Raw genomic sequence first — 57,671 nt, forward strand, 5'->3', positions numbered from 1 at the left:
GCCGTCGACTATCTGACCGTCGGGGACGCGCGGGGGGCGGTCGACGCACTCAACGCCGAGCGTTAGCGTGCCCGCGCCCGTGTCATCTGCGTACTGTTTGCGAGATATCTGAGATGTGCGCGGTATGCGTGGTGTGGGTGAGCGGGAGGTGGCGGTGAATCCGAGGCGTTCGGCGAAGAGCGGGCCCGGACGTGCGGGCGCCTGCCCCGGGACCGTGCGCGGGGCCGCGCGGCGGATGGCGCGGGGAATCGGCGCGGTCGCGAGGCAGCCGTACTGGGAGCGGCCCGACTCCACCTACCTCGTCCGGCGCTGGCCCGACCTCACCGCTGTCTGCTTCGGCACCGTCTTCTTCTGGCTCTCGCTCACGCCGTCCCTCGTGCCCCGCCCCTGGTTCCTGCAGGGCGTCGTCGGAGGGATCACCGCGGCCATCGGCTACGCGCTCGGCTCGCTGGTCGCCACCCTTGGCCGCGCGCTGTTCCGGTGGCGGCCGAGCGAGAAGACGCGGGCCCACCTCTGGCAGGCGTACTGGGTGGCAGGGCTCGTCCTCACCGTCTGGCTGATCGCCGAGAGCGACCACGCCCAGCGGCGCCTGCGCGAGCTGCAGGGGCTGCCGCCCGCGATGGCCTGGCACACACCGGTCATCATGCTGATCGCCGTGCTGCTCTGGGCGCTGTTCCTGCTCGTGGCCCGTGGCGTCCGGCTGGGGGCACGCAGGCTGATCCGCGGGCTGCACCGGTTCGTGCCGCTGCCCGTCGCCATCGGGCTCGGTGTCGCGCTGAGCGCGCTGATCGTCACGGTCGGGCTGCGGAACGTGGTCTTCCAGCGCGGTGTCATCGACCTCGCGGACCGCATCGCGTACGCGACGAACGGCGGCACCGAGGAAGGCATCCGGCGGCCGGAGTCCCCGCTGGTCTCGGGCGGGCCCGGCTCGCTCCTGCAGTGGCGGGACCTCGGGTTCCAGGGCCGCAACTTCGCGGGGTCCACGCCGACGAAGCAGCAGATCGGCGCGTACACGGGCAGGCCCGCGAAGGATCCCGTCCGTGTCTACGTCAGCGCGTCGGCGCCGGAGGCCTTCAGCAGCCGGGACCCGTTCGCGGCGAAGGCCCGGCTCGCCGTGCGGGAGCTGGAGCGGACCGGCGCGTTCGAGCGGGACGTGCTGGCGATCGCGGGGACGACGGGGACCGGCTGGGTCAACGCCGACATCAGCGAGCCCCTGGAGTACATGCACGACGGCGACACGGCCATCGTCGCCGTCCAGTACTCCTACCTGCCCAGCTGGGTCTCCTTCCTGGTCGACAAGGAGCGTGCGGCGCAGGCCACGCGGCAGCTCGTGGACGCGGTCCTCGCGAAGTGGTCCGCGCTGCCCGAGGACGACCGGCCCAAGCTCGTCGTGACCGGGGAGAGCCTGGGCGGGTTCGCGATCGAGTCGTCGTTCGACGGCGTGGACGACCTGCTGGCGCGGACGGACGGGGCGCTGATCGTCGGCACGCCGAACTTCGCCCCGATGTCACGGGAGATCCGCGAGCACCGGGAGGCCGGGAGCCCGGTCTGGCGGCCGCTGTACGAGGACGGCAGGAACGTGCGGTTCGCCCAGTTCCCCGAGCGGGACCTGAAGCGGCCGGGTCCTCCCGCGGTCTGGGAGCGCCCCCGGACCGTGTACCTGCAGAACGCCTCGGACCCGGTCGTCTGGTGGTCGACCGCACTCTTCCTGCACCGTCCCGAGTGGCTCGAGAGCCCCCTGGGCCCCGACATCACCCCGGCGATCCGCTGGTTCCCCGCGGTCACCTTCTGGCAGACGTCGGTGGACATGGCGGTGTCCTACGGAGTGGAGGCGCCCCACGGCCACCGCTACGGGGCGGGCCCGGTGGACGGGTGGGCGGCGATCGTGCCCCGGGAGGGCTGGACGGACGCCGACACGGCCCGCTTGCGCCGCCACATCGAGGACCGCAAGGCGCCCTACTGAGGGGACGGAGAGTCGCCCTACTGAGGTGAGGCCGTGTACTGACGTGGGGGGAGGGCCCGGAGGGCAGGTCACATGGGATTCATCTCGAATCCATGCCCCCTTTCCCTGAGCCGTACGGATTGTCAGTCCGGCGTGCTCTCATGGATACATGATCGAAGCGATCGAAGACTTTCTTGTACGTGGCGTTCCCGATGTCGAAGAAGCCCTCCGCAAGGCCGCGGCGGCCGAGGTCATGCCGCGCTTCCGGCAGCTCGCCGAGGGCGACGTCGTCCAGAAGAGCGGTCCGCACGACCTCGTGACGGTGGCCGACCGGCTCGCCGAGGAGCAGCTGACGGAGGCGCTCACCACGCTGCTCCCCGGCTCCGTGGTCGTGGGTGAGGAAGCGGTGCACGCCGACCCCGCGCTGTACGAGGCGATACGCACCGACGCGGCGGTGTGGATCGTCGACCCCGTGGACGGCACGAGGCAGTTCGTGCACGGCGACCCCGGATTCTGCATGCTGATCGCGCTGGCGTGGCGCGGCGAGGTCATCGCCTCCTGGACGTACGCCCCGGCGCTCGACGAGATGGCGGTCGCCGTGCGCGGCAAGGGCGCCTGGCTCGACGGAGAGCGGCTCGTGGCCGGTTCACCCGGGGAGGTCCTGGAGGTGGCGACCTCGCACCCGGACTTCACCACGCCCGAGCAGAAGCAGGCACTACTCGGCCTGCGGGTGGCGGGCGTCGCACCGCGGCCCTGCGGTTCGGCCGGGCTCGAGTATCTGGCCATCGCCAGGGGAGAGTTGGACGCGGTCGCCTTCTCCTGGGAGCTCGCCTGGGATCACGCGGCGGGCCTGCTTCTTGTGGCCGAGGCCGGCGGCAGCAACCGGACCGTCTCGGGCGAGCCCTTCCGCATAGAGGGCGGCAACACGCTGCCCTTCACGGCAGGACGGGACTCGGCCACGGTCGACCGGGTGGTGGAGTTGCTGTCGGCCGCAGCCTGATCTGCGGGGCACCGCGCGGCTCGAAGTGGAAGCGCACGGTGGTGACCTCGAACTCCGTGACGGTGCCGACGTGCGGCCAGTCCGCGGGGCCGAGGGGGAGATGCCCCAGATCCACGAAGCCGGTGATCGGCAGCCCCAGGTCGACGAAGAGCCCGGTCCGCCCCGGGCCCCACGGCAGCTCACTGACCGTGCCGGTCAGGCGGGCGCCCCGGGGGAGTGGGCCGGCCGTTTCGCGCGCCGTCGTGTTCCGGCCGTGCCGGGCCCGCTGCCACGCGGCCTCGAACTCCGCCTCGGAGACCGGCTCCCCGGCGGTGACGGGGCCGTTCGCCGGCGCGCCGTATCTCACCTCGTACAGCTGTGCCCCCAGCGACTCGAACTCGGCGCGGGTCCAGGCCAGTTCGTCGCGCGAGGCCGCCACGGAAGCCTGTCCCTCCGGGCCGCAGAAGGACACCTGACGTACGACGGTCCCGTCCTGCCCCGTCTCGAACCACTCCTCGGAGCTCGCGTCGGTGCGTCGGAACCAGTACGTCACCCGTCAGAGGCTACCCGCGCCCGCGTTGCTGTCGGTGGTCCGGCCTATCCTGGGCGACAGTGGCCATCGGCTGACAAAGGAGTCCGAAGGTGCCGTCGATGCTTGATGCCGTCATCGTGGGGGCGGGACCGAACGGTCTGACCGCTGCCGTCGAGCTGGCCCGCCGCGGCTTCTCGGTGGCCGTGTTCGAGGCCAAGGACACCGTCGGCGGCGGTGCGCGGACCGAGGAGCTGACGCTTCCCGGGTTCCGGCACGACCCTTGTTCCGCCGCGCACCCGCTGGGCATCAACTCGCCGGTGTTCCGCACCATGCCCCTCGACCGGTACGGCCTGGAGTGGCTCCAGCCCCAGCTGCCCATGGCGCACCCCTTCCCGGACGGCAGCGCGGCCGTCCTCGCCCGCTCCGTCGCCGAGACCGCCGCCTCGTTCGGGCCGCGCGACGCGGGGGCGTACAGACGGCTCGTCGAGCCTTTCGTCAGCAAGTGGGACGACATCCTGCGGGACTTCATGGCGCTGCCCTCGACGGCCCTGCCCCGCGACCCCGTGGCACTCGCGCGCTTCGGCCTCGCCGGCCTGCCGCCCTCCACCTGGCTGATGCGGCGCTTCCGCGACGACCGGGCCCGCGCCCTGTTCGCCGGGCTCGTCGCCCATGTCATCGCGCCGCTGGGCGGGATCGCCACCGGCGCCGTCGGCATGGTGTTCGCGCTCGCGGCGCACGCCCGCGGCTGGCCGGTCGCCCGGGGCGGCTCGCAGTCGATCTCGGACGCGCTCACCGCGTATCTCAAGGACCTCGGCGGCACGGTCCACACGGACTACGAGGTCAAGCGGCTCGACGATCTGCCGCCCGCGCGCGCGTACGTCTTCGACACCTCGCCCACCGCGCTCGCCCGCATCGCGGGCCTGGGGCGCAGCTATGAGAACTACCGCTACGGCGCGGGCGTCTTCAAGATCGACTACGCCCTCGACGGCCCCGTCCCGTGGACGGCGAAGGAGCCCCGGGTCGCGGGCACCGTGCAGATCGGCGGCAGCAGCGCCGAGATCGGCGCCGCGCTGAACGCCGCGTCGCGCGAGAACCGCGCGCCCGACCCGCCGTTCCTGATCACCGTGCAGCCCAGCGTCGTCGACCCGTCCCGCGCGCCCGCGGGCAAGCAGGTCTTCTGGGCGTACGGCCATGTGCCGAACGGCTGGGACGGCGACCTCACCGACGCCATCGAGCGCCAACTGGAGCGTTTCGCCCCCGGGTTCCGCGACCGCGTGCTGGCCCGCGCCACCGCGGGCCCGCCCACGATCGCCGCCCGCAACGCCAACTACGTGGGCGGTGACATCGCCTGCGGCGCCGCCAGCGGCCTCCAACTGCTGCTGCGCCCCAAGCTCTCCCTCTTCCCGTACGGCACCGCGCACCCGGCCGTCTTCATCTGCTCGTCCGCGACACCCCCAGGGCCCGGCGTGCACGGCATGTCGGGGCACAACGCGGCGAAGGCGGTCTGGCGCAGGCTGCGCACGTCCTGACGTGCGCCCCAGGGGTGGCCGCGGTACCGGCCCCTAGAGATCCGCCCCCGGTCGATTAGGGGCGCGCGCCGTCCTGTTAGGGGCTGACGCGCTGATCGCCCGCTCCTACGCTCGCGTTGTTGCCGTATACGGGGCTTTCGCTTGTGGTGTCGGGTTCCGCAGGGGACACAGGGCCGCGTCGGCTCGCGCTGCCTGGGCGGAGCAGGTCCGGGCCATCCCAACGAAAGGGCGATGACATGACCAGTCGGGTGGCGTTCCTCTTCCCCGGCCAGGGCTCGTACCTGCCGGGCGCCTTCGCCGGCATCGGCGCGGACGCCGACCGCATCTCGGCCCGGGTGGCCGAGATCGACGCCGTCACCGCGGAGTACCAACTCAAGCCGGTGCAGCCGCTGTTGTTCTCGCCGGACGCCCCCACACTGGGGAAGCTGCTCGATGCCGAGCCGGAGCGCCTCGACGTGGCCATCCTCGCGACCTCCCTCGCTCTGGCGACGCTCCTGGAGGACCGGTACGGGATCACGCCCGATCACGTCATCGGGCACAGCCACGGCGAGGTCGCTGCGCTGGCCGCCGCCGGTGTCCTCACCCCGGCCGACGCCGTCAGGGCCGTCTGCGAACGGTATGCGGCGCTGCGCAAGGCGCCGCCGCCCTCGGGCGGCATGCTGGCGGTGAACACCGACCCCGCGGGAGCCGAGAAGCTGCTGGCCTCGGTGCACGCCGACGCGTCGGCCGTCTCCGCGCACAACTCCCCCCACCAGACCGTGATCAGCGGACCCGACGCCGACCTGGCGAAGCTCCAGGAAGCGGCTCGCGAGGCCCGCATCCGTACGTCCCGGCTGCATGTCCCCGGCCTCTTCCACGTGCCCCAACTCGCCGAAGCGGGCGCCCTCTACGCCACCGCGATGGGCGACATACCGATGTCCGCGCCCCGCGAGGGCTTCTTCTACTCCCAAAGCCTCGGCCGGCATCTCACCGCCGACGACGACGTCATCGGTCTCCTGGTGTCCGACATGACCGAACCGGTGCGCTTCGACGACGCGGTGCGTGCGCTGCACGCCGAGGGTGTCACCACGTTCGTGGAGTGCGGCGCGCTGGATGTCCTCACCCGCATCGTGTCCGGGTTCCTGCCCTCGGTGGTCACCGTCGCGCCGCTGCGCGAGCCCATGGCGACCGGTGACCTCTCCGCCAGGCTCGGCCCCCTCGCGGCCCCGGACGCCGCACCTTCCGTGGAGCAGACGCCTTCCGGCAACGCGCCCGACGAGGCCGAGGCCCCCGAGGCCGACCCGGAGATCCTGGAAGACGTACGCGCGCTATGTGCCGAGATGCTGGAGTACCCGGCGGACGTGGTGACCGACGACGCCGACTTCCAGGCCGACCTCGGCGTCGACTCCCTGACGATGACCGAGCTCCTGGACCGCGTGCTCCAGCAGTACGGCCTGGGGGACAAGTTCCATGACGCCAACGCGGAGATCCACGCCACGGTCGCCGAGCTGGCCGCGTACGTCACGGGCCTGCGGCGCGAACAGCAGCGGTGAGCCGGTGATGACCTCCACCGGCCCGTACGACGAAGGCGCGTACGGCGAGGCGGTCGCCGTCGTGGGCATGGGCATCGCCGTGCCGGGCGCCTGCGACCCGGACGAGCTCTGGAAGCTGCTGTGCGGCGACCGGCCCGTCTTCGAGGAGCCCGCCGAGCGCTACCGCCTCGACGACTTCTGGTCCGCGGACCCCGCGGCCGAGGACCGCGGTTACGCACGCACCTCCGGATTCCTGCACGACTTCCGGCCGCACCCCACACTCGCGGCGGAGATCGAGAACGGCACCTTCTCGGCCGCCGAGCAGCACCCCGTCTGGCTGCGGCACTGCCTGCTCCAGGCAGGCGAGACGGTCACCGCGCGCGACACCGACCGCTACGCCTACTACGTCGGCGGCAGCACCGTCGTCGGACAGCGCACCGACGAAGCGGTCCTGACCGAGTCCGTCGCCCGGCACACCGCCGGGCACCGGCACCCCGACGACCCCGCACGCCGCGCCGAGGCGGAGGAGCGGCTGCGCGGCCTCCTTGGACGTCACTACGGACACGGCAGCGGGCCCTCGCGCGCGACCCTGCCCGACCGGGCCGCGCGGGCCGCGGCGGCCGGACTACTGCCCGACGACTGCGAGTTCGCCGTGGTCGACACCGCCTGCTCCTCCGCCCTGTACGCGATCGGCCAGGGCATCACGAGCCTGCTGGCCGGGGACAGCGACATCGCGTACTGCGGCGGGGTCTCGGGGGTGACGCCGCGCTACAACGTCGGCTTCGCCAAACTGCGCGGCCTGAGCCGTACCGGGGACGTCCGCGTGTTCGACCAGGCGGCGGACGGCACCCTGTTCACCGACGGCGCGGGCATCATCGCGCTCAAGCGCCTCGACCGAGCCCGTGCGGACGGCGACCCGGTGCTCGGCGTCCTCCTCGGCTTCGGCGGGTCGTCGGACGGCCGGGGCGCGGCGATCTACGCCCCCAACCCGGCGGGTCAGCGCCGCTGCCTCGACCGCGCACGGCAGGCCGCGGGCGTGACGTCGGAGGCGGTCGACTGGGTGGTCGCGCACGGGACGGGCACGGCCGTCGGCGACGCGGTGGAGGTGCGCACGCTCGCCGAGGTCACCGGCCCCGACGGCGTGTGGTGCCGCTCCAACAAGTCCCTGCTCGGTCACACCGGTTGGAGCGCCGGCGTGGTCTCGGTCATCGAACTCCTGACGGCGCTGCGCCACGGCACGATTCCCGCCCAGCGCCGCTACACCGAGCGCGCTGCGCGGCCCGCCGGCGGCTCCGCGGAACCGGCCGACGACCGCGTACGCATACCCGTCACCGACATCCCCTGGCCCGAAGAAGGCACGCGCCCCCGGATCGCGGGTGCCTCCTCCTTCGGCTTCGGCGGCACGAACGCCCACCTGCTGGTCTCCGACCGCGCACCCGCGCCCCGGCCCGCCCCGCGACCCGAAGCCGACCCGGTGGTGCTCCTGGCCTGGAGCGCGCACCTGCCCGGGGACCCCGGCCCCGCGGAAGTGGAGCAACTGGTGCGCGAGGGATGCCTTCCCGGGCCGCGCACGTTCGGCGAGGCGTATCCGGCGCCGCCCTTCCAGGACGTACGCCTCCCGCCGGCCACGGTGCGTGCCACCGACCCGAGCCAGCTCATGGCGCTGCGCGCGACGGCCCTGTTCGCCGCCGAACACGGCGAGTTGTGGGCTCCGATGCGCGCCACCACCGGCGTCGTCGCGGCCACCACGGGACCGTCGCCGTCCGCGATGGACCACCTCGTGCGCTGCTACGCCACCGAGGTGGACCGGGTCCTCGAAGGTCCCGACCGCACGGCGTTCGCCGACTTCCTCGCCGAGGTCAGGTCCAGGACCCAGGCCACCACGAAGGACACGCTGCCGGGGATCATGCCCAACGTCATCGCGGCCCGCATCGCCAACCGCCATGACCTGGGCGGTTCCACCATGCTGGTGGACACCGGCGCCACCAGCGGGCTCACCGCCGTGCACACCGCGCTCAGGCAGTTGTCCCGGGGCCTCCTCGACATGGCGCTCGTGCTCGGCGTGAGCCCCACCGCCCGCCCCGAGTTCGCCCGCTTCATGGGCATCGACCAGGGGCGCGTCGCCGAAGGAGCCTTCCTGCTCGCCCTCAGCCGGGAATCCACCGCCCGCGCCCACGGACTCACCCCCCTCGCCCGTCTCACGTCCACCTGGCCCGCCACACCCCATACGCCGGCCGACATCATCTGCGGCCCCACCCCGGGCGACACGGGCGCCACCTTCCTCGCCGCGGACGGCATCCTCGGCGTGCTCAGGGCGCTGCACACCGACGCCGCCGACGGAGCCGAAACGACCGTGGGTCCTGCTCCCGGCGAAGCAGGCCCCGTCCTCACCCTCGCCCGTACCGCCGGTGGCGCGCCCCGCCCCACGACCCGGAAGACAAGGACCAGTCGATGAGCCAACTCCGCGACGCCGCGGCCACGGACGACCCGCGGGCCATCGCCGCCTGCGACGTCCCGGCCTCCTTCCGGGCCGCCGTCATCCTCGCCTCGGAGCAGAAGGAGATCGCCCGGACACCCGCCGCGGACCGCGACCCGCGCAAGACGGTCCACGTGCAAGAGGTCGCCACCCCGGAGCTCGGGCACGGCGAGGTGCTCGTCGCCGCCATGGCCAGCTCGATCAACTACAACACCGTGTGGTCCGCGCTGTTCGAGCCCGTGCCCACCTTCCGTTTCCTGCGCACACTCGGCCGCACCTCACCGGAGGCCGCGCGCCACGACCTGCCGTACCACATCCTCGGCTCCGACCTTTCCGGCGTCGTGCTGCGCACCGGCCCCGGCGTCCATGAGTGGAAGCCCGGCGACGAGGTCGTCGTGCACTGTCTCCAGCCGGACCTGCAGACACCCGGCGGACACGACGACGCCCTGCTCGACCCCGGCCAGAAGGTCTGGGGGTACGAGACCAACTTCGGCGGCCTCGCGGAGGTCTCGCTGGTCAAGGCGAACCAGCTGATGCCGAAGCCGGCCCACCTCACCTGGGAGGAGGCCGCCTCGCTGGGGGTGGCGCTTTCGACCGCCTACCGCCAGCTGGTGTCCGACCACGGGGCCGGGATGAAGCAGGGCGAGCGCGTCCTGATCTGGGGCGCGGGCGGCGGTGTCGGCGCCTACGCCACGCAGTTCGCCCTCAACGGCGGTGCCATCCCAATCTGCGTCGTGTCGTCGCAGGCCAAGGCCGACCTGTGCCGCGGGATGGGAGCGGAGCTGATCATCGACCGGTCCGCGGGCAATTACACCTTCTGGGACGACCAGGACCGTCCGCGCCTCGGCGAGTGGGGCCGCTTCCGCAGCGCCATCCGCAGCCTGGCGGGCGACGACCCGGACATCGTGATCGAGCACCCCGGACGGGACACCTTCGGCGTCAGCGTCATGGTGGCGGCGCGCGGCGGAAAGGTGGTCACCTGCGCGTCGACCACCGGCTACCAGCACAGCTACGACAACCGCCATCTGTGGATGCACGTCAAGCGCATCATCGGGTCGCACATGGCGAACTACAAGGAGGCCTGGTCCGCCAACGACCTCGTCGCGAGCGGCGCGATCCATCCGGTCCTCTCGCGGACCTACCCCCTCGAAGGCGCGGGCGAGGCCACCTACGACGTGGCGGGCAACACCCACCACGGCAAGGTGGGCGTGCTCTGTCTCGCCGACCGCGAGGGCCGGGGAGTCCGCGACCCCGAGCTCCGTGCCCGCAAGCTCGACCAGATCAATCTGTTCCACCACAACCCGGGAGCACAGCGGGCATGAGCGGGCCGGCACATCATTCCGGCCTGTGGATCAGGTCGTATCAACAGGCCGGAAATACGTCCGAAAAGCAGGCGGAGAAACAAGCCGTACGGCTCGTCTGTTTCCCGCACGCGGGCGGAAGCGCAAGCTACTTCTACCCCCTCTCCCGAGCCCTCACCCCCGCGATCGACGTGCTGGCGGTGCAGTATCCGGGACGGCAGGACCGCTATCGCGAACCCTGTGTCGACGACATCCACCGGCTCGCCGACCATATCTACGAGGCGCTCCTGCCGTGCCTGGACCGGCCGTTCGCCTTCTTCGGGCACAGCATGGGCGCGCTCCTCGCCTTCGAGGTGGCGCGCCGCTGCGAGGCCGCCATGACGGCCTGGCCCTCGCGGCTCTTCGTCTCCGGCCGCCGGGCGCCGTCGCGGCACCGCGACGAGCGGGTCCACCTGGCCGACGACGCGGGCCTGGTAAGGGAGTTGCTCACCGTCGGCGGCACCGATCAGCGCCTGGCGGCGGACCCGGAGCTCCTGGCCACCGTGCTGCCCGCCGTACGCAGCGACTATCGCGCGGCCGAGACCTATGCCTTCACGCCGGGCCCGCCGCTGACCTGTCCGATCACCGCGCTCACCGGCGGGAGCGACCCCAAGGCGAGTGTCGCGGAGGTGCGCGACTGGCGCGCCCACAGCGCGGGCGGCTTCACGCTGCGGGTGTTTCCCGGCGGGCATTTCTTCATCGAGGAATGCCGCGACGACATTGTCGAAATCATCACCGACTCGCTCTGCCCCACTTCCCGGTGACGGTCATTAGGTGGCCCGCGCCGGGCAATAGGGGCCGGTTAGGGGTTATGGCCCGACCGAGGCGCGCGTTAGCGTCTGGGCATATTCAGGGCGCCACCATTTCACGGTTGAAGTACCGCGGTCGGTTCACGTAATCCCTTGATTTCTTTTCCTTGCCCGCATACCGGTCCGTGGTGGAGACCCGCACACGGGACGGGCGCGCCACGGCGCGCGGAAGGAGCAAGGCATGACGGATACCACCAGGCGCCGGGCGCTCGCCCTCATCGGCACCACGGCCGCCGCGGGCCTGACGGCTGCGGCATCCGCGGGGGCCGCCGAGGGACCGGGCGGATCCCGGAACTGGGTGACCACCTGGTCGACCGCGATGACGCCGCCCAGCCTCGGCATGGGCACCAACTGGTCCAAGGAGGGCTTCGCCGACCACAGCGTCCGCCAGCTCGCCCGCACCAGCCTCGGCGGCCGGACGCTGCGCGTGCGCCTCTCCCACCGCTTCGGCACGCGGCCGCTGCGGCTGGCCGGCGCCACCGTGGCGCTCAGCGCGGGCGGCGCCGCGTTACGCCCCGGCACCGTGCGCCGGCTGACCTTCGACGGCGCCTCGGCGGTGACGGTGCGGCCCGGCGGCACGCTGGCGAGCGACGCCGTGCACTTGACGGTCGCCGCCCGCGAACGTATCGCGGTCACCCTGTACTTCAAGGACGCCACCGGGCCCGTCACCTTCCACCCGTGGGCCGGCAGCACCTGCCACCGGGCGTCGGGAGACCACCGCGACGACACGGGCGCCACCGCGTTCACCGAGACCACGGGGGCGATGTACTGCCTCGCGGCCGTCGACGTCGCCGCACCCGCCCGGCAGTACACCGTGATGTGCTTCGGCGACTCGCTCACCGACGGATTCGGTTCGGCCATGGACCGCGACGAGCGCTACCCCGACGCCCTCGCCGAACTCCTCGCCGCCCAGGGCACCCCGCACGCCGTGGCCAACACCGGCATCAGCGGCAACCGGCTCCTCAACGACACCTTCTGCCTCGGCGAGAAGGCCACCAAGCGTTTCCGCCGCGACGCGCTGACCCAGCCCGGCGTACGCAAGCTCGTCGTGCAGCTGGGCGGCAACGACATCACGGTCCACGGAAACCACCCCTGCCTCGGCGAGACCCCCGAGGTCACCCCGGACGAGCTGATCGCGGGCCACCGCGAACTCCTGCGCCAGGCCGAGGAGTTCGGGCTGCCGGTCATCGGCGTCACGAAGCCGCCATACGGTTCGTCGCCGACGTACCAGGAGCACCACGACAAGATCCGTATGGCGGTCAACGCGTGGATGCTGCAGGAGCGGCGCTATGCCGCCGTGGTCGACTCCGACCGCGTCCTCGCCGACCCCACCGATCCGGTGCGCATGGACCCCCGCCTCGACAGCGGGGACGGAGTGCACCCCAACGGCGCCGGATACCGCGCCATGGCAGCCGCGGTGGCCCCCCACCTCCGGTGACGCGCAGGACCCAGAGAGACCAGAGGGCATCAGAGAGGAGAGGCAACGTTGTTCATACGGGACAGTTCACAGGTCAGAGCCGTCGAGTGGGGCAACGGCACCAGCCGCCGTCTGCTCGTGGAGACGGACGGGATGGGCTTCACCGTGGCCGAGACCACGGTGCGTGCGGGCACCAAGTCCCGGCTGCAGTACCGCCGGCACCTGGAGGCGTGCTACTGCATCGGCGGCCGCGGTGAGGTCACATCGGCGGACGGCGCCGTCACCTACCGGCTCGAGCCGGGGGTGCTCTACGTACTCGACCAGCACGACGCGCACTTCCTCGTGGCCGACGCCCACGAGGACCTGCATCTGATCAGTGTGTTCAACCCGCCGCTGCGCGGCGACGAGGCACACCGCCTTGACGAGTTCGGCTTCTCGCAGTACTGACCCGTCCGCCGCACCACGCACGCCCGGTCCCGTTCGAGCTCGCGGAAGAGGATGCACCGTTGATTCAGTGGAATGAGGACCAAAGGGCGCTGCGCGACGCGGCGCTGGGGCTCGGGAAACCCCTGAGCACCGGATATCTCGAACGGGACGCGGACGGCGCGTTCCCCCGCGAACAGTGGCGGCTCCTTGCCGAGTCCGGTCTGCTCGGCCTGCCGGTCGACGGGGCCTGGGGCGGGCTCGGCCAGGATCTGACGACCACGATGCACGTCCTGGAGGGCCTGGGGGAGGGGTGCCGTGACACCGGGCTCAGCTTCTCCGCCTGCACCCATCTCATCAGCACCTGCCTGCCCGTCGACCGCTTCGGCTCCGACGCGCTCAAGGAACGCGTCCTGACACGGGCCGCCGCGGGCGAGCTGATCGGCGCCCACGCCATCTCCGAGCCGGAAGCGGGCTCCGACATGCTCGCCCTGCGCACCCGGGCCGTGCACGACGGCGACGAGCTGGTCATCGACGGCCACAAGGCGTTCGTCACGAACGGCCCGGTCGCCGACCTGTACGTCGTCTATGTGAAGACCGACCCCGGCGCGGGAGCTTTCGGCATCACGGCCGTCGTCGTGGAGCGCGACCGGCCCGGCCTCACCGTCGGCAACCCCATGCGGAAGATGGGGCTGCGCTCCTCGCCGCTCGGCGAGCTGTTCTTCGACGACTGCCGGGTGCCCGCGCACAACGTCCTCGGCGACGTCGGCTCCGGCTTCGCCATCTTCGACCACGTGATGAAGTGGGAGGTGCTCTGCTCCTTCGCCGTCAACGTGGGCGAGATGCAGCACCGCCTGGAGCGCACGGTCGACTACGTCAGGAGCCGCCGTCAGTTCGGCCGGCACATCGGCTCCTACCAGTCCGTCGCGCACCGCGTCGTGGAGATGCGCATGGCCGTGGACACCGCCCGGCGCGCCCTGTACGACGCGGCTCTCAAGGTGCAACGGGACGAGGACGCCACCGTGGACGTCGCCATCGCCAAGCTCCTCGCCAGCGAGGGCAATCTTGCCTCGGCCGTCAACGCCGTCCAGATCTTCGGCGGCTACGGCTACATGACCGAGTACGGCCTGGAACACGACGTGCGCAGCGCCATGGCAGGCACCATCTACTCCGGCACCACCGACATCCAGCGCAACAGGATCGCCACCATGATGGGCCTCGAGGAGCCGGCCCCGGACGGGAGCCGACCCCATGCCTGAGCCCCTCACGGTGTCCCAACTGCGGGACCGCCACGACCAGATGATGTCCAAGCTGCCGCGGCCCGACGTGGCCGAGGTCCGTGACCTCACCGTCGCAGGCCGCCCCGCCCGCCTCTACCGGCCGCACGGCGCCGCCGAACCGCAGCCCGCCCTGGTCTTCTTCCACGGCGGCGGCTGGGCGCTCGGCGGCATCGAGTCGTACGACCCGGTGGTCCGCTCCCTGACCCGCGCCTGCGACGCCGCGTACATCTCGGTGGCCTACCGGCGCCCGCCCGAACACCCCCACCCGGCGGCCGTCGACGACGCGGTGTCCGCCGTCGAGTGGATCGCGGGCCATGCCGCTGAACTCGGCCTCGACCCGCGCCGCATCGGCCTGGTGGGAGAGAGCGGCGGCGGGCAGATCGCCCTGGCCGCAGCCCTGCGCCTCGCCGCGTCCGGCGGCCCCGCGCTCGCCCTGCTGCTGCTCGCCTACCCGGCGGTCGACCTGCGCGCGGAGCCGCCGTCCGGCGGGCTGCCCGACGACCTGCGCCGGATGATCGAGTGGTACGTCGGCGACTGCGACCGCACCGCCCCGGAGGTGTCGCCGCTGCTCGCCCCCGATCTGAGCGTGCTGCCGCCGACGGTGGTCGCCACGGGCGAGTTCGACTTCCTGCGCGGTCAGATACGGGAGTTCACGGCCCGGCTGCGCTCGGCCGGCGTCCCCACCACGCTGGTAGACGGGGACGGACTCGACCACGGGTTCCTGGCCTGGGGCGGTCTTGCACGGCGTCCCGCGGAGGCCATCACCCTGCTCGGCGGCCATGTGCGCCGCGCGCTGGGGTGCACGGCCGCGGCCGACACCGCGCCGTAGCCACGGCGCGGGTTACGGGGACGGCGCGGGGGACGAGGACGCGGGGGACACGGGAAGGCCCGCCTCCAGATGGGCCAGGGCCTGGTCCAGGACGGCGGGGCCGTCCATCGAGGGGTCCTTGGCCCAGTCGAGCCACACCATCAGGATCACCCCGCAGACCGCTCCGGTGAGGCTGCGCACCTCGGGGTCGTCGGGGGAGCGGTCCGTGTGCTCGGCCATCAGCGAGGCCAGCCTCGGTATCGTCGACGTGATGTTCGACAGGTTCGCCGCCCACAGCTCCGGGACCGACAGGATGAGCATCTCGCGCTCCATCCGTTCGGCCAGCTCGTCCGACGACTGCCCGGAGAACATCTCGCGCAGCGCGAAACGCAGCGCGCGGGTGGGGCTCAGCTCCGCGGGCTGCGCGTGGAAGGCCCTGGTGAGCAGGGAGTAGTCGTCATCGAGCCGGATCAGGTCCTCTTTGGTCGTGAAGTACCTGAAGACCGTGCTCGGCGCGACCTCGGCGGCCTCCGCGATCTGCTCGACCGTCGTGACGCTGTACCCCCGCTCCCGGAACAGGCGCAGCGCCTCCCGCTGGATCGCCGTACGGGTCCTGGCCTTTTTTCGCTCGCGCAGGCCCGAGGGGCGAGGGGAGGGCGGACTGCCCGCGTCGGCTGCTGGCCGACGACCTCCTTTCGACAGCGAGGACATGCGTCACCTCCGGTGCGACTGCGGCGTGGTCCTGTCGGGGCGCGCGCCCCAGGTTTCCGTCATGATAGCCAGCCATCCCCGGCTTGCCCGCTGCCCGGGAAACAGGGCTTTTCCGGTGAACAGCCCTACGGGCGCGACCATTCGGGCACCGATGCGGCAAGGGCCGCGATGGTGGGCCGGTCCAGGAGCGCCTCCACGATCTCCTGGGCGCTGCGGTGCAGTCCGAGCTCCTCGCGCAGCGGCCCCAGCATGCTCACCACGTGCAGCGAGTCCCCGCCCAGATCGAAGAAGTTGTCCTCGACGCCGAAGTCCGTGCGTCCCAGGGCCTCGCTCCACAGCTCGAACAACCGCTGCTCGACGGCGTCACGCGGCGTCACCCGCGTCACCGTGGCGGTCTCCTGCCACGGCAGCGGCAGCGCGCTGCGGTCGACCTTGCCGTTGGAGCTCAGCGGGAGCTGGTCGAGGAGCAGCAGATGCCGCGGCACCATGTACTCCGGCAGCGACTCCTCCACTCCCTGGCGAAGGAGTTCCACGTCCAGGGCGGGTGCGGCGCCGCCCGGGGCCGCCGCGATCAGTACGTGCATATAGAGGTCGTCCGGCGCGCCCTCGGCCGGGAGCGAGGTGAAGCCGTCGAAACCGGCGGTCTCGATCTGCTCCCGCCACTGCGCCACCGTGAGCAGCGGCAGCCGCTGCTCGTCCGTGGCGCGTTCCTGGGCCAGACCCTCGATCAGACCGACGGTGATCAGCGCGGAGGGCATGTTGACGGTGCTCTCCAGGAGCACCAGCAGACCGCCCGGCGAGAGCAGTGCCCGCAGCCGGGTCAGTGTCTGTCCGATGCTCTTGGCGTCGTGCAGCACGTTGGCGGCCAGGATCACGTCCGCGCAGCCGGGGGCGAAGCCCTGCTCGGCCGGGTCCGCGTCGATGTCGAACACGCGGTGCTCGAGGAACGGGTACGTGGCCTTGAACTGCTGCTCCGCACGCGACGTGAAGTAGCTGGAGATGTCGGTGAAGCAGTACCGCACCCGGTCCGCGGGCAGCTCGGGCAGAACCCGCTCGGTGGTCCCGCCGGTGCCCGCGCCGACCTCCAGGACGCGCACCGGTTCGGCGCCCGGCCAGGCGTCCACGAACGTCCGCAGGGCCTGCGCCACGGTGCGGTTCTGCACCTGTGCCACGGGGTTGTCCGCGTACAGGGCCCGCGTCACGCGCCAGTCGCCGTCGGGCATCAGGAACTCCAGGGGGCTCACCTCGCCCCGCAGCATGGCCACTTGATGCTCGGCACACTGGGCGAAGTACTCGCGCAGCACGCCGTGCGGCCCGGTCACGTCCATGCCGTCCAGGGTGCGGCGGATCTCCGCGTCCAGTGCGTCGGCGTCGAAGGGCCGCTCGCAGCGGTACGTCGTCTCGCCTTCCCCGCGGTCACCGTCGGCCAGCAGCAGGCCGCGCGCCGCGAGCTCGCCCAGCTGCCGCCCGATCAACTCGCGGTACACGGGCTTGATGCCGGATGCCACGATGTCCTCGCAGCGGGCGCTGTCACCGGCCGCGCGGAAGAATCCGAGCCGGGACAGGGACCGTGCGATCACCAGCGGGCACAGGGCGTCCGCCGCGGCATGCGTGCGCTCCTCGGTGCTCAAGTCCGTTGCGCGTGCGGCCTGTTCGCGCATCCGGCGTTCGCCGGCCCGTTCCGTGACCTCCCGCAGCAGCTCGCCCTCGTCCGCCGCCCCTGCACTCGCGGCGCCGCCCGCCTCGGGCACGACGTACCCCACGAGCTGGGCGCGTCCCGTGGTGGGGTTGGTGCCGACGCCGACGACCGCCTCGGCGACGCCGTCCTGCCGGGACAGGGTCGCCTCGATCTCGCCCAGTTCGATGCGATAGCCGTTCAGCTTGATCTGGGAGTCCTCACGGCCGAGGAAGTCGATGTCACCGCCGGGCAGATACCGGCCCAAGTCGCCCGTGCGGTAGATGCGTTCGCCGGTACGGGGGTGCGTGATGAACCGCTCGGCGGTCTTCTCCTCGTCACCCCAGTAGCCCTTGGCGACACCGATGCCGCCGATGTAGATCTCCCCGGTCGCCCACACCGGGCACGGTTCGAGACGCTCGTCGTACACATGCAGGGTCTGCCGGGCGAGCGGCTTGCCGTACGGGATGCGGGTCCAGTCGTCGGGCACCTCGCCGATGGGGTACGCCACCGACCAGATGGACGCCTCGGTGGCGCCGCCCAGGCTGATCACCCGGGTGCGCGGGTGATGCGCGCGGATGGTGTCGGGCAGGGCCACCGGAATCCAGTCGCCGCTCAGGAGAGCGAGCCGCAGCGTCGAACCCTCCCTGGCGGCTTGGGTGTTGTCGTCCTTGAGGCTGTCGGTCCACGCCTGCATGAGGGCGGGCACCGAGTTCCACACCGTCACCTTGTGGCGGCGCACCAGGTCCGACCAGTGCGCCGGGTCGTGGGCGTCCTCCGGCGCGGGCAGCACCACGGCGGCGCCCGCGGCCAGGGTGCCGAAGACGTCGTACACGGACAGGTCGAAGCTGAGCGAGGACAGGGACAGGACGCGGTCGTCCGGGCCGACGTCGAACCGCTGGTTGATGTCCTGCACGGTGTTGGCCGCACCCCGGTGGTCGATCACCACGCCCTTGGGCTGCCCCGTGGAACCCGAGGTGAAGATGGTGTACGCCAGGTCGGTGGGCGCCGGGTCGACGGCGGGCGGGGTGATCGGCGCCGAGCGGACCTCGCTGTCGGCGAAGGTCACCACCTGCACGCCGGCCGGCCAGTCGAGCCGCTCGCGCAACTCGGGTGTGGTCACGGCGAAGCGCACCGAGCAGCGTTCGTACAGCTGGGCACGGCGTGCGGCGGGCCACTGCGGGTCGAGCGGCAGATAGGCGGCGCCGGAGCGGGTGATGCCGATGGCCGCGGCGATCTGCTCACGGCACTTGGGCATCACGACCGCGATCAACTCGTCCGTACGGGCGCCCAGATCGACCAGGCGGTGCGCGAGTCGGCGCTCCTGGCCCAGGAGTTCGCCGTAGGTGTACCGGCCGTCGGCGGCGAGCACCGCGTCGGCGTCCGGTGTCCGCTCGGCCTGCTCCTCCACCAGGGAACACAGGGTGCGCTCGGGAATCGGCGCCTCGGTGTCGTTGGCGGCGAGCCGCTCACGCTCCTGCCACGCGGGAAGGGCGACGGCGGGGCCGGGGTCGTCCCACAGGGCCTCGTCGCTGCCGAGCCGGCCCACCAGATCCTCGTAGGTGGCGAACATGTCGTCCAGGAGGCCCGCGGGGAACAGCTCCTCGGCGGCGTCCCAGTTGAGGTGCAGCTCGCCGTGCTCCTCGGTGACCTGGTGGTCGAGCCACACCTGCGGGGTCTGACTGACGCCGTTGACGATCTCGCCGAGGAACTTCAGGCCACCGGTCAGACCGGCGTCCGACGACGCCCCGAGCATGCTGGTGAAGACGACGGGCATCGCCGCGCCCGGCATCCCGCCCTGCCGCCGCGCCCGTTCACGGAGCACCTGCACCCCGCTGTACGAGAGGTGCTCCAAGTCCTGGATGAGCCGCCGGTGCAGCACACCGGCCCGGGCGGCGAAGGTGTCCAGCGGCTCCGAGTCGGTCGACAGGAGCGTCACCGAGGTGAAGTCCCCCATGACGGCGTCGACTTGGGGGTGCAGGGGCGGGCGGTTGAACAGGGTCAGGTTCAGGGTGTGACCCGGCTCCTTGGACCAGGTGCGCAGCACGTCGGTGAACGCCGTCACCAGGGCCGCCGACGGCGTGACGCCCCGGCGCCGCGCGGCCTCCTTGATCGCCGCCCACCGCTCCTTGGCCACGACGGAGTGCCGACGGCGGAACTCCACCGCCCCACGGCCGGGCCTGCTGGGCAGCATCGGCAGTTCGGGGGCCGGCGGCAGCGTGTCCAGACGCTCCGACCAGTACCGCTCGGCGCGCGCGTAGTCCGCGCCGTCTCGGGCCTCCAACTGCGCCATCACGCAGTCACGGTAGGAAAGTTCGAGGGGCTCGGGGATCCAGCGGGGGTCCTCGTAGAAGCGGCGCCACTCCTGGAAGAGGAGGTCCATGCTGAAGCCGTCCATGATCAGCATGTCCAGGCTCAGATGCATCCGCAGCCGCCGGTCGTCCAGGCGGCTCGCGCGGATGTCGAACACCGGCCAGCGGTCCGCCGGGAGCACCTGGTGGCCCATCTCCTCGCGCACGCTTTCCAGGTGCGCCTCCTGCTCGGCCTCGGAGAGCCCGCGCAGGTCCGCGACACGGATTTCGTACGCCGGCACCTCGGGCAGCACCCGCTGCAGGCCCGACGGTTCGATGATCGCGCGCAGCATGTCGTGCCGGTCGATGACCTTGCGCAGGGCGCGGGCGAGGCGGTCGACGTCCAGGTCCTCCGTCGCGGTCTCCAGATAGGCGTGGGTGGCGATGCCGCCCATCTCGATCGCGGGGTTGCGGCCCACCCAGTACGCGTGCTGGATGTCGGTGAGCGGGAACGGCTCGTGCCGCTGCTCCGGCCGGGGCGCGATCGCCGCGGCGGGACCGCCGTGATCGGCGCGGCCCAGGAGCTCGATCAGCTCCTCCCGCGCTGCGCGCAGCCTGTCGCGCAGACCGTCCGTGAGGCTGCCCGCGGGGGCGAGCACGTCGAGCCGCCCGTCGGCCAGGCGGAGCCGGATGCCCCGGCGGTGCAGTTCGGAGAGCAGTTCATGCTCCATGGGTGAAGTCCTCACGCGATGCGGTGGCAGGAAGAGGGGGCAGGAGCCGGGCCGTCACAGGCTCAGTACTTCGACGTCGCCCTCCGTCGCGTTCTGGAGGGGCGCCAGCAGGCCGCGCGCGACCAGCTGCGCACAGATGCGGTCCGCGATGCCGAGGGCGCTGTCGCCGCCGAGCAGATCCTTCAGGGCGAGGCTCACGCCGAGGTCGATGTGCAGCCGGTGCCGCAGGCGCACGGTGAGCAGCGAGTCGAAGCCGAGCTCGGAGAGCCGGGTCGTGCGGGGTTCGGCCAGCTCGACGGTGTCGCGCCCGAGCAGGAAGGCGACCCGGTCGAGCACCGCGGCCAGGGCCGCCTCGCGCCCGGCCTCGGGCTCCTCGACGACAAGCCGCGTCAGCTCCGCGCGCTCGCCGTCCGTCAGCGCGGGGGGAGTGGCGGGCAGCACGTCCGGCGCCGCCCACACCCCCTCGGCACCCGCCGCCGCCCGGGGCGCGAGCCAGTACCTGCGCCGCTGGAAGGCGTACGTGGGCAGCTCCACGCGGCGCGCTCCCGTGCCCTCGAACGCGGCCTGCCAGTCGATGGCGACACCCGCGTCCCGGGTCGCCGCCAGGAGCCGCAGCACGGCCACGGGGTCGGCGAGCGAGGCGTCCAGGCAGGTGTACGAGGGGTCGAGGTCACCGGGACCGGCGCGGTCCAGCCAGTACGACGGAACGCTCAACTCGGCCTCCGTGAGCAGCTGTTGAGTATGCGCCGAGACGAGTGGGGTCGTGGGTGCCGCGAAAGTGAGCCCCTCCACCGTCGAGGCGAGCGAGGCCTCGTCGGCGAGGGCGGCGGCGAGCGTGCAGGCGTCGGTCAGGGAGAGCGCGCCGCTCAGGTGGGCGGCGGCGGCCTCCCCGGCGCCCGTACGCGCGGCCAGCGAGCGCGGGCGCAGACCGAAGGATTCGAGGAGCCGGTGGAGGGCGACGGTGAACGCGAACTCGGCGCAGTCGTCCGTGTCGTTGCCGTCGAGCGCCTTGCCGACCTCGTCCCAGGCCCGCGCGAAGGCGGGGAACCGCTCGTAAAGACGCCGGCTGTCCGCGCCGACGGCACCGCCGAGACAGAACGTCCCGCCGCCGGGCGAGGTCTCGGTGTTCGCGGCCCTTTCTTGACGCGCCACCGCGCTCAGCAGGTCCATGAGTTCGGCGGAGGTGGGCGCGACGAGTACCGCTTGTTCCGTGTACGAGGTCCGGGCGCAGGCCAGGGTGAACCCGACGTCCAGCGGCGGCAGTTCGGGACGGTCGGCCAGATGCGCGTGCAGCCGGGCGGCCTGTTCGCGCAGCGCCGCCGGGGTCCTCGCCGACACCACCCACGGCACGGCGACACCCTCGGGGGCCGCCGCGTCGGCGCGTGGTTCGGGGCGCGGCGCCTCACCCAGGAGCACATGGGCGTTCGTGCCGCTGATGCCGAACGACGACACCCCCGCGATCCGGGGCCGCCGCGCGTCACGCGGCCACGGCCGGGACTCGGCGACGAGCCGCAGCGGACCCGCCGCCCAGTCCAGGTCCTCGCTCGGCCGGTCCGCGTACAGATTCCCCGGCAGCCGCTCATGGCGCAGCGCCAGCACCGTCTTGATCACGCCCGCCACGCCGCTCGCGGCGTGCGGATGGCCGATGTTGGTCTTCACCGAGCCCAGCCACAGCGGCCGGTCGGCGGGCCGCCCCTGCCCGTACACCTCGAGCAGGGCGCCCGCCTCGATGCGGTCGCCCATGGCGCTGCCCACGCCGTGCGCCTCCACGGCGTCGACCTGGTCGGGGGTGAGGCGGGCGTCGGCGAGCGCCTGACGCAGCAGATTGCGCTGGGCGGTGCCGCTCGGCGCGGTGAGGCCGTTGGTCGCCCCGTCCTGGCCGACCGCGGAGCCGTGCAGCACGGCAAGGACGTCGCGGCCGTTGCGCTCGGCGTCCGAGAGCCGTTCCAGGACCAGCATGCCCACGCCCTCGGAGAAGCCGATGCCGTCGGCGTCGGCCGAGAACGCCTTGCAGCGCCCGTCGCGCGCGAGACCGTGCCGCCGCCCGAACTCCTCGAAGGCGTCCGGCGTCGCCATCACCGCGACACCGCCCGCCAGCGCCAGCGTGCAGTCCCCGCCGCGCAGCGCCCGGCTCGCCGTGTGCAGCGCGACCATCGAGGACGAACAGGCGGTGTCGAGCGTGACCGCCGGCCCTTCGAGCCCCAGGGTGTAGGCGATCCGGCCGGTGGCCGCGCTCGGTGAACCGCCGAGGCCCAGATACGGTTCCAGGCCCGGGGGCGGCTTCTCGCGCGAGTGCGGGCCGTAGTTGCCGTACACCAGGCCCGCGTAGATCCCGGTCCTGCTGCCGCGCAGCCGCTCCGGCACGACGCCGGCCCGCTCAAGGGCTTCCCAGGAGGTCTCCAGGAGCAGGCGGTGCTGGGGGTCGAGGGCCAGCGCCTCGTGCGGGCCGATCCCGAAGAACTCCGCGTCGAATTCGGCGACGTCGTCGAGGAATCCGCCCTCGTACGTGCCCGCTTTCTCCAGGCCGTCCGCATCGGGCGCGTACAGCCCCGCGATGTCCCAGCCGCGGTCCGCGGGAAAAGGAGAAATGGCGTCGCAGCCCGTGTCGACGAGCCGCCACAGATCCTCCGGGGACGTCACGCCCCCGGGGAATCGGCAGGCCATGCCGACCACGGCGATCGGTTCGGCCGCGCGCGATTCGAGTTCCTGGACGCGGCGGCGGGAATTCTGGAGATCGGCAGTGACCTTCTTCAGGTATTGCCGCAGCTTCTCTTCATTCGCCAACGTAGCGTCAGCCCCTCGTATTCATCGCCAAGTCGATTCGGGTCGCTCCGCCCTGGCTGCCGGTCAGCAATGTCCCGCGGTCACGTGGCCGAATCCCGCCGAAGGAACGGTAGAAGTGGAGAGCGGCCCCGGGCCACCCCTAAGCGCCCCCTAGCTCGCGCCTCGGCGCCGTCGCGCCGCCTTTAGGGGATCACCTCGCGATCTAGGGGATGACGGCCCGACGGCGGTTTCCTACCCTCGAATCGGCTTCTGTCGTGCCTGTCCGTCCCACACCGCCAAAATCTGCGGGCCCCATTCGAGCAGCGGAGGAAGTATGCCCGGCGACGAGATCACAGAGAAGATCCTCACCTATATCAAGAACAAGCACATGGACGGAGATGTCGAGTCCGAACTGGACGAGACGACGCCGCTTTTCGAACTGGGCATCATGAACTCCCTCCACACGCTTCTTCTTCTGCAGTTCATTCGCGACGAGCTCGGAGTCGCCGTTCCCGCCAACAAGATCAACGCGGCCAACTTCAAGAATGTGCGGTCCATCACCGCGCTGGTCCACACGGTGGCCGCGGCGCCGGCGTCCTGAAGCAGGGCCCTGACGGAAACGCACGGTTCGAAGTACGACAACGGCACGACAACGGAGGGAGACGAGGTGAGCGTTCGGTCTCCCGAACCCATCGCCGTCGTAGGTCTCGGATGCCGCTTCCCCGGGGGCGTCCGCACCCTGGAAGCGCTCGGTGAGCTGCTCGAATCGGGTGCCGACGCACTGACCGAGGTCCCTCGGGACCGGTGGGGCGAGGCCATCCATGACCCACGGCGTGAGCGGCCGGGCACGGTCGTCAGCCATGTCGGCGGCTTCCTCGACGACATCGACCGGTTCGACGCCGCGTACTTCGGGATCTCGCCCCGCGAGGCCGGACGCGTCGACCCGCAGCAGCGGCTGCTCCTCGAAGTGAGCGCGGAGGCCATGGCCGACGCGGGGCGCCCCCTCGGCCAGTGGCGGGGCAGCCGTACCGCCGTCTTCGTCGGCATGCTCTCCAACGACTACACGCTGCTGCACGCCAAGACCCTCGGCACCGCCGGGATCGGCCAGCACTACGCGAGCGGCGTCGAGGCGAGCTTCGCCGCCGGACGCCTCGCCTACAGCTTCGACCTGCGCGGCCCCGTCGCCACCGTGAGCTCCGCCTGCTCCTCCTCGCTGCTCGCGGTGCACCAGGCCTGCCAGAGCCTGCGCGCGGGCGAGAGCGACACCGCCCTGGCCGGTGGCGTGAACCTCCAGATCACCCCCGACATCAGCGTGTTCATGAGCCAGGTCGGGGCGATCTCGCCGAACGGCCGCTGCCGGCCCTTCGACGCGCGCGCCGACGGGCTCGTGCGCGGCGACGGCTGCGGGATCGTCGTCCTCAAGCGGCTGCGGGACGCGCTCGCCGACCACGACCGCATCCACGCCGTGCTGCGCGGCTCGGCCGTCAACAACGACGGCGGCAGCGCGGGTCTGACCGCGCCCAACGGCGAGGCCCAGTCCGCGGTGCTGCGCGCCGCCCTGACCGCGGCGGACACGTCCGCGGCCGACGTCGACTACGTGGAGGCCCACGGCACCGGCACCCCGCTCGGCGACCTCATCGAACTGGAGGCGCTCAGCGAGGTGTACGGGGCGGGGCGGCGTGATCGTGCGCTGCTCATCGGGTCCCTCAAGGCCGTCATGGGGCACATGGACGCCGCGGCCGGCATCGGCGGGCTGCTCAAGGCCCTGTGGGTGATCCACGCGGGCCGGGTGCCCGCGCAGCCCCACATCGAGAGCCTCAACCCCGCGCTCGACTGGGCCACGGCGGGCATCGCCGTGCCCCTGACGACCACCGACGTGGCCCGCGCGGGCGTTCCGGTGCGGGTGGGCGTGAGCGCCTTCGGCCTGAGCGGCACGAATGTGCACCTGGTCGCCGAGGGGGCTCCGGCTCCGGTCCCGGCCCGCGCTCCCGCAGGGGCGCCGGACGCCCCTCAACCTCCGGCTCCCTACGTCCTGTTGGCGTCGGCCTCCACCCCTGAGGGGCTCGCCACGCAGGTCGCGCTCCTTCGCGAGCAGGTGGCGCGGGAGAACGACCTCGGCGAGCTCGCGGCGTCCGCCGCCACGCGCCGTACCCATGACGCCCACCGGTTCGCGGCGGTGGCCACCGGCCGCAGGGACCTCGTCGACACGCTCGTCGACCCCGACGACCCGCCCCGCGACGCCTGCACGGCGACCGTCGAGGACCCCGACGACCCGCCGCCCGCCGTCTTCGTCTATTCCGGGCAAAGCGGTCACTGGCCCCACATGGCCCTCGATCTGCACGCCGCCGATCCGACCGTGCGAGACGCCCTCGACGAGTGCCATGAGCTCATCCGCGCCCACGCGGGCTGGTCGCTCCTCGACACGCTGCGGGCCACCGACGACCGGCTCGACCGCACCGACCGCGCCCACCCCGCGATCTTCGCGGTGCAGGTCGCGCTGACCCGCTGGCTCGCCGAGCGCGGTCTGACCCCGGCCGCCGTGATCGGCCAGAGCCTCGGCGAGATCACCGCCGCGTACGCCGCGGGCAGCCTCACGCTGCCGGACGCCACCCGGCTGGTGGTCGAGCGGGCGGACATCCTGCACTCGCGGGCCGCGGGCCTCGGCTTCATGTACGCGGTGTCCGCCGGCGCCGACGAGGTGCGCGAACTGCTGGGCGGGGCCTGGCCCCAGGTCGTCGTAGCCCTCGTCAACGGCCCTGACTCGGCGGTCATCTCGGGCCCGGTACCCGACCTCGACGCTGCCGTGGCCGCGCTGCGGGCGGCAGGCCTGCGCTGCAAGCGGCTCAACAGCGAGTACCCGGCGCACAGCCCGGCGCTGAGCGGTTGCGCGGACGCGCTGTTCGAGACGCTGTCGGGTGGGTCTGGGGGATTTGGGGGGTCCGGTGGGTCCGGTGAGGCCGATGGGGCCGATCGGTCCGGTGGGCATGGGGGGCCCGGTCTGTCCGTCGCCGAGCCGACCACTCGTCTGCTGTCCACCGTCGACCCCGCGGACGACCTGCGCCGCCCCGACGCCGCGTACTGGCGGCGCAACCTCGTGGAGCCGGTGCAGCTGTGGCCCGCGATCGAGCGGCTCCTCCGCGAGCGTGACTACGCGCTGGTCGAGATCGCCCCGCACCCCATGCTCGTACGGCCCCTCACCGACGCGGTACGCCGCACCGGCCGCCGCGCACCCGTCACCGGCACGCTGCACCGCGCGGAGCGGGGCCCGGTGGCGCTGCACAAGACGCTGGCCCGGCTGCATGTGGCCGGGGTTCCCGTCGACTGGGACCGGGTCACCGGAAGGCCGCGCCAGTTCCGCACCTTGCCCGTGCCGACCTGGGGCGGCGACCGCCACTGGCTGCCTGGCGTTGAGCGGGGCCACCACGGTTCGGACCCGGGAACTCAGCTCCTGGGTGCGGCGGAGCCGGTACTAAAGGGGACCGTGCCCGCGCAGACAACACCGACAGCACCCTCCGTCCAGAGCGTCACCATCGCCGACCGCGTCGCCGAGGTGATCCGCGCGGTGCTGGACCTGCCGCCGGACCAGCGGCTGTTGCGCCGACGCGGCTTGTTCGAGCAGGGCCTGGACTCTTTGACGGCCGCAGAACTCCGCACCAGGCTCCAGGCCCAGTTCGGAGTGGCCCTCCCGGTACCGATCGTCTTCGAACACCCGACGGTGCAGGACCTGGCGGCGTACTTGGAGACGCAGGCAACTACCGCCCCGCCTGACGCCGACCAGATTGCCGGGCCCGCGGAGACCGACCGCGTCGATGCACCGGCGGTCGAGTCCGCGCCGAGCGCCCGGGGCGCGGCCCGTACCGGCGCTGTGGCGCAGTCGGAGGCCGAGGCGGCCACGACGGTTGCGGCGCCGCTCGCTGGCGAGCCCGCACCGGAGCCCCACTCCGCCGACGCCGCGACGGTCGAGGCGGCACATGCTGCGGAGCCCGCACCGGGCTCCCTCCCCGCCGACGCCGCGACGGCCGCACGCACCGACGCGCCGTTCGCCGAGGCCGCGCCGACGGCCCGGGACGCGACTGGCGCCGCCGCTGAGGCGTGCCCGGAGTATGAGGCGGCCGCGACGGCCAGGACGGACGAGGCCGCACGTGCTGCCGGCTCCGCTCCGGAGCCCGCCCCCGCAGACTCCGCGATGGCCGACCGCGCCGACGCACCGTTCGCAAAGGCCGCACCGACCACCCTGGCTGGGACCCACCCCGCCGCTGAGCCGCAGCCGGAAGACGAGCCGGTCGCGAGGGCCGCGATGGCCGACCGCATCGACGCGCCGGCCGCCGAGTCCGCGTCGGCGGCCCGCGTCGCGACCCGCCCCGTCGGCGAGCCGCAGCCGGAAGCCGAGCCGGTCGACAGGGCCGCGGTGGCCGACCGCATCGACGCACCGGCCGCCGAGTCCGCGTCGGCGGCCCGCGTTGCGACCCGCCCCGCCGCTGAGGCGCAGCCGGAAGCCGAGGCGGTCGCGAGGGCCGCGATGGCCGACCGCATCGACGCACTGGCCGCCGAGTCCGCGCCGACGGCCCGCGTCGCGACCCACCCCGTCGCTGAGCCGCAGCCGGTAGCCGAGACGCCCGAGGCTGCCCGCACCGCCGAGCCCGCACCGGACACCGCCCCTGCCGGCAGCGATGCCCCCGTCGGCGACTCCATCGCCGTGATCGGTGTCGCCTGTCGGCTGCCCGGGGCCAGTACCCCCGATGCGTACTGGGATCTTCTTGCCCGCGGGCGGCACGCCATCGGGAACCTGCCTGCTCGGCGGCGTGAGGATCCTGTGTGGGATGAGGTCGGGGGGGATCTGCCCACCCGTGGTGGATACCTCGACGACATCGCCGGGTTCGACGCGCCCTTCTTCCGGATCTCGCCCCGCGAGGCCAAGTCCCTCGACCCGCAGCAGCGGTTGTTCCTCGAGGTCGCCTGGGAAGCCCTGGAGGACGGCGGTTGCCGGCCGCGCGATCTGGAGGGGAGCCGCGTCGGGGTGTACGTCGGCTTGGAGACCGCCGACTACCAGCAGATGCTCACCCGCGACATGGCTGACGTGAACCTCTACTACGGCACCGGCACCTCCTTCGCCGCGACACCCGGCCGGCTGTCGTACTTCCTCGGGCTGCGTGGCCCGAGCATGGCCGTCGACACCGCCTGCTCCGCATCCCTCACCGCCGTGCACCTGGCCTGTCAGGGCCTGCTCGGCGGGGACTGCGAGGTCGCCGTGGTGGGCGGCGCCAACGTGATCGCCGCGCCCACCGTCCTCGTGGCCATGAACGGTGAGGGCGGCGCCCTCGCCCCCGACGGCCACTGCAAGGCCTTCGACGACGGCGCCGACGGCCTCGGCTGGGGCGAAGGCGCGGCCGCGCTCGTCCTCAAGCCCCTGGCCGCCGCCGAACGCGACGGCGACCGTGTCTACTCCGTGCTGCGCGCCAGCGCGATCAACCAGGACGGGGCCAGCGGGGGCCTGACCGTACCCAGCGGCGCCGCCCAGGTGGCCGTCGTACGGGAGGCGCTCGACCGGGCGGGCTGGCAGCCCCACGAGGTCGACTACGTGGAGGCCCACGGCACCGGCACCCGCATCGGCGACCCCATCGAAGTCCGGGCCCTGGCCGAGGCGTTCGGCCCCGGAAGGGGAGAAGCGGAACCGCTGCTCATCGGGTCCGTGAAGGCCAACATCGGGCACCTCGCCCCGGCCGCCGGCATCGCCGGACTCCTGAAAGTCGTCCTCGCCCTGCACCACGGCACCATCCCGCCGCACCGCCTGAACCGGCTCACCACCCGGGTCGACTGGGACACCATGCCCCTCGCCGTGCCGACCGCACCGCGCGACTGGCCGGCGCGACCGCGCCCGGCCCGCGCCGGGGTCAGCTCCTTCGGGCTCGCGGGCAGCAACGCCCACGTCCTGGTGGAAGCCGCTCCGCGCCCGCCGTCCGCGCGCGCCGATGCCGGTGCCGACTCCGGCGCCCCGTACGTCCTGCCCGTCACCGCGGCCACCGCGTCCGCCCTGCCCGAAGCCGCCCGCCGCATGGCGCGCCGCCTGCGGGACCTCGACCCGGAAGCCGTCGACGCGCTCGTGTTCACGGCGGCCCACCGCCGCTCCCTCCTGGAACACCGGCTCGCGGTGGTCGGTGACCGTGGCGAGATGATCGCCGCGCTCGAAGCGGCCGCCGCGGGCCGTACGGCACCGAACCTGCGCACCGGTCACGTGACGGGGGAGGCGGCTCGGTCCGTCACCTTCTGGTACGCCGGTCAGGCCCCGGACGCCTCCGTGTGCGCCGCCCTGGAGAAGCAGCCCGCCTACGCCCGCGCCCTTGACCGGGCGAGCGAGGCCGTCGGTGAACGCGGGCTGCTCGCGCACCACATCGCCGCCACGCACCTCTGGTCGACGTTCGGCGTCGTCGCGCACAGCAACGCAGGGGAGGGCGTCGGGCAGGTCAGCGCCGACTGGGCGGCCGGTCGTCTGACACCTGCCGAGGCCGCGCAGGCCTGGGCCGAGCGCGGCGCCGGTCCCGGTGAGGCGTCGGCGGCCGTACCGCCGGACGCTCTCCCGGTCCACCCCGAGGTGCCGGACCCCGCCACCACGGACGCCCCCGACCCCGTACGGCAAATGGCGCTCGTGGCGGCGGAGCTCTACGTCAGCGGATACGAGCCGCCCGCCCGCCTTCCTGCCCGCCTTCCCGCCCGCCTTCCCGCGCGCGGACGCACGGTGAGCCTCCCCGTCTACCCATGGGAGCGTCGCAGCTACTGGTACCGGGACGCGGCAGCCCTCACACCCTGCGTCCTCTCCGCCACCTCGGCTGAGGAACTGCGCGACAAGGCGCGGGAGTTGAGCGCATACCTACACGCCGAACCCGCTGCCGCCCTAGCCGGTGTCGGTTCCGCGCTCGCGGCTCTTCCCCCGGCACCGCATCGCGCCGTGCTGTTCGCCGACCGTCGGGAGGAGCTGCTCAAGGGGCTCGCCGCGGTCGCCGCGGGGCGCGAGACCCGTCGGACCGTCGTCGGGTCCGCCCGCTCCACCGCCACGGACCCCGTGTTCGTGTTTCCCGGGCAGGGGTCTCAGTGGCGGGGGATGGCGCGGGAGTTGTTGGAGAGTTCGCCGGTGTTCGCGGAGTCGGTGGCCGCGTGTGCGGCGGTGATCGAGCCGTTGACCGGTTGGTCGGTGGTGGAGGTTCTCGGGCGGGAGGAGGACGGCTGGCTGGAGCGTATCGATGTGTTGCAGCCGGTGATGTTCGCGGTGCAGGTGTCGTTGGCGCGGTTGTGGCAGGCGTGTGGGGTGCGTCCCGCGGCAGTGATCGGGCATTCGCAGGGGGAGGTCGCCGCGGCCTGCGTGTCCGGGGCGCTGTCCCTCGAAGACGCCGCACGCGTCATGGTCCTGCGCAGCCGCATCCTTGCGCAGGAGCTCGCGGGCAAGGGCGCGATGGCGTCCGTGGGCCTCCCGGCAGATCAAGTGCGGGATCGTATCGCCCAGTTCGGATTCGACGAGGGCGACGCCGTCGTCGTCGCCGGCTTCAACGGCCCCTCCTCCACCGTGATCTCGGGCGAACGAGCGGCAGTGGAGGAGCTGGTGGCCGCCTGCGTCGCCGATGGACTCCAGGCCCGCGTCGTGCCGGTGACCTACGCGTCCCACTCGCCGCAGGTCGAACGGCTGCAAGGAACCCTGCTCGACGCACTGGACGGCATCCAGGGCGGCCGAGCGGACGTCCCCTTCTACTCGACCGTGACCGGAGAGGCCGTGGACACCCGGGAGTTGACCGCCGCGTACTGGTACCGGAACGCCCGCCAACCGGTCAACTTCGAAGGTGGCGTACGGAGCCTGCTGGAGGCAGGGCACGAGACGTTCATCGAGATCAGCACCCACCCCGTCGTCCTTCCCGGCATCGAGCAGACCGTGGACGAGGTCGGATCGCCCGCCGTGGCCCTGGGCACCCTGCGCCGCAAGGACGGCAGCCTGTTCAGGTTCCGTACCGCCCTGGCCCAGGCCTGGGTACGGGGCGTGTCCGTCGACTGGCGTGCCCTGACCCCCGCCCCCGCCACGGCCGTCGACCTGCCCGACCTCGCCGCCGCACCGGCCGGCACGCAGGCGGACCCCGCCGACACCGAGTTCTGGGACCTCGTGGAGCGCGCCGACGCCGGAGAGCTCGCGGGCACCCTGCGGCTTGACGGCGAGGCCGCGCAGGCCCTGGCGGCGGCCCTGCCCGCGCTCTCGGCCTGGCGCCGCGGACGCCACGCGGACGCCGTGCTCGACACCTGGCGCTACACCGTCGAGTGGCAGCCCCTGCCCGCGCCCGCAGCACTCCAACTGGGCGGCCCCTGGCTGCTCGTGGTGCCGTCCGCCTGCGTGGAGCACCCCTGGGTGGCCCGTTGCGCCGAGGTGCTCGGCGCCCACGGAGCCGACGTACGCCAGGTGGTCCTCGACGCCGCCGACGCGCACCGGGAGGCCTTCGCCAAGCAGCTGCGGGCGGCCACCGAGGAGACCGAGCCCGCCGGGGTGCTCTCCCTGCTCGCATTGGACGAGGAAGCACACCGCCGCCACAAGGAGCTCACCGCGGGCGCGGCCGCCGCGGTCACCCTGCTCCAGGCGCTCGACGACCTCGCGAGCGACGCCCCGGTGTGGTGGGCGACCACCCGGGCCGTCTCCGTCGGCGAGTCCGACCCGCCGGCCCACCCACGGCAGGCGCACGTCCTCGGCACCAGCCGGGTCGCCCTGCTGGAGAACCCGCGGCGCAAGGGCGGCCAGATCGACCTGCCCGAGGAAGCCGACGAAACGGCCGGACGACTCCTCGCCGCCGCGCTCGCCACGGACGACGACGAGAGTGAATTCGCCGTACGCGGTGACCAGTTGCACCGCAGGCGTCTGGTGCGCGCTCCGCTCGCCGGGCGTGCGCCCGTCCGTCGCTGGCATCCGCGCGGCACCGCCCTGGTCACCGGAGGCACCGGCGGAATCGGCGCTCAAGTCGCCCGCTGGCTCGCCCACAACGGCGCCGAGCACCTGCTGCTCCTGAGCAGGAGCGGCCCCACGGCCGCGGGCGCCGCCGACCTGGAGGCCGAACTCAGCGCGCTCGGCGTCCAGGTGACGATCGCCGCCTGCGACGTGGCGGACCCCACGCAACTGGCAGCCGTGCTCGCCACCGTCCCCGCCGCGCACCCGGTCACGTCGGTGTTCCACACGGCGGGCCTCAAGGGCTCCCGGGACACCGTGTCCGTGGCCGAACTCGCCGAATACGTCGACGTGTTCGCCGCCAAGGTGGAGGGTGCCCGCAACTTGCGCGCCCTGCTCGACGGCCCCTCCCTGGACGCGTTCGTGCTGTTCTCCTCGACCGTGGGCGTGTGGGGCGGCGGCCAGCAGGGCGCGTACGTCGCGGCCAACGCGTATCTCAACGCGCTCGCCGAGGAGCTGCGCGCCGAGGGCACGTCGGCCACCGCCGTCGCCTGGAGCGCCTGGGACGGGCCCGGCATGTCCAGCGGCGCCGCCGAGCACCTCGCCGAACGCGGCGTACGCCTGATGGACCCCGACCTCGCCCTGCGGGCCCTGCGGCAGATCCTCGACCACGACGACACGTTCATCACCGTCGCCGACAACGACTGGGAGCGCTTCGCCGAGGTCTTCGGCGCCGCCCGCCGCCGCCCGCTCATCGGCGACCTGCCCGAGGTGCGTCGCGTCTGGGAACCGGAGGCCGCCGACGACTCCACCGCGGAGGCCCCCTTGGTCCGCAGGCTCGCCGGGCTCACTCCGGCGCAGCGGGAGAACGCGCTCCTGGAGGAGGTGTGCGCCCAGGTCGCGGCCGTCCTGCAGTACCCCGCGACCCAGAGCGTCGACGCGGAGCAGCCCTTCAAGGGCATCGGCTTCGACTCGCTCACCGGCATCGAGCTGCGCAACCGGCTCAACACCGCCACCGGTCTGCGCCTGCCCGCCACGCTCATCTTCGACCACCCGACACCGGCCGCCGTCGCCGCCCTCCTCGACACCCGTCTGGCCCCCGAGCCCGCGGACACCCCGCAGCCGCCCGGCGACACGCGGGAGACCCGTGAACGCGACGAAGCCGCCGCCATCGCGGAGATGACCCTTGACGACCTCATCCAGCTCACGCACCGCCCCCAGGAACGGAGTTGACGATGCCCGCATCAACCGAGGAGATCGTCGAGGCACTGCGCTCCGCGCTGACGGAGAACCAGCGGCTGCGCACCTTGAACGAGGAACTGGCCGACGAGGCGGGCGCGGCCCGCGAACCGCTCGCCGTCGTCTCCATGGCCTGCCGTTTCCCCGGCGGCATCACCGACCCCGACACCCTGTGGGACCTCGTGGCCACGGGCCGAGACGGCATCGGTGACCTGCCACGGGACCGGGGCTGGGACATCGAGGGCCTGTACGACCCCAACCCCGACCGCCCCGGCAAGACGTACGGCCGCGCGGGCGGCTTCGTCGACGACGTGGCGGGCTTCGACGCGGAGTTCTTCGGGATCTCGCCGCGCGAGGCCCTGGCGATGGATCCGCAGCAGCGCATCCTGCTCGAAGTCGCCTGGGAGGCCCTGGAGCGCGCGGGCATCGAGGCGGGAACGCTGCGCGGCAGCCGTACCGGCGTCTTCGTCGGCGCCTCCGACTCCGGCTACCTGCCCGACCTCACCGACGTGCCGCCCGACGCGGAGGGGTACGCCGTCACCGGCAACACCCTCAGCGTCGTCTCCGGCCGCCTCTCCTACGTCCTCGGTCTCGAAGGCCCGTCGTTCACCGTCGACACCGCGTGCTCGTCGTCCCTGGTCGCCCTGCACCTGGGCGCCAGGGCCCTGGCGCGCGGCGAGTGCACCATGGCGCTGGTGGGCGGCGCCACCGTGATGGCGCAGCCCGCCCAGTTCATCGAGTTCTCCCGGCAGCGGGCGCTGGCCACCGACGGCCGCAGCAAGGCCTTCTCGGCGGCGGCCGACGGATTCGGACCCGGCGAGGGCGTCGGCCTGCTCGTCCTGGAGCGGCTCTCCGACGCCCGCCGCCACGGCCACACCGTCCTCGCGGTGCTCCGCGGCTCCGCCGTCAACCAGGACGGTGCGAGCAACGGCCTCACCGCCCCGAACGGGCCCTCCCAGCAGCGCGTGATGAGCCAGGCCCTCGCGGACGCCGGCCTCACCCCCGCCGACGTCGACGTGGTCGAGGCGCACGGCACCGGCACCACCCTCGGCGACCCCATCGAGGCGCAGGCACTCCTGGCCACGTACGGCACGGCGCACACCAAGGACCGGCCGCTGTGGCTCGGCTCGGTCAAGTCCAACATCGGCCACGCCCAGGCCGCCGCCGGTGTCGCCGGAGTCATCAAGATGGTGATGGCCCTGCGCCACGGAATCCTGCCGCCCACCCTGCACGCCGACGAGCCGACCCCGCACGTCGACTGGGAGCCGGGCACCGTGCGTCTGCTCGACCGGGCCCGCCCCTGGCCCGGCGCCGAAGGGGTGCGCCGCGCCGCCGTCTCGTCGTTCGGCATCAGCGGCACCAACGCCCACGTCATCCTCGAAGAGGCACCCGCCGAAGCCCCGCAGGACGACACCACGGCGGCCCCCGCGCCTGCGCTGCCCTCCGTCCTGCCGTACGTCGTCTCGGGCGTCGGCGCCGACGGCCTCGACGGACAGGGCGAACGCCTCGCCGGGCACGTGGCCGCCCTCCGGGCCGACGGTCTACCCGGACTCGGCGCGACCCTCGCCCGGCGCACCCCGCTCTCGCACCGGGCCGTGGTGATCGCCGACGGCCCCGAGGAACTGGCCACCGGACTCGGCTCGCTCGGCGACGAGCGCACCCCCCGGCACGTGGTGCGCGGCACCGCACGCGCCCAGGGCGGCCGCGCCGCCAGGGTCGCCTTCGTCTTCCCCGGCCAGGGCACCCACTGGCGGGGCATGGCACGCGAACTCCTCGACACCGCACCGGTCTTCGCCACGGCCGTCGAGGAGTGCGACAGCACCGTGCGCGCGCTCACCGGCTGGTCGGTGGTGGAGCTGCTGCGCGGCGACGACGAGAGCTGGCAGGAGCGCATCGACCAACTGCAGCCCGTCCTCTTCGCCGTCCAAGTGGCCCTGGCCCGGCTCTGGGAGGCCCACGGAGTGCGGCCCGCCGCCGTGGTCGGCCACTCCCAGGGAGAGGTCGCCGCGGCCTGCGTGGCCGGGGCGCTGACCGTCGAACAGGGCGCCCGCGTCGTCGTCGTACGCAGCGGCCTGTTCGCGCGGGCGCTGACCGGCAAGGGAGCGGTGGCGACGGTGTCGCTGACCGCCGAGCGGGTCACCGAGCGCCTCGCGGGCCTGCCCGGCGACCTCACGGTCGCCGGCCGCAACGCGCCCCGTCAGACCATGGTGTCCGGCGACCGCGCCGCCGTGGAGGCCCTCGTCGCGGGCTGCGTCGAGGACGGCATCCGCGCCCGCGTCATCCCCGTGTCCGTCGCCTCGCACTCCGTGCAGGTCGAGCAGATCCGCGACGAACTGCTCAACGCTCTCGGCGACATCAGGCCCGGCCCGGCCACCGTTCCCTTCTACTCCACGGTCACCGGCGACCTCCTGGACCCGGGCGAGCTCACCGCCGCGTACTGGTACCGCAACGGCCGCGAACCGGTGGACTTCGAGGCCGCCGTCCGCAGCCTGCTGCGCGACGGCCACCGCGTCCTCGTCGAGAACAGCGCCCACCCGGTCCTCACCATCGGCATCGAGGAGACCGCCCACGCCCTGAACGCCGAGGTCACGGCCGTCGGCACCCTGCGCACCGGCAAGGGCGGACTGCGTCAGTTCTTCACCTCGCTCGCCGCGGCCTGGGTGGCGGGAACCCCGGTGGACTGGACGGCCCCCTACCAGGGCGTCAGCCCCGCACCGGCCCCCACCTACGCCTTCCGGCACGACCGCTACTGGCTCGGCACCAGGGCCCGCGCCACGGACGCCTCCGCACTCGGCGTGACCGCGACCGGCCACCCCCTGATCGCGGCAGCCGTCGAACAGGCGGACAGCGGACGGGTGTTGCTCACCGGGCGCCTCTCGCTGAGCACCCACCCGTGGCTCGCCGACCACGCGGCCGCGGGTGTGGTCCTGCTGCCCGGCACCGGCTACATCGAGCTCGCCCTGCGGGCAGCCGACGAAGCGGGCTGCGCCTGCGTCGAGGAGCTGACGCTGCAGGCACCGATGGTGCTGCCCGAGACGGGCGACGTGCGGGTCCAGGTGGCGGCGGAGCCCGCGGACGACGAGGGACGCCGGGCCTTCTCGGTGCACTCCCGGACAGGCGACGGCGGCTGGCTGCGCCACGCGACGGGCGTACTCGGCGACACCACCGAGGCTCCCTCCGCGGATCTCGGCGTATGGCCCCCCGCCGGAGCGGAGCCTCTCGAAGTCGGCGACATCTACGGTGAGTTGACGGCCCGCGGTTACGGCTACGGCGACACCTTCCAGGGCCTGACCACCCTGTGGAAACTCGGTGACGACGTCCTCGCCGAGGTACGCCTCCCCGAGGGCGCCCGTGACGAGGCCGCGGCCTTCGGCGTGCACCCCGCCCTTCTCGACGCCGCCATGCAGGCGGCGCTCGTGGGCGGTGCCGCCCCCGACGGGCTGTGGCTGCCGTTTGCCTGGAACGGTGTGCGCCTGCATGCCGCGGGGGCCACCGACCTGCGCGTACGCATCTCACCGAGCGGCGTGGGCGCCGTCCGCGTCGACGTCGCCGACCCCACGGGCCGGCCCGTCCTGCACATCGACTCCTCGGTCGCCCGCCCCGTCACCGCCCAACAGCTGCGTGCCCACCAGAACCCCGCCGCGGACGCCCTGTTCGAGATCGACTGGACGCCCGACACCACGCCCCCGGCCGCCTCTCTCGGAGCGACGTGGGCCGTGCTCGGCACCGACCCGCTCGCCGCCGCCGAGACCCTGACGGCAGGCGGCGCACGCGTACGGAGCCACACGGACATCGCGGAACTGACGGCAGCCATCGACGCAGGCGAACCGGCACCGCGCGGCGCCGTGCTCACCTGCGCCGCGCCCGACGCCGACGACATCCCCGCGCGGGCCCGCCGGCTGCTGCTCGACGTGCTCGGCACCCTGCGGGGCTGGCTCGCCGACGAGCGCCTCGCGGACACCCGGCTCGTCGTGCTGACGCGCGGCGCGATCGCGGTCACCGCCGATGACGGCGTCACCGACCTGGCGGCCGCCCCGCTGTGGGGTCTGATCCGTTCCGCGCAGGCCGAGCACCCCGGCCGGTTCGTGCTCATCGACGCCGACCCCGGCGAGGACCGCGCGCCGAGGCCCGCCCTGGCCCGCGCCCTCGATGCCGACGAGCCCCAACTGGCCTGGCGCGGCGGCGAACTGCTGATGCCGCGGCTCGCCCGCGTCGGCAGCGACGGCGGCCTCGTGCCGCCGCCGGGCCGGACGGACTGGCGGGTCGAGTCCGGCGGCCACGGCACGCTCGCCGACCTCGCCCTGGTCTCCCGCCCGGAGACGCACACACCGCTGCGGCCGGGCGAGGTGCGGCTCGCCGTGCGCGCGGCGGGCATCAACTTCCGCGACGTCGTCGTGGGCCTCGGCATGGTCGCCGACCACGAGGGCATCGGCGGCGAGGCCGCGGGCGTCGTCCTGGAGACCGGCCCCGATGTCACGGACCTCGCCGTCGGCGACCGCGTCATGGGCGTGATGCCCGGCGCGTTCAGCCCCGTCGTGGTGGTCGACCGCCGCTTCCTCGTCCGTATGCCGGATGACTGGACCTTCGAACAGGCCGCATCGGTCCCCGCCGCCTTCCTGACGGCGTACTACGGCCTGGTGGATCTGGCGGGTCTGCGCGAGGGCGAGACGGTCCTGGTGCACGCGGCGACCGGCGGCGTCGGCATGGCCGCCGTACAACTGGCACGGCATCTCGGCGCCCGCGTCCTGGTCACGGCCAGCCCTCAAAAGTGGGGTGTGCTGCGGGAGTTGGGCTTCGAGGAGAGTGAGATCGCTTCGAGCCGGTCGTTGGAGTTCGAGGAGAAGTTCCTCGGGGTGACCGACGGGCGCGGGGTGGATGTGGTCCTGGACTCCCTCGCGGGTGAGTTCGTGGACGCATCCCTGAGGCTGCTGCCACGCGGCGGCCGCTTCATCGAGATGGGCAAGACCGACATCCGTGACGCCGGCCAAGTGGCCACCGACCACCCCGGTGTCACGTACCGCGCCTTCGACGGCCGCGACGCGGGCCCGGACCGCTTGGGCGCCACGCTGGCGGAGATCGTGGGGTTGTTCGAGGCGGGAGTCCTTAGCCCTCTGCCGGTGCGGGTGTGGGATGTGCGGCGGGCGCCTGAGGCGTTGCGGTTCATGAGTCAGGCGCGGCATGTGGGCAAGTTGGTGTTGCGGATGCCGGGTGGCTGGGACCGGGACGGGAGTGTTCTGGTCACGGGCGGTACGGGTGTCCTGGGTGGTCTGGTGGCGCGGCGTCTGGTGGTGGAGCACGGCGTACGGCATGTGATCCTGGCCGGCCGGCGTGGTGACCGGGCCGAGGGCGCCAAGGAGCTGGCGGAGGAGCTTTCGGGCCTCGGTGCGCGGGTGAGTGTGGCGGCCTGTGATGTCGCCGACCGTGCGGCGCTGGACGAGCTGATCGCCGCCATCCCCAAGGAGTTCCCGCTGCGAGGGGTTGTGCATGCAGCGGGTGTGCTGGACGACGGACTGATCGGGTCGTTGACGCCTGAGCAGTTCGAGCGGGTACTGCGTCCCAAGGTGGACGCCGCGGTCAACCTCCACGAGGCCACCCGGCACCTCGACCTCACCGCCTTCGTCCTCTTCTCCGCAGGAGCGGGAGTGATGGGCATGCCGGGCCAGGGCAATTACGCCGCGGCCAACGTGTTCCTGGACGCGCTCGCCGCCCACCGCCGCGCCCAGGGCCTGCCCGCCGTCTCCCTGGCCTGGGGGTTCTGGGAGCAGGTCAGCGGCATGTCCGCCCATATCGGCGGCGAAGGCCGGGCCCGGCTCGGGCGCGACGGGGTCCTGCCCATGCCGACCGACCTGGCCCTCGACATGTTCGACGTCGGGTCCGCCGTCGACCGGTCCCTGCTGCTCGCCGCCCGCGTCGACCTGGCGCGCCTGCGCGAGCTCGCCGACTCGGGCGTCCTGCCGTCGCTGTGGCGTGGCCTCGTACGAGCCTCCGCCCGGCCCGCGGCCGGTACCGCCGCCGACTCCGGCTCGCTGGCGCGCCGTCTCGCCGACACCCCCGAGACGGAACGGCACCGCCTCCTCGTCGGCCTGGTCCGCGACCACACAGCCGCCGTACTCGGCAGGAACACGGCCACGGACATCGACTCCGAGCAGCCGTTCAAGGAGCTGGGCCTGGACTCGCTCACCGCGGTCGAACTGCGCAACCGCCTGAACGCGGCCACCGGCCTGCGCCTGCCCGCCACCCTCGTCTTCGACCACCCCACGCCCGCCGCCATCGCCGCCCACCTCCTGACCGCACTCGACCCGGCGAGCGGGACACCGGCCACACCGCAGGTCTACGAGGACCTCGGCCGTCTCGACGCCGCCCTCGCGGAGCTGCCGGCCGACGACGAACTGCGCCACGACATCGCCCTGCGCCTCACCGCCATGCAGCACGCGCTGACGGGCAAGGCGGCGGCCGGGGACGACTCCTCCGACGCCACCACCTCCGACACCGTGCTGACCCGGCTGGAGTCGGCGACGGCCGCCGAGGTCCTCGACTTCATCGACAACGAGCTCGGCCAGAACCAGGACCGGTGACATGACTGACGAACGCAACCTCATCGACTACCTGAAGCGCGTCACCGCCGAACTGCACCAGACCCGGCGCCGCCTCCAGGACGCCGAGACCGCCCACCGTGAGCCGGTGGCGATCGTGGGGATGGCCTGCCGGTATCCGGGAGGGGTCGAATCCCCGGAAGACCTCTGGGAGTTGATGGCGGGCAGCCGGGACGCGATGGAGGAGTTCCCGGCGGATCGGGGGTGGGACGTGGAGGGTCTCTACGATCCCGACCCGGAGCACGCGGGGACGTCGTACGTGCGCGTGGGCGGCTTTTTGAAGGACGCGGCGGGTTTTGATGCCGGTCTGTTCGGGATCTCTCCGCGTGAGGCGCTGGCGATGGACCCTCAGCAGCGGTTGTTGTTGGAGGTGGCGTGGGAGGCGTTCGAGCGGGCCGGTCTCGACCCGCTGGGGATGCGGGGCAGCGACACCGGCGTCTTCGTGGGCGCACCCAACTCGGAGTACATGGGCAGCCTCGGGCACGTCCCGAAGCACCTGGAGGGGTACGCCCTCACCGGCAACGTCGCCAGCGTGGTCTCCGGGCGCGTCGCCTACACGTACGGCCTCGAAGGCCCGGCCGTCAGCCTCGACACGGCCTGTTCCTCCGCACTCGTCGCCCTGCACATGGCCTGCCAGGGCTTGCGCCAGAACGAGTGCTCCCTCGCCCTGGCCGGCGGCGTCAGCGTCATGGCGACGCCCACCCTCTTCACCGAGTTCTCCCGCCAGCGCGGCCTGGCGGCCGACGGCAGGGTGAAGGCGTTCGCGGCGGCGGCTGACGGCACCAACTGGGGCGAGGGCGCTGGCCTGTTGGTGCTTGAGCGCCTTTCCGATGCCCGCCGTAACGGCCACCGTGTCCTGGCCGTCGTACGCGGCTCCGCCGTGAACCAGGACGGCCGCAGCAACGGCCTCGCAGCGCCGAACGGCCCCTCTCAACAGCGTGTGATCCGGGCCGCGTTGGCAAATGCTGGGCTTTCACCGGTCGAGGTGGATGCGGTGGAGGCGCACGGTACGGGGACCCGGCTGGGGGACCCGATCGAGGCGCAGGGGCTGCTGGCCACGTACGGGCAGGGGCGCGCGGAGGACCGGCCGCTGTGGCTGGGCTCGGTGAAGACCAACCTGGGACACACCGCCGCCGCCTCCGGAGCGGCCGGCGTGATGAAGATGGTGCTCGCCCTGCGACACCAGATGCTGCCGCCGACCCTGCACGTGGACGAACCGACGCCGGAAGTGGACTGGTCCGCGGGAGACGTGCGCCTGCTGACGGAGGCCCGCGCCTGGCCGATCGGCGAGCGCACGCGCCGGGCGGGCGTGTCGTCCTTCGGGATCAGCGGCACGAACGCGCACGTGATCCTGGAGGAGGCACCGACGGAGACTCCGGCTCCCGGCGGGCCGGCAGAGCCGGAGCAGGCCGGGTCCGGGGCCGTGCCGGTAGTGATGCCGGTGGTGGTGCCGTTGTCGGGCGCCGAACCGGGCGCGCTGCGTGACCTCGCGGTGCTCGTGCGCGACGCGGTGTCCGAACGGGAGCTGTCCGCGCCGGTGGTCGCGGCCGGGCTTGCGCGGCGTGGCGGTCTCGCGCACCGGGCGGTGGTGGTGGCCGGTGACGACCAGGAGCTGGCTACGGGCCTTGACGCCATCGCGCGGGGTGGTGTGAGCGGTGCGGTCGCGGAGGGGGTGACGGCCGCGCGGGCGCGTACGGCGTTGCTCTTCTCCGGGCAGGGTGCTCAACGTGCGGGGATGGGGCGTGAGTTGTGCGAGTCGTTCCCCGTCTTCGCTGCCGCCTTCGATGAGGCGTGCGGGCACCTTGATGCGCATCTGGGTGCGGAGGGGGTGCGGCTGCGGGATGTGGTGTTCGGTGAGGCCGAGGGTCTGGGCCGGACGGTGTTCACGCAGGCGGGGTTGTTCGCCTTCGAGGTGGCGCTGTTCCGGTTGGCGGAGTCCTTTGGGGTGCGCCCGGACTACGTGATGGGTCATTCGGTGGGGGAGTTCGCCGCGGCTCATGTGGCGGGGGTGCTGTCACTGGAGGGCGCGTGCGAACTGGTTGCCGCGCGTGGCCGGTTGATGGACGCCCTGCCTGCGGGCGGGGCGATGGTGGCGGTCGAGGCGAGCGAGTCAGAGGTACGGGAGTGGCTCACCGCTGATGTCGCGGTGGAGGTCGCTGCGGTGAACGGGCCGCGGTCGGTGGTGTTGTCCGGCGCCGAGGATGCGGTGGAGCAGGCGGGGGAGTACTGGCGCGAGAAGGGGCGGCGGGTACGTCGGCTCGACGTGTCGCACGCCTTCCATTCCTCTTTGATCGAGCCGGTGTTGGAGGAGTTCGGCCGGGTCGCGGCGGGCGTGAAGTTGTCGGCTCCGCGTATCCCGCTGGTGAGCAACCTGACCGGGCGTCCGGTGTCCTCCGATGAGGTCACTTCCCCCGGCTATTGGGTGCGGCATGTGCGTGAGGCGGTGCGTTTCGCGGACGGGGTGCGGTGGCTGGTGGAGGACGGGGCCACGGTCCTGCTCGAAGTCGGTCCCAGCGCCGTCCTAGCCGGGCCCGCGACCGAATGCGTGGCCGAGTGGGGCGCCGGTGAGCGCGAAGCCGTGGTCGTGCCGCTGTTGCGTGCGGACCAGCCGGAACCCCGTACGTTCCTCACCGGCCTGGGGCAGGCCTGGACCCACGGCACGCAGGTGCGGTGGTCCACCCGCTCCCGCCCGGTCGACGACCTGCCCACCTACCCCTTCCAGCATCAGCCCTTCTGGCTCCATCACGCCTCGGCGTCGTCCCCGGGCCACCCGCTGCTCGGCGAGACCGTGGAGCTGGCCGACGGGGGCGGTACGGTCCTCGGCGGTCGTATGTCCCTGCGTGCCCAGCCCTGGCTCGGCGGCCACGCGCCCGCGGGGCAGCCTCTGCTGTCCGGATCGGTGTACGTCGAGCTCGCGGTGCGTGCCGGTGACGCCGTGGGGTGCGCCTGCGTCGAGGAGCTCACCCTGGAGGCGCCGCTGGTGCTGCCCGAGGCGGACGAGGTCCAGCTCCAGGTGGTCGTCGAGGCCGCCGACCCTCAAGGCCGCCGGGCCTTCGCCGTGCACTCCCGGGTGGGCGACAGCGGCTGGCTGCGGCACGCGGGCGGCTTCCTGAGCGAAGCCGCGCCCGTGGACACCGCCGAGGAACTCACCGCCTGGCCGCCGCCAGGAGCCGAGCCCGTCCCCGGCACCGAAGCGGACGCCCGTGCCTGGCGGCGCGGTGAGGAGACCTTCGCGGAAGTCGGGCTCCCCGACGAACTGCGCGCCGAAGCCGAACGCTTCGGGCTGCACCCGGCGCTGCTCGACCGCGTCCTGCGCACGCTCGACCTCGGCATGCAGGCCGGCGGCGAGGAGGGCACCCGGATGCCGTTCGTCTGGCAGGGCGTGACCCTGCTGGCGACGGGGGCGGCCGACGTCCGCGTACGCATCACCCGTACCGCCGATGACACCGTGGCTCTCCTGCTGACGGACCCGAGCGGCCGTACGGTGCTCTCGGCGCCCGTCCTGGTGGCACGCCGCGTCACCCCCGAGCAGCTGGGCGGCGACACGGCCCGCGGCCACCTCGCCGACGCACTGTTCCGCGTGACCTGGACACCGCTGACCGGCGCCGCCCCCGATCCCGTACGGGAAAATGAGGCGGGCTACGTCGATTTCGCAGGCGTTCCCCAACTCCGCGCCACCGGTACTCCATTGCCGCCCGCGGTGGTCCTTCGCTGTAGCACCACCGCCGACGACGGTGACCCGCTCACCCCCGCGCGAGAAGTGCTCCACGCCCTGCAAACCTGGCTCGCCCAGGAGCGACCGGAGCCGGAATCGGAATCACAGCCGGAACATGGGCCGCGCCTCGTCGTCGTCACGCGCGGCGCCGTCGCGGCCTCGGCCGACGGCGGGGCGGGCGACGTGCCGGACCTCGGTGCGGCCGCCGTCCCCGGCCTCGTACGCGGCATCCAGGCCGAACACCCCGGCCGCGTCATCCTCCTCGATGCGGACCCCGGCGCCGCACATGGAGACGAAAACTGGTCCGCGCACCTGGCCACGGCCCTGGCAGCGGAAGAGCCCGAACTCGCCCTGCGCGACGGCACCTTGCTCGTCCCGCGCCTCACCCGGGCCCAGCAGTCCGACGCCACGCCCCCGCCCCTCACACCGGACCCCGAGAGCACCGTCCTGATCACCGGAGGCACCGGGGCGCTCGGAGCGGCCGTGGCCCGGGACCTGGTGAGCGAGCAAGGCGTACGGCGGCTCGTCCTGGTCTCGCGGCAGGGCGCCGACGCTCCTGGTGCCGCCGCGCTCCACGCGGAACTCACCGCGCTCGGTGCCGAAGTGACCGTCGCCGCCTGTGACGTCGCCGACCGTGACGCGCTCGCCCGGCTCCTCGCGGAACATCCGCCGACCGCGGTGATCCACGCCGCGGGAGTCCTTGACGACGCCCTGCTCGCGGGGCTCACCCCCGAACGTCTCGCGGAGGTGCTGCGCCCCAAGGCCGACGGCGCACGGCATCTACACGAACTCACCGCCGGTCTCGGCCTGTCGGCCTTCGTGCTGTTCTCCGCGGCGGCGGGGCTGCTCGCTGGTCCCGGACAGGCCGCGTTCGCCGCCGCCAACACCTGCCTGGACGCCCTCGCCGCCCACCGCCGTGCCCGCGGACTGCCGGCCACCTCGGTCGCCTGGGGGCAGTGGGAACAGGCGGGCGGCATCACCGCCCGCCTCGACGCCCCCGGCCGGGCCCGCCTGGCCCGCACCGGCCTGCGCCCCATGAGCACGCCCCAGGCCCTCACGCTCCTCGGCGCCGCCCGCGCCTGCACGCACCCGGCACCGCTCGCCGCCCGCATCGACCTCGCCCGGCTGCGCGAGGAGGCCGGGCAAGGCACCGTGTCACCCCTGTGGCGCGGCCTGATCCGCGCCGCCCGGCGGCGCGCGGACCGCACGGGGGCGCGCAGCGGGAGCGGCGAGGGCACGACACAGGCGAGCCGCGTCGCCGCACTGGTCGGGGACGAGCGCAAGCGTGTGCTCCTGGAACTGATCCGCGCCCACGTCGGCGCCGTGCTCGGACACTCGGGCCCCGCGGCCGTCGGCCCCGCACAGGCTTTCAAGGACCTCGGCTTCGACTCCCTGATGTCCGTGGAACTGCGCAACCGCGTCATCGCGTCCACCGGCCTGCGCCTCCCGGCGACCCTGGTCTTCGACCACCCGAGTCCGGCCGCCCTCGCCCGCTACGTGGACGAGCAGCTCCCCGGCGGACAGCGTACGCCGGACACCGCCGCCCTCGTCCCCGCGCGCGACGTGGCGGGGCCCGACGACGACCCGATCGTCATCGTGGGCATGGCCTGCCGGTTCCCCGGCGGCTCGGACTCGCCGGAGGCGTTCTGGGAGCGCATCGTCGAGGGGGCCGATCTCGTCACGCCCATGCCGCAGGACCGCGGCTGGGACCTCGACCGCCTGTACGACCCCGACCCGGAGCGGCCCGGCACCTTCTACACGAAGGGCGCGGGGTTCCTCGACGACGTGGCGGGCTTCGACGCGGAGTTCTTCGGGATCTCGCCGCGCGAGGCCCTGGCCATGGACCCGCAGCAGCGCATCCTGCTCGAAGTCTCCTGGGAGGCACTGGAACGCGCGGGGCTCGACCCGGCGGCCCTCCAGGCGACCCGTACGGGCGTGTTCGTCGGCGCGGGCGGCTCCGAGTACCTCTCCCGCCTGACCCAGGTGCCGCAGGACCTGGAGGGCTACACCATCACCGGCAACGCCCTGAGCGTCGCGTCCGGCCGCATCTCCTACGTCCTGGGTCTCGAGGGGCCCGCGGTCACCGTCGACACGGCGTGCTCGTCCTCGCTCGTCTCCCTGCACCTGGCGTGCCGGGCGGTGCGCCAGGGCGAGTGCGACCTCGCGCTGGCCGGCGGCACCAATGTGCTGTCCGGGCCCGGCGCCTTCGTCGAGTTCTCCCGGCAGGGCGCCCTCTCCGCCGACGGGCGCGCCCGCTCCTTCAGCGCGGCCGCCGACGGCACGAGCTGGGCGGAGGGCGTGGGGATGCTGCTGGTCGAGCGCCTCTCGCGGGCACGCAGCCAGGGGCATACGGTGCTCGCGGTGATCCGGGGGTCGGCCGTCAACCAGGACGGCGCGAGCAACGGCCTGACGGCGCCCAACGGCCCCTCCCAGCAGCGGGTCATCGGGCAGGCCCTCGCCGACGCGGGCCTGACGGCCGCCGACGTCGACGCCGTCGAGGCGCACGGCACCGGGACCAAGCTCGGCGACCCCATCGAGGCGCAGGCCCTGCTCGCCACCTACGGGCAGGCCCGCACGGCCGACGACCCGCTGTGGCTCGGCTCCGTGAAGTCGAACATGGGGCATGCCGCAGCCGCCGCGGGTGTCGCCGGGGTCCTCAAGATGGTGATGGCGCTGCGCCACGAGACGCTGCCGCCGTCCCTGTACGCGGACGACCCGACCCCGCACGTCGACTGGGAGTCGGGCGCGGTCAGTCTGCTCACCGAAGCCCGTGCCTGGCCGGCCGGCGACCGCCCGCGGAGCGCGGCCGTCTCCTCCTTCGGCATGAGCGGCACCAACGCGCACCTGATCCTGGGGGAGGCACCCGCCGCCCCCGAGCGGACCACCACCGGGGAACCGGAACCGGCCCCGGCCGAGCAGTCCGCGCCCCCCGTCGAGGCCCCTCTCGGTTTCACCGCTGTCCCGGTCTCCGGCCGGGGCACGGCCGGGCTGCGCGGCCAGGCCGCCCGCCTGGGCGAGTTCCTCACCGCATCCGGCACGGCGCCCTCGGTGGAATCCGTCGGCGCCGCCCTCGCGCACCGCACCGCCCACGCGCACCGCGCCGTGGTCATCGCGGCCGACCACGACGAACTGGCCGCCGGCCTGAGCGCCCTGGCCGACGGTGACACCAGCGTGGAGAGCGTCGTGGACGGCGTCGCACGCGGCGAGGTCAGCCCCGTGTTCGTGTTTCCCGGGCAGGGGTCTCAGTGGCGGGGGATGGCGCGGGAGTTGTTGGAGAGTTCGCCGGTGTTCGCGGAGTCGGTGGCCGCGTGTGCCGGGGTGATCGAGCCGTTGACGGGTTGGTCGGTGGTGGAGGTTCTGGGGCGTGAGGAGGAGGGCTGGCTGGAGCGTATTGATGTGTTGCAGCCGGTGATGTTCGCGGTGCAGGTGTCGTTGGCGCGGTTGTGGCAGGCGTGTGGGGTGCGTCCCGCGGCGGTGATCGGCCACTCCCAGGGTGAGGTCGCTGCCGCCTGTGTGTCCGGGGCGCTGTCCCTCGAAGACGCCACACGCGTGATCGTGCTGCGCAGCCGGCTGCTCGCCGAGGTCCTCACCGGCAAGGGCGCCATGGCTTCCGTGGGCCTCCCGGCCGATCAAGTGCGAGCGCGGATAGCGCAGTTGGGGTGCGCCGAGGACGACGCGGTCGTGGTCGCCGGGTTCAACGGTCCGTCGTCCACCGTCATCTCCGGCGAGCCCGGCCCCGTCGAGGACCTGGTGGCCGCCTGTGTCGCCGACGGACTCCAGGCCCGCGTCGTGCCGGTGACCTTCGCCTCCCACTCGCCGCAGGTCGAACAGGTGCGGGACGCGCTGCTCGCCGAACTGGCGGACATCCAGGGCGAGACGTCACACGTTCCGTTCTGCTCCACCGTCTCCGGCGAGCTCCTCGACACCGGCGAACTGAACGCCGCGTACTGGTACCGCAACGTGCGTGAGCCGGTCGACTTCGAAGGCGGCGTACGGAGCCTGCTGGCCGCGGGACACGAGGTGTTCATCGAGGTCAGCACCCACCCCGTGGTCCTCCCCGGCATCGAGCAGACCGTCGACGCGGAGGGCGCGACGGCCGTGGCCCTTGGCACCCTGCGCCGCAACGAGGGGGGCCCGCGGCGCTTCTGCACCGCGCTGGCCCAGGCCTGGGCGCAGGGCGTGCCCGTCGACTGGAGCGCCCTGCACCCCGTCGGCACCCCGCGGGCCGAGCTGCCCACGTACGCCTTCCAGCGTGACCGCTACTGGGTGGACCCCGACCCCCAGGACGGCGATGTCTCCGCGGCGGGTCTGACGTCCCCCGGCCATCCCCTGGTCGGCGCGACCGTCGAACAGGCCGACGACGACCGGGTGTTGCTCACCGGGCGGCTCTCGCTCAGCACCCACCCGTGGCTCGCCGACCACGCGGCGGCCGGTGTGGTGCTGCTGCCCGGCACCGCGTACGTCGAGCTCGCCATCCGCGCCGGCGACGAGGTCGGCTGCGGCCACATCGAGGAACTCACCCTCGAAGCCCCGCTCGTCCTGCCCGAGCGCGGCGGCGTCCGCCTCCAGGTCGCCGTCAGTGCCGCCGACGAGCGGGGCCGCAGGGAGGTCGCGGTGTACTCCCGGCCCGAGGAAGGCGGCATCTGGACGCGGCACGCCGGGGGTCTCCTCGCGGCCAACCGCACCGCCGACACCGCGGCCTTCGAAAGCCTTGGAGCGTGGCCCCCGGTGGGTGCCGAGCCGCTTGAGGCAGAGGGCATGTACGCGGACCTGGCGGACCGCGGGCACGGCTACGGCGCCGCCTTCCAGGGCCTGACCGCCGCCTGGCGCGCCGACGACACCCTCTTCGCCGAGGTCACCCTGCCCGACGTGGTGCGGGACGGAGCCGCCCGCTTCGGACTGCACCCGGCGCTTCTGGACGCGGCCCTGCACACCCTGGGCCTCGGCGGTCTCCTGCCGAAGGAGGGCACCTGGCTGCCCTTCGCCTGGAGCGGCGTCTCCCTGCACGCGTCCGGCGCCGCCGCGCTGCGGGTGCGGATCACCAGGACCGCCGAGGGCTCCGTGAGCGTGCACGCCGTCGACGCCGCCGGTGAGCCCGTGCTCTCGGCCGCCTCGATGATGGCCCGCCCCGTCTCGGCCGGGCATCTGCGCGGCTCCGGCGACGGCGCCAACGACTCGCTGTTCGAACTCGACTGGACCCCGACGGAGGTTCCTGAGACACCGGCTTCCGGTACCTGGGCGCTCATCGGCCCCGACCCACTGCGGATCGCCGCCGCCTCCCCGGGCACCGTGTCCACCCGCCACCACGACTCGGTGGCCGACCTCCTGGCGGCGGCCGACGCCGGGGAGCCGCTGCCGGACACGGCCGTGCTCACGGTCACCGGCGGAGTCTCCGACACCGGTAACGGCCTCGTGGCTCCTCCCGGTGACGGCCTGGCGGCCGACGTGCGGGGCGTGCTCGATCAGCTCCTGGTGGCCGTGCGTGCCTGGCTCGGTGACGACCGCCTCGAAAGCTGCCGGCTGGTCGTGGTCACCCGGGGCGCGGTCGCCGTCGGCGCCGACAGCGACGTACCCGACCTGGCGGCGGCCCCCGTCTGGGGCCTGATCCGTTCCGCGCAGGCGGAACATCCCGGCCGTTTCACGCTGCTGGACATCGACGTTGACGACGCCGCGTGGGGTCCCGCCCTGCCCGCCGCCATCGCCACCACCGAGGCCCAACTCGCCCTGCGGGACGGCAAGGTGCTCGTCCCGCGGCTCGCTCGCGTCGGCGCGGACGGCGCACTCGTGCCGCCGCCCGGAGCCGCCTGGCGCCTGGAGACCACCGGGGCCACCGGAACGTTCGACGACCTCGCGCTGCTGCCCGCCCCGGACGCCGAGGCACCGCTGGAGCCCGGCACCGTACGCATCGCCGTGCGCGCCGCGGGCATGAACTTCCGTGACGTCGTCGTGGGCCTCGGCATGGTCCCCGACCAGAAGGGCCTCGGCTCGGAAGGCGCCGGCATCGTCCTGGAGACCGGCCCCGGAGTCACGGGTCTCGTCGTCGGCGACCGCGTCATGGGCGTCATGCCCAACGGCTTCGGCCCCGTCGTGGTGGTCGATCGCCACTACGTCGTCCCGATCCCCGACGGCTGGACCTTCGAACAGGCCGCCTCCGTCCCGACCGTCTTCCTCACCGCGTACTACGGCCTCGCGGATCTGGCGGTCCTGCGCGAGGGCGAGACGGTCCTGGTGCACGCGGCGACCGGCGGCGTCGGCATGGCCGCCGTACAACTGGCGCACCACTGGGGAGCCAAGGCCCTGGTGACCGCGAGTCCCAAGAAGTGGGACGTGCTGCGGGAGATGGGGTTCGCGGACGGTGAGATCGCTTCGAGTCGGTCGTTGGAGTTCGAGGAGAAGTTCCTCGGGGTGACCGACGGGCGCGGGGTGGATGTGGTCCTGGACTCGCTCGCGGGTGAGTTCGTGGACGCGTCGCTGAGGCTGCTGCCTCGCGGTGGCCGCTTCGTCGAGATGGGCAAGACCGACCTCCGCGACCCCGAAGCCGTCGCCACCGCACACCCCGGAGTCGCCTACCACGTCTGCGACTTGATCAAGGCGGGCCCCGAGCGCATCGGCCAGATGCTGGCGGAGATCGTGGAGCTGTTCGAGGCGGGTGTGCTGCGTCCGCTGCCGGTGCGGGTGTGGGATGTGCGGCGGGCGCCTGAGGCGTTGCGTTTCATGAGTCAGGCGCGGCATGTGGGCAAGTTGGTGTTGCGGATGCCGGGTGGCTGGGACCGGAACGGAAGTGTCCTGGTCACGGGTGGTACGGGTGTCCTGGGTGGTTTGGTGGCGCGGCGTCTGGTGGTGGAGCACGGCGTACGGCATGTGATCCTGGCCGGCCGCCGTGGTGACCGGGCCGAGGGCGCCAAGGAACTGGCGGAGGAGCTTTCGGGCCTCGGTGCGCGGGTGAGTGTGGCGGCGTGTGATGTGGCCGACCGTGCGGCGCTGGACGAGCTGATCGCCGCCATCCCCAAGGAGTTCCCGCTGCGAGGGGTTGTGCATGCAGCGGGTGTGCTGGACGACGGGCTGATCGGGTCGTTGACGGCTGAGCAGTTCGAGCGGGTACTGCGTCCCAAGGTGGACGTGGCGGTCAACCTCCACGAGGCGACCCGGCACCTGGACCTCACCGCCTTCGTCCTGTACTCGTCGGCCTCCGGCACCATGGGCGCCCCCGGACAGGCCAACTACGCGGCTTCCAATGTGTTCCTCGACGCCCTGGCCGCCCACCGCCGGGCCCAGGGCCTGCCCGCGCTGTCCCTGGCCTGGGGCATCTGGGCCCAGGCCACGGGCATGAGCGGACACCTGGACGAGGCCGACCTGGCCCGCATCGCCCGCACCGGCGCCCTGCCGATCTCGGGCGACCAGGGCATGGCCGTCTTCGACGCGGGCGGCCGCGTCGACCAGGCCGCCCTGCTCGCGTCCCCCGTCGACATGGGACGGCTGCGCGGGCTCGCCGACTCCGGTGTGCTGCCGCCGATCTGGCGCGGCCTGGTCCGCGCCTCCTCACGGCGCAGCGCGGGCACCGGCACCGGAAGCTCCGACTCCCTGCTGCGCAGGCTGACCGCCACCCCCGAGTCGGAACGGCACCGCTTCCTCCTGGACGTGGTCCGTACACACCTGGGCACCGTCCTCTCCCACCCCTCACCCCAGACCATCGACCCCGAAGGCGGCCTGATGGACCTGGGCCTGGACTCGCTCACCGCGGTCGAACTGCGCAACCGCCTGAACGCGGCCACCGGCCTGCGCCTGCCCGCCACCCTCGTCTTCGACCACCCCACGCCCAACGCGCTGACCCGGCGCATCCACACCGAGCTCACCGGGGACGACGGCCCGCAGCCCCCGGCTCCCGGCGGCACGGCACCGGAACGCGACGACGACATCCGCCGCGCGCTCACGGCCATCCCCCTTGACCGGCTGCGGGACGCCGGACTGCTGGACGCACTGCTGCGCCTGGCGGACCGGAAAACCGACGCCGCCGCGGCCACCGCACCCTCCGCCGACGCGTACGAGGACGAAGAGGCGACCAACGGCGTGATCGACGAGGTCGACGTCGACGAACTGATCAAGATGGCTACGGCCGATGAGGAGAGCCACTGATGGCCGCAACGACCGACGAACTCGTCGCAGCGCTCCGTACGTCGCTCAAGGAGTCCGAACGCCTCCGCCGCCAGAACCGCCGCCTCACCGAGGCCCCGCGTGAGCCGGTGGCGATCGTGGGGATGGCCTGCCGTTACCCGGGAGGGGTCGAATCCCCGGAAGACCTCTGGGAGTTGATGGCGGGCAGCCGGGACGCGATGGAGGAGTTCCCGGCGGATCGGGGGTGGGACGTGGAGGGTCTCTACGATCCCGACCCGGAGCACGCGGGGACGTCGTACGTGCGCGTGGGTGGCTTTCTGAAGGATGCGGCGGGTTTTGACGCGGGTCTGTTCGGGATCTCGCCGCGTGAGGCGCTGGCGATGGACCCTCAGCAGCGGTTGCTGTTGGAGGTGGCGTGGGAGGCGTTCGAGCGGGCGGGGCTTGACCCACTGGGGATGCGGGGCAGCGACACCGGCGTCTTCGTGGGCGCCTCGCCCTCCGAATACCTCCAGGGTCTTGCCTCCGTCCCCGAGGAAGCGGAGGGGTACGCCCTCACCGGCAACCTGCCCAGCGTCATCTCGGGACGCGTCTCCTACACGTACGGCCTCGAAGGCCCGGCTGTCAGCCTCGACACGGCCTGCTCGTCCTCGCTGGTCGCCCTCCACACCGCCTGCCACTCCCTGCGCCGAGGGGAGTGCTCCCTCGCACTGGCGGGCGGAGTCGCGGTGATGGCGCAACCGGTGGCCTTCGTGGAGTTCTCCCGGCAGCGCGCTCTGGCGGCGGACGGCCAGGTGAAGGCGTTCGCGGCGGCGGCCGACGGCACCAACTGGGGCGAGGGAGCGGCACTGTTGGTGCTGGAGCGCCTCTCCGACGCCCGCCGCAACGGCCACCGTGTCCTGGCTGTCGTCAGCGGCTCCGCCGTGAACCAGGACGGCGCGAGCAGTTCACTGACCTCACCGAACGGCCCGTCTCAACAGCGTGTGATCCGGGCCGCGTTGGCAAATGCTGGGCTTTCACCGGTCGAGGTGGATGCGGTGGAGGCGCACGGTACGGGGACCCGGCTGGGGGACCCGATCGAGGCGCAGGGGCTGCTGGCCACGTACGGGCAGGGGCGCGCGGAGGACCGGCCGCTGTGGCTGGGCTCGGTGAAGACCAACCTGGGACACACCGCCGCCGCCTCCGGAGCGGCCGGCGTGATGAAGATGGTGCTCGCGCTGCGGCACCAGATGCTGCCGCCGACCCTGCACGTGGACGAGCCCACGCCGTACGTGGACTGGTCCGAAGGTGGCGTGGAACTGCTGCGCGAGGCCAGGCCGTGGCCGGCGGGGGAGCGGGCGCGCCGGGCGGGTGTGTCGTCGTTCGGGGTCAGCGGCACGAACGCGCATGTGATCGTCGAGGAGGCGCCGCGGGGGCCGGATGAGCCGGACGAGCCGGACGGGTCGGAGCCGCCCGGGTCCGTGCCGGTGGCGGTGCCGATGTCGGCAGCCGAACCGGGGGCCCTGCGTGGACTGGCGGCACGTGTCCGCGACGCGGTGGCGGAACAAGGGCTGAGCCCGCGGGAAGCGGGCAGGGGCCTCGCGCGGCGTGGGGTTCTGGCGCATCGAGCGGTGGTGGTGGCCGGTGACGACCAGGAGCTGGCGACGGGCCTCGCCGCGTTGGCCGATGGTGGCACGAGCGGCGCGGTCGTGGACGGAGAGGCACAGGGCGCGGCACGTACGGCCATGCTCTTTTCCGGACAGGGTGCGCAACGGCCGGGCATGGGCCGGGAGTTGTATGAAGCCTTCCCTGTCTTCGCGTCGGCTTTCGACGAGGCGTGCGGGCACCTGGACGCCCATGTGGGTGTGGAGGGGGTGCGGCTGCGGGATGTGGTGTTCGGCGAGGTCGAGGGTCTGGGCCGGACGGTGTTCACGCAGGCGGGGTTGTTCGCCTTCGAGGTGGGCTTGTTCCGGTTGGTGGAGTCGTTCGGGGTACGCCCGGATCATGTGATGGGGCACTCCGTGGGCGAGTTCGCGGCGGCTCATGTGGCGGGTGTGCTGTCGCTGGGGGATGCGTGCCGTCTGGTGGCTGCGCGGGGGCGGTTGATGGATGAATTGCCTGCGCGCGGAGGAATGATGGCGGTCGAGGCGAGTGAGGTGGAGGTACGGGACTGGCTGGCTGCCGGTGCCGGTGCCGGTGCTGGTGCCAGTGGCGAGGTGGCTGCGGTGAACGGGCCGCGGTCGGTGGTGCTGTCCGGTGCCGAGGATGCGTTGGAGCGGGCGAGCGAGTGGTGGCGCGGGCAGGGTCGGCGGGTGCGTCGCCTCGACATAGCGAACGCCTTCCATTCAGTCCTCGTCGAGCCGGTGCTGAAGGAGTTCGGCCGGGTGGTGGCGGGCGTGGAGTTGTCGGCGCCGCGTATCCCGCTGATGAGCAATGTGACCGGGCGCCCGGTCACCGCCGAGGAGATCACGTCCCCCGGGTACTGGGTGCGGCATGTCCGCGAGGCGGTGCGTTTCGCTGACGGGGTGCGTTGGCTGGTCGAGGATGGGGCGAACGTCCTGCTGGAAGTCGGTCCCGGTGCCGTCCTGTCCGGACCGGCTGCCGAATGCGTGGCGGAGTGGGGCACCGGTGACCGGGAGGCCGTGGTCGTGCCGTTGTTGCGGGCGGACAAGCCTGAACCCCGCACGTTCCTCACCGGCCTGGCGCAGGCCTGGACCCACGGCACCCCCGTACGGTGGCCCACGAGCCCCCGGCCGGTCGACCTGCCCACCTACCCTTTCCAGCACCAGCAGTACTGGCTCGACACGCGTACCGCGACGGCAGGCGCCGGCACCGGTGCCGTGGCCGACGAAGTGAGCCTCGCCGACGCGGAGTTCTGGGCGGACGTGGAGCAGGGCAACGCCGACGTCCTGGCCAAGACCCTCGACCTCGACACCGACACCCTCACCCCTGTGCTTCCCGCCCTGTCCTCCTGGTGGCGTGGCCGTCGCGAGGACGTCACCGTCGACGCGTCCCAGTACCGGGTCCGCTGGAAGACCGTGCCGCAGAAGCGCGGCGGCGACAAAGCCCCCGCCGACGTCTGTGGCACCTGGCTCGTCATCGTCTCCGAGGCGAGCCTCGACCACCCGTGGGCCGAAGGCTGCCGCCGGGCCCTTGCCGACGGAGGCGGAGACCCGAAGGTTGTCGTGGTCCCCAGAGGGAGCACGGAGAGCACGGAGAGCACGGATCGTGACGAGTTCGCCGCACTCCTCCGCGAGGCGCTCGACGACTGCGCCACCCGGCCCGTCGGCATCGTCTCCCTCCTCGGCCTGGACGAGACCCCTCACCCCCGGCACCCGGCGCTGACAGCGGGCCTCGCGGGCACCCTCGCGCTGATCCAGGCCCTGGACGACGTCGGTACCGACGCCCGGCTGTGGCTGCTCACCTGCGGCGCCGTCACGACCGGAACGCACGACGCGCCGCCACGTCCCGTCCAGGCGCAGGTCTTCGGCTTCGGCCAGGCGCTGGCCATGGAGGACCCGCGGCGCTGGGGAGGCGAGGCCGATCTGCCGCCGGAGGTGACCTCCGCCGCGCAAGAACGCCTGTGCCGTGTTCTCGCCGGCATCGAGGGCGAGGACCAACTGGCCGTCCGTCCCCGGGGGATCCTCGCCCGACGCCTCGTACGGCCCGCGCCCGCCGGAGAGACGCCCGCGGCCCCGGCCTGGCGGCCCAGCGGCCTCGGCACCGTCCTGGTCACCGGCGGCACCGGAGCGCTCGGCGCCCACGTCGCGCGGTGGCTGGCCGGTGCCGGCGCCGGTCACCTGCTGCTCATCAGCCGCAGTGGCCCCAAAGCCCCCGGCGCCGCCGAGCTGACGGCCGAACTCACCGCACTCGGCGCCGAAGTGACCGTCGCCGCCTGCGATGCCGCCGACCGCGGTGCGCTCGGGGCCCTCCTCGACGCCCTCCCCGCGGATCGGCCGCTCACCGCGGTCTTCCACACGGCCGGCGTCGTGGACGACAGCTTCCTGCCCGTGCTCACCTCCGAGCAGCTGGAGACCGTCGTACGGGCGAAGGCCACCTCGGCCGACCACCTCCACGACCTCACCCGGGACCGGGACCTCACGGCCTTCGTGCTCTTCTCGTCCTGCGCGAACCTGCTGCCCAGCTTCGGCATGGGCAACTACGTCGCCGCCAACGCCCACCTCGACGCCCTCGCCGCCGTACGCCGGGCCGAAGGGCTGCCCGCCACCTCGATAGCCTGGGGCGCGTGGGCCGGGAAGGGCATGGCCGAGGGCGTGCCGACCAACTGGCTGCGGCAGGGCGGGATCCGCCTGATGGAGCCCGGCATCGCCCTCGCGGGGCTGCGCCGGGCCCTGGATCAGGACGAACCGCTCGCCATGGTCGCCGACATCGACTGGCGGCGCTACTCCGGCGCGGCACAACCGCGCCGCCCCCTCCTGGCCGAGCTGCCGGAGGTGAGCACGGCCCACCCCGCGGCCCGGCCCGACGGCGACGGCACGGACACCGGCACCCTGAAGGACCGGCTCGCCGCGCTGCCGCCCGCCGAACGGGCCACGGCGCTCCTGGACTTCGTACGCGCCCAGGCGGCGGTCGTGCTCCAGCACCCGGGCGCCGACGCCATCGACCCGCGGCGCCCCTTCCGCGACCTCGGCTTCGACTCACTGGCCGGGGTCCAGCTGCGCAACCGCCTGAACAACGCCGCGGGGCTCCACCTGCCCACATCGGCGATCTACGACCACCCGACCGCGCACGCCCTGGCTCTGCACATCGACGCCGAACTCGGCGGCGCGCCTGCCGCCCCCACCGTCCTCGCCCGGATCGGGGAGCTGGAACGCGCGGTCGCCGAACTCGGCGAGGGCGACGACCGCCAGCTGATCGCGGGGAGCCTGGAGGCCCTGGCCCGCGCGGTGCGGGGAGAGCGGGTGGCCCTGGCCGGCGCACGGTCCGCCGACGGGCCCGCCGCCGACGAACTCGCCACCGACGACGAGCTCTTCGACCTCATCGACCGGGAGTTCGGCGCTTCGTGAGGCGGCCGGCCGCGGTCCGGCGACCGCGGCCCGCCGCACAACGGGCTGTGACCGACCCCCTGGGGTCGGTCACAGCCCGTTGTGCCGCCGGAGCGAAACGCTCAGCGCGTGCGGTGGCACTCCTGGGTGTCCAGCAGAACCCACTCGCCATTCTTGAGCATTGATTCATGTATGACAAAGTTGTCCTCGTCGACCCGTCGAAAGACGGTGCGTACTTCGACATGTGAATCCGCGAGTGTGTAGCGGCCCTGGAAGGGCAGCTCACCGTCTTGCCAGCCGGGAGCGGTGGAGAATCCCTGCATTCCCGTGTCGTCGTAGTAGTAGCTGGTGAACACCGCGTCGGTGGAGTTCCATCCGAGCAGCCATCTGCCGCTGAGCTGCTCGCCGTTCGTCCGGTTCGCCGTCAATTCGAACTCGTAATAGTGGCCGCTCAGGACTGGCTTGATCTCTCCGGTGATCTTTGTTCCGGTATTGAGAATGCATGACATTGTGCCAAGCATGAAGTCAAGCTCGTGCATCTGCTCGGGTGCCGGTACCGCACCGGTGAAACCCGCGCTCGCGTCGGCCATAAGTCCACTCCGGAAGGGGTGAGGGAGGACAGAGATGTACGGCGAGTGTCCGTCGTGGGCCGGGTCCCTCCATACCCGTAGGTCACCCCTAAGTGTCCGCGCCCCAGTAGGGGGCGGCGCGGAGTAGGGGGAGGGGCGGAGGGGGTGACAAAAGGAAAGTTGAATTCCGCTTCACTCGCGATCAGTAGTGTTGTCGGTGCCAGTAATTAGGCGCAGTTCGGGGTATCTGTCACCAGGCCCGTGGTAGCGAAATTGCGGGTTCCGTGACTGGTCAACCAAATGCTACTGTGCTCTCGGTTGAGTGGCGACACCGACGAC

The 57,671-nt window shown here is 72.9% G+C and carries 22 protein-coding genes (1 of these 22 cut by a window edge); 17 read left to right on the forward strand and 5 right to left on the reverse strand.

Annotation, left to right across the window (positions count from 1 at the left end; all coding sequences use genetic code 11):
• The 3 genes from AB0M70_RS37280 to AB0M70_RS37290 form a co-directional block, all read left to right on the forward strand.
• On the forward strand, nucleotides 1-66 hold the 3' end of the coding sequence (locus AB0M70_RS37280) for a hypothetical protein (RefSeq protein ID WP_365827432.1). It extends 2,148 nt beyond the left edge of the window; 66 of the gene's 2,214 nt are visible here — the last part of the coding sequence; the start codon falls outside the window, past its left edge; its stop codon occupies nucleotides 64-66.
• Nucleotides 67-235: 169 nt separating this feature from the next.
• Nucleotides 236-1,963 carry an alpha/beta-hydrolase family protein gene (locus tag AB0M70_RS37285; RefSeq protein WP_365827532.1) on the forward strand — a complete coding sequence of 576 codons (1,728 nt, stop codon included), beginning with the start codon at nucleotides 236-238 and terminating at the stop codon, nucleotides 1,961-1,963.
• Nucleotides 1,964-2,111: 148 nt separating this feature from the next.
• The gene (locus AB0M70_RS37290; protein ID WP_365827434.1) at nucleotides 2,112-2,942 is read left to right on the forward strand and encodes an inositol monophosphatase family protein; all 831 of its coding nucleotides are present in this window, start codon (nucleotides 2,112-2,114) and stop codon (nucleotides 2,940-2,942) included.
• On the opposite strand, the gene AB0M70_RS37295 is transcribed toward AB0M70_RS37290, so the two are convergent.
• Complete coding sequence (locus tag AB0M70_RS37295) at nucleotides 2,878-3,474, reverse strand: hypothetical protein (protein WP_365827436.1); 597 nt, start codon at nucleotides 3,472-3,474, stop codon at nucleotides 2,878-2,880. The two genes, AB0M70_RS37290 and AB0M70_RS37295, sit on opposite strands and share 65 nt — an antisense overlap.
• Nucleotides 3,475-3,572: 98 nt before the next feature.
• Here AB0M70_RS37295 and AB0M70_RS37300 point away from each other — a divergent pair, with 98 nt between their 5' ends.
• From AB0M70_RS37300 to AB0M70_RS37340, 9 genes are all read left to right on the forward strand, one after another.
• Nucleotides 3,573-4,982, forward strand: coding sequence for an NAD(P)/FAD-dependent oxidoreductase (locus tag AB0M70_RS37300; RefSeq protein ID WP_365827438.1), 1,410 nt, complete (start codon nucleotides 3,573-3,575; stop codon nucleotides 4,980-4,982).
• A gap of 236 nt (nucleotides 4,983-5,218) precedes the next feature.
• Complete coding sequence (locus tag AB0M70_RS37305) at nucleotides 5,219-6,514, forward strand: acyltransferase domain-containing protein (protein ID WP_365827440.1); 1,296 nt, start codon at nucleotides 5,219-5,221, stop codon at nucleotides 6,512-6,514.
• 7 nt (nucleotides 6,515-6,521) lie between these two features.
• Nucleotides 6,522-8,948 (forward strand): beta-ketoacyl synthase N-terminal-like domain-containing protein, encoded by a 2,427-nt coding sequence (locus AB0M70_RS37310; RefSeq protein ID WP_365827442.1) that lies wholly within the window; start codon nucleotides 6,522-6,524, stop codon nucleotides 8,946-8,948.
• Entirely contained in the window at nucleotides 8,945-10,291 is a 1,347-nt protein-coding gene (ccrA, locus tag AB0M70_RS37315) for a crotonyl-CoA carboxylase/reductase (protein ID WP_365827444.1), read from the forward strand. Before AB0M70_RS37310 ends, ccrA begins: the two co-directional genes overlap by 4 nt.
• Complete coding sequence (locus AB0M70_RS37320; RefSeq protein WP_365827446.1) at nucleotides 10,288-11,073, forward strand: alpha/beta fold hydrolase; 786 nt, start codon at nucleotides 10,288-10,290, stop codon at nucleotides 11,071-11,073. The genes ccrA and AB0M70_RS37320 overlap by 4 nt, the downstream gene beginning before the upstream one ends.
• A gap of 226 nt (nucleotides 11,074-11,299) precedes the next feature.
• Complete coding sequence (locus AB0M70_RS37325) at nucleotides 11,300-12,556, forward strand: GDSL-type esterase/lipase family protein (RefSeq protein WP_365827448.1); 1,257 nt, start codon at nucleotides 11,300-11,302, stop codon at nucleotides 12,554-12,556.
• Between the two features lie 48 nt (nucleotides 12,557-12,604).
• The gene (locus AB0M70_RS37330; RefSeq protein ID WP_365827450.1) at nucleotides 12,605-12,982 is read left to right on the forward strand and encodes an ectoine synthase; all 378 of its coding nucleotides are present in this window, start codon (nucleotides 12,605-12,607) and stop codon (nucleotides 12,980-12,982) included.
• A gap of 59 nt (nucleotides 12,983-13,041) precedes the next feature.
• Nucleotides 13,042-14,217 carry an acyl-CoA dehydrogenase family protein gene (locus AB0M70_RS37335; protein ID WP_365827452.1) on the forward strand — a complete coding sequence of 392 codons (1,176 nt, stop codon included), beginning with the start codon at nucleotides 13,042-13,044 and terminating at the stop codon, nucleotides 14,215-14,217.
• Entirely contained in the window at nucleotides 14,210-15,067 is an 858-nt protein-coding gene (locus AB0M70_RS37340; protein ID WP_365827454.1) for an alpha/beta hydrolase, read from the forward strand. Before AB0M70_RS37335 ends, AB0M70_RS37340 begins: the two co-directional genes overlap by 8 nt.
• Nucleotides 15,068-15,079: 12 nt before the next feature.
• Here AB0M70_RS37340 and AB0M70_RS37345 read toward each other — a convergent pair whose 3' ends face one another.
• The 3 genes from AB0M70_RS37345 to AB0M70_RS37355 all read right to left on the reverse strand — a co-directional run bounded on the left by AB0M70_RS37345 (nucleotide 15,080) and on the right by AB0M70_RS37355 (nucleotide 23,238).
• Nucleotides 15,080-15,757 carry a TetR/AcrR family transcriptional regulator gene (locus AB0M70_RS37345; RefSeq protein ID WP_365827456.1) on the reverse strand — a complete coding sequence of 226 codons (678 nt, stop codon included), beginning with the start codon at nucleotides 15,755-15,757 and terminating at the stop codon, nucleotides 15,080-15,082.
• A gap of 125 nt (nucleotides 15,758-15,882) precedes the next feature.
• Entirely contained in the window at nucleotides 15,883-20,454 is a 4,572-nt protein-coding gene (locus AB0M70_RS37350; protein ID WP_365827458.1) for an amino acid adenylation domain-containing protein, read from the reverse strand.
• A 54-nt stretch (nucleotides 20,455-20,508) separates the two neighbouring features.
• On the reverse strand, nucleotides 20,509-23,238 hold the full coding sequence (locus AB0M70_RS37355; protein ID WP_365827460.1) for a type I polyketide synthase: 2,730 nt from the start codon (nucleotides 23,236-23,238) through the stop codon (nucleotides 20,509-20,511).
• Between the two features lie 313 nt (nucleotides 23,239-23,551).
• On the opposite strand from AB0M70_RS37355, the gene AB0M70_RS37360 reads away from it, so the two are divergent.
• The 5 genes from AB0M70_RS37360 (at nucleotide 23,552) to AB0M70_RS37380 (ending at nucleotide 56,784) form a co-directional block, all read left to right on the forward strand.
• Nucleotides 23,552-23,818 (forward strand): phosphopantetheine-binding protein, encoded by a 267-nt coding sequence (locus AB0M70_RS37360; RefSeq protein ID WP_365827462.1) that lies wholly within the window; start codon nucleotides 23,552-23,554, stop codon nucleotides 23,816-23,818.
• Between the two features lie 66 nt (nucleotides 23,819-23,884).
• The gene (locus tag AB0M70_RS37365; protein ID WP_365827464.1) at nucleotides 23,885-33,355 is read left to right on the forward strand and encodes an SDR family NAD(P)-dependent oxidoreductase; all 9,471 of its coding nucleotides are present in this window, start codon (nucleotides 23,885-23,887) and stop codon (nucleotides 33,353-33,355) included.
• 2 nt (nucleotides 33,356-33,357) lie between these two features.
• Nucleotides 33,358-39,936, forward strand: coding sequence for an SDR family NAD(P)-dependent oxidoreductase (locus AB0M70_RS37370; protein WP_365827466.1), 6,579 nt, complete (start codon nucleotides 33,358-33,360; stop codon nucleotides 39,934-39,936).
• A gap of 1 nt (nucleotide 39,937) precedes the next feature.
• Nucleotides 39,938-51,802, forward strand: coding sequence for an SDR family NAD(P)-dependent oxidoreductase (locus AB0M70_RS37375; RefSeq protein ID WP_365827468.1), 11,865 nt, complete (start codon nucleotides 39,938-39,940; stop codon nucleotides 51,800-51,802).
• Nucleotides 51,802-56,784: a type I polyketide synthase gene (locus AB0M70_RS37380; RefSeq protein ID WP_365827470.1), complete on the forward strand. Its 4,983-nt coding sequence runs from the start codon at nucleotides 51,802-51,804 to the stop codon at nucleotides 56,782-56,784. Before AB0M70_RS37375 ends, AB0M70_RS37380 begins: the two co-directional genes overlap by 1 nt.
• 101 nt (nucleotides 56,785-56,885) lie before the next feature.
• Here AB0M70_RS37380 and AB0M70_RS37385 read toward each other — a convergent pair whose 3' ends face one another.
• Nucleotides 56,886-57,353, reverse strand: a complete 468-nt coding sequence (locus tag AB0M70_RS37385; protein ID WP_365827472.1) for a DUF1579 family protein — start codon at nucleotides 57,351-57,353, stop codon at nucleotides 56,886-56,888.
• Nucleotides 57,354-57,671 lie beyond the last annotated feature (318 nt).

Origin of the sequence: Streptomyces sp. NPDC051214, assembly GCF_040682375.1 — a bacterium.
In the GTDB taxonomy this organism is placed as follows: domain Bacteria; phylum Actinomycetota; class Actinomycetes; order Streptomycetales; family Streptomycetaceae; genus Streptomyces.

Bases quoted from the DNA above. Each gene is read 5' to 3' on its own strand.
- AB0M70_RS37285 (WP_365827532.1), top strand. From the start codon at position 236: ATGGCGCGGGGAATCGGCGCGGTCGCGAGGCAGCCGTACTGGGAGCGG.
- AB0M70_RS37290 (WP_365827434.1), top strand. From the start codon at position 2,112: ATGATCGAAGCGATCGAAGACTTTCTTGTACGTGGCGTTCCCGATGTC.
- AB0M70_RS37300 (WP_365827438.1), top strand. From the start codon at position 3,573: ATGCTTGATGCCGTCATCGTGGGGGCGGGACCGAACGGTCTGACCGCT.
- AB0M70_RS37305 (WP_365827440.1), top strand. From the start codon at position 5,219: ATGACCAGTCGGGTGGCGTTCCTCTTCCCCGGCCAGGGCTCGTACCTG.
- AB0M70_RS37310 (WP_365827442.1), top strand. From the start codon at position 6,522: ATGACCTCCACCGGCCCGTACGACGAAGGCGCGTACGGCGAGGCGGTC.
- ccrA (WP_365827444.1), top strand. From the start codon at position 8,945: ATGAGCCAACTCCGCGACGCCGCGGCCACGGACGACCCGCGGGCCATC.
- AB0M70_RS37320 (WP_365827446.1), top strand. From the start codon at position 10,288: ATGAGCGGGCCGGCACATCATTCCGGCCTGTGGATCAGGTCGTATCAA.
- AB0M70_RS37325 (WP_365827448.1), top strand. From the start codon at position 11,300: ATGACGGATACCACCAGGCGCCGGGCGCTCGCCCTCATCGGCACCACG.
- AB0M70_RS37340 (WP_365827454.1), top strand. From the start codon at position 14,210: ATGCCTGAGCCCCTCACGGTGTCCCAACTGCGGGACCGCCACGACCAG.
- AB0M70_RS37345 (WP_365827456.1), bottom strand. From the start codon at position 15,757: ATGTCCTCGCTGTCGAAAGGAGGTCGTCGGCCAGCAGCCGACGCGGGC.
- AB0M70_RS37350 (WP_365827458.1), bottom strand. From the start codon at position 20,454: ATGGAGCATGAACTGCTCTCCGAACTGCACCGCCGGGGCATCCGGCTC.
- AB0M70_RS37360 (WP_365827462.1), top strand. From the start codon at position 23,552: ATGCCCGGCGACGAGATCACAGAGAAGATCCTCACCTATATCAAGAAC.
- AB0M70_RS37370 (WP_365827466.1), top strand. From the start codon at position 33,358: ATGCCCGCATCAACCGAGGAGATCGTCGAGGCACTGCGCTCCGCGCTG.
- AB0M70_RS37375 (WP_365827468.1), top strand. From the start codon at position 39,938: ATGACTGACGAACGCAACCTCATCGACTACCTGAAGCGCGTCACCGCC.
- AB0M70_RS37380 (WP_365827470.1), top strand. From the start codon at position 51,802: ATGGCCGCAACGACCGACGAACTCGTCGCAGCGCTCCGTACGTCGCTC.
- AB0M70_RS37385 (WP_365827472.1), bottom strand. From the start codon at position 57,353: ATGGCCGACGCGAGCGCGGGTTTCACCGGTGCGGTACCGGCACCCGAG.